The sequence below is a fragment of the Streptomyces sp. NPDC001407 genome (genome assembly GCF_042895325.1).
In the GTDB taxonomy this organism is placed as follows: Bacteria; Actinomycetota; Actinomycetes; order Streptomycetales; family Streptomycetaceae; genus Streptomyces.
Map to the genome: position 1 here is coordinate 114,484 of NZ_JBIAWF010000001.1, position 57,671 is coordinate 172,154.

Genomic DNA, 57,671 nt, shown 5'->3' on the forward strand with positions numbered 1-57,671 from the left:
AGGGGCAGTCCACCTCGACGACCTCGGCACCGAGCTCCTTGAGCAGCTCCACGGACTCGTCGAAGCGCTGGAGGACACCGGCCTGGTAGCCCTCGCCGCGGAACTGCTTGACGACGCCGATGCGCATGCCCTTGACGTCGCCGTTGCGGGCCGCCTCGACGACCGGCGGGACCGGGGCGTCGATGGAGGTGGAGTCCAGCGGGTCGTGCCCGGCGATGGCCTCGTGCAGCAGGGCCGCGTCCAGGACCGTACGGGCGCAGGGCCCGCCCTGGTCGAGGGAGCTGGAGAAGGCGACCATGCCGTAGCGGGAGACCGCGCCGTAGGTCGGCTTGACGCCGACGGTGCCGGTGACGGCGGCGGGCTGGCGGATGGAGCCGCCGGTGTCCGTGCCGATGGCGAGGGGTGCCTCGTACGCGGCGAGCGCGGCGCTGGAGCCGCCGCCCGAACCACCGGGGATCTTGGTCAGGTCCCAGGGGTTGCCGGTGGGGCCGTAGGCGCTGTTCTCCGTGGAGGACCCCATGGCGAACTCGTCCATGTTGGTCTTGCCGAGGATGACGACGTCGGCGGCCTTCAGACGCTGCGTGAGCGTCGCGTCGTACGGCGGGATCCAGCCTTCGAGGATCTTCGAACCGACGGTGGTCGGGATCCCCTTGGTGGTGAAGATGTCCTTCAGCGCGAGCGGCACGCCGGCCAGCGGGCCGAGCTTCTCGCCGCGGGCGCGCTTCTCGTCCACGGCGCGGGCCTGCGCGAGGGCGCCCTCGCGGTCCACGTGCAGGAAGGCGTTGACCTTCTCGTCGACGGCCTCGATGCGGGCCAGGTGCGCCTCGGTCACCTGGACGGCGGTGACCTCGCCCGAGGCGATCTTCGCGGCGATCTCCGCCGCGGTCAGCTTGATCAGTTCAGCAGTCATGGTCAGTCCTCCCCCAGGATCTGCGGCACCTTGAAACGCTGCTGCTCCTGGGCCGGGGCGCCGGACAGCGCCTCCTGCGGTGTCAGCGACGGACGGATCTCGTCCGGGCGCATGACGTTGGTCAGCGGCAGCGGGTGGGACGTCGGCGGTACGTCCTGGTCGGCGACCTCGGAGACGCGGGCGACCGCGCCGATGATGTCGTCGAGCTGTCCGGCGAAGTGGTCGAGCTCTTCGTCCTTGAGCTCCAGACGTGCCAGCCGGGCGAGGTGGGCGACCTCCTCGCGCGTGATGCCAGGCATGCGGCGATCCTCAGGGTTCGTGACGGTTTCTGGGCAGGTTGATGGCCCAATCCTATGGCTTCCGCCGGGACGGGACCGACGCATATTCCCGGGGGTGCCCGGAACCCCGTCTGCCCCACCGGTCAGGTGACCGGCTGGTCCGCCTCCTCCGGCGGTGCCACCGGCGCCACCCGCAGGCGGTCGACCTCGCGGTGCCAGCCGCTCTCGCTGCGCAGCCGCAGCCACGCCGTCGTCTCGTCCGGCGGCATCGCCGCGGCGACCAGCCACCCCTGCACCGCGTCGCAGCCCAGGTCGCGCAACCGCTCCCACGTCTCGTCGTCCTCGACGCCCTCGGCGACGACCAGCAGGCCCAGGGAGTGCGCGAGGTCGAGCGTGCAGCGCACGATCTCCGCGTCCTCGGTGTCGATGGCGAGCCGGGCCACGAAGGAGCGGTCGATCTTGAGCTCGCTCACCGGGAGCCGCCGCAGGTGGACCAGGGAGGAGTAGCCCGTGCCGAAGTCGTCGAGGGACATCTTCACGCCGTGGCCGGTGAGCCCGGCGAGGGTGTCGGCGGCACGCTGCGGGTCCTCCAGGAGGACGTGTTCCGTTATCTCCAGCTGCAGCGCGCCCGGCGGCACGCCGTGCCGGGCCAGCCGCGCCGCGACGGATCCGGCGAAGCCGGGCGTGTGGACGTCGCGGGGCGAGACGTTCACCGCGACGGGGACGTTCAGCCCCATCGCCCGCCACTTCGCGACCTGGCCGAGCGCCGTCTCCAGGACGTACTCCGTGAGCCGGGGCATCAGGCCCGAGGACTCGGCGATGGCGATGAACTCGTCCGGGGAGACTCTGCCGCGCTCGGGGTGGACCCAGCGGACGAGCGCCTCCAGCCCCTCGACGTGGCCGTCGAAGCCGACCTTCGGCTGGTAGTGCAGCTCCACCTCGCCGGCGTCCAGCGCCCGACGGAGGTCGCCCAACAGGCCGAGCCGGTCGAGGGTGTTGCCGTCGCGCCGGGCCTCGTAGAGCTCGACGCCGCTGCGGTCGCGCTTGGCCTGGTACATCGCCACGTCGGCCCGGCGCAGCAGGTCGCCGGCGTCGAGCGCGTGGTCGGGATAGACGGCCACGCCCGCGCTGGCCTCCAGGACGAGGGTGAGCCCCTCCAGGTCGAGCGGGGAGCCGAGGGCGGCGACCAGGGAACGGGCCACGCGCTGGGCGCTGGTGAGCGAGTCGGCGGTGGGGAGCAGGACCGCGAACTCGTCGCCCCCGAGCCGGGCCGCCTCCGCGTCGCGCGGCAGGGCCAGGCGCAGTCGTTCCGCTATCTGCAACAGCAGCCGGTCCCCGGCGAGGTGGCCGAGGGTGTCGTTGACGGAGCGGAAGCGGTCGAGGTCTATGAGGACGAGGGCGGCGCGGGTGCCCGCGCGCTCGGCCTCGTCGAGGGCGTTCCAGGTGCGCTCCAGCAGCCACTGGCGGTTGGGCAGCCCGGTGAGCGGGTCGCGGAGCTGCTCCTCGGCGCGGGCGCGGGCGATCCAGAGCGTGGAGTCCAGGGCGATGAGCGGCACGGCGAACAGCGGGAGCAGCATGGGCGCGTGGTCGGCGACGACGGCTATGAGCGGGGCGATGCCCAGCAGCGCGCCGCCGACGAGGGCCTGGCGGACGAGCGCGGTACGGGCGATGCTGTTCAGGCCGGTGCTGGGGGCCATCGAACACCACAGCAGGGCGCGGGTGACCACGAGGTAGAGGAACGCGGCCAGGGCGATCTTGGGCATCGCGGTGAGCGGCCAGGTGTCGGGCAGCCAGGGGTTCTCGACGCTGGAGACGATGTCGCACAGGGCCAGGGAGAGGCCCGCGGCCCCGATGCCGAGGATGTCCACCGCGCCGTGGAGTAACGCCTGGCGCCAGCGGTGGCGGCGGGCGGTGGCGACGAGCACCACGACGGAGATGCTGATCAGGACGGCGGGCAGCCAGCCGTAGAGCAGCAGGACGGCCAGGGTGAGGGCGGCCCCGGAGCCGGTGCCGCCCCACCAGCGGTCGCGGCCGAGGGCGACGAGGTGGGCGACGATCAGGGCGGTGAGGACGGCGAGGGCCACGCCCACCGTATGACCGGGGAACAGCGCGTGGCCCTCGCTGAGTACCCGACAGATCCCGGCGACCAGCGCGAGGCCGGCCAGAGTGACACAGACCGTCGGCAGCGCGGGCGGAGGGACCCGGCGCAGCCGAGATGCCGGTTCGGCGCTGTCGGTGGGTTTCATGCCCGTCCCTCTCACAGCCGGCGGTGCCCGCGCCACGGCAGGCGCACATCTCAACAGTAGGCCGCAGAAGGCTACGGCGGGCAGCGATCGGCAGCGGTTGCCCGATTGGGATCCGACCTCTTGTAGCCATCTGGTATGCGCTGTAGGGGTAATGCCCACTGCCTATGCGGGCATTACTCCGGTGGGGTGGCGACCTGGGTTTTGGTAGTGATCCGGGCCCCATGTGTGGCGGGGCGGACGCAGGTGCCGCAGGGGGCGGGACCCGGGGTGCTTCCCGGCGCTCCTCCGCAGGCGCGACGGGCTCGCATGTGCGGAGGACCGGCACCAGCGGCACCTCGGGTCCCGGTGCTCACTCCGGTGCCGGCACCGCCGCCTCGCGGGCGGCGTCCGGGCCCTGCTCCAGGAGGACGGCGAAACCGTCCTCCTCCAGCACCGGCACCTTCAGCTGCATGGCCTTGTCGAACTTCGACCCGGGGTTGTCCCCCACCACCACGAAGTCCGTCTTCTTGGACACCGACCCGGTCACCTTGGCGCCGCGGCTCTGGAGGGCTTCCTTCGCGGCATCCCTCGTATACGCGGAGAGGGTGCCGGTGACGACCACGGTGAGGCCCTCCAGCGGCCGGGGGCCCTCCTCCTCGCCGTGTCCCTCGTCCTCGAAGCGGACGCCGGCGGCGCGCCACTTCTCGACGATCTCGCGGTGCCAGTCCTCGGCGAACCACTGCTTCACGGAGGCCGCGGTGCCCGGGCCGACGCCCTCGACGGCCTTCAGCTCGTCCTCGCTCGCCTCGGCGATCCGGTCCAGGGAGCGGAACTCCCGGGCCAGCGCCTCGGCCGCGACCGGGCCCATGTGGCGGATGGAGAGCCCGGTGAGGAAGCGGGCCAGCGGGCGCTCCTTCGCGGCCTGGATATTCTCCAGCATCGCCAGGGCGTTCTTCTTCGGCTCACCCTTTTGATTCGCGAAGAAGGTGACGACCTTCTTCTCACCCGTCTCGGGGTCGACCTTGGGCAGGCCGGAATCCATGTCGAGGACGTAGGACTTGATGGGCAGCAGCTCCTCGATCGTGAGGTCGAAGAGGTCTCCCTCGTCCCGCAGCGGCGGGGTGGCCGGCTCCAGCGGCTGGGTGAGGGCGGTGGCCGCCACATAGCCGAAGTTCTCGATGTCGAGGCACTTGCGGCCGGCCAGGTAGTAGAGCCGCTCGCGGATCTGGGCGGGGCAGGCGCGGGCGTTGGGGCAGCGGAGGTCGATGTCGCCCTCCTTCATCGGCTGGAGGGCGCTGCCGCACTCCGGGCACTCGGCCGGCATCACGAACTCCCGCTCGCTGCCGTCCCGCAGATCGGCCACCGGGCCCAGGATCTCGGGGATCACGTCGCCGGCCTTGCGCAGCACCACGGTGTCGCCGATGAGGACGCCCTTGGACTTGACGACCTCCTGGTTGTGCAGGGTCGCGAACTCGACCTCGGAGCCGGCGACGGTGACGGGCTCCACCACCGCGTACGGCGTCACCCTGCCGGTGCGGCCGACACCCACCCGGATGTCCACCAGCTTGGTGTTGACCTCCTCGGGCGCGTACTTCCAGGCGATGGCCCAGCGCGGCGCGCGCGAGGTGGAGCCGAGCCGCCCCTGGAGGGGGATCTCGTCGAGCTTGACGACGACGCCGTCGATCTCGTGCTCCATCGAGTGCCGGACCTCGGGGTCGCCGTAGCGCGCGATGTACTTCCGCACCTCGGCGAGCGAGCCGACGACCTTGGCGTGCGCGGCGGTCGGCAGGCCCCACTCGCGCAGCAGCTCGTACGCCTGCGACTGGCGGTCGATGTCGAAGCCCTCGCGGGCGCCGACGCCGTGCACCACCATGTGCAGCGGGCGGGTGCGGGTGACCCTGGGGTCCTTCTGGCGCAGCGAACCGGCGGCCGCGTTGCGCGGGTTGGCGAAGGGCGGCTTGCCCGCCTCCACCAGGCGGGCGTTGAGCTCCTCGAACTTCTCCATCGGGAAGTAGACCTCGCCGCGGATCTCGACCAGCGCCGGGATCCGCTCGCCCTCGAGCCGGTCCGGGATCTCCTCGATCGTCCGGACGTTGGGCGTGATGTCCTCACCGGTGCGGCCGTCGCCGCGGGTGGCGGCGCGGGTGAGGCGGCCGTGCTCGTACGTCAGATTGACGGCGAGACCGTCGACCTTGAGCTCGCACAGGAAGTGATAGTCCGCGCCCTCGCCGACCTCCTTGGCCAGGCGGTCGGCCCAGGCGGCCAGTTCCTCGTCGTCGAAGGCGTTGTCGAGGGAGAGCATGCGCTCGCGGTGCTCGACGGCCGTGAACTCCGTCTCGTACGCCCCGGCGACCTTCTGGGTGGGCGAGTCGGGGGTGCGCAGCGCCGGATACCGCTCCTCCAGTGCCTCCAGGGAGCGCAGCAGCTGGTCGAACTCGGCGTCGCTGACGACCGGGGCGTCCTTCACGTAGTAACGGAAGCGATGCTCCTCGATCTGCTCGGCGAGCCGCGCGTGCTGCTCCCGTACCTCCGCGGGTGCCACGACAAGCGCAGCCTCCGCCGCGAGCTGTTCTTCGCCGTGCTGTCCGCCAGCCACCGTCTCGTCCTCCCGTTGATCCATGGGCGAGCCCATGAGCGCCGTCACTCAGGGTTGTCCGCGAGTGATCTCGCCGCCCGGACGCAGTGGGCGAGCGCCGTACGGGCATATGCGGGCGAAGCGCCCGCGAGTCCGCACGTCGGGGTGACCACCACGGACTCCGCGAGGGTCCCCGGCGACAGCCCCAGCCTGCGCCACAGCGTCCTGACACCCATGACGCTACCGGCAGGGTCTGACAATGGGCCGTCCACACCCGGCACCACGCCCACGAGCAGCTTGGTGCCCGCCTCGACGGCCTCACCGACCGCTTCCTCCTCACGCTCGGTGAACAGCGAGAAGTCGAACGAGACGCCGCCCACGCCGGCCCGGCGCAGCAGGGCGAACGGCACACCGGGAGAGCAGGAGTGCACGACGGGCGCCGTGCCGGTGGCTTCGCGGGCGACCGTCACCAGCTCGCGCAGCGCGCCCTCGACCACGGCCCGGTCCACCGCGCGGTAGGTGCGATAGCCGCTGGCGGTGCGGACGTGTCCGGTCAGCACCGGCGTCAGCGAGGGCTCGTCCAGCTGGAGCACGACTTGGGCGCCGGGCACCCGGCGGCGCACCTCGGCGAGGTGGGTCCGTACGCCCTCCGCGAGCGAGGCCGTCAGGTCTCGGCAGGCTCCGGGGTCCCCGAGGGCCGCCTCGCCGCCGCGCAGTTCCAGCGCGGCGGCGAGGGTCCACGGGCCGACGGCCGAGACCTTGAGCGCGCCCTCGTAGCCCTGGGTGAACTCCTCCAGGGCGTCGAGGTCCTCGCCCAGCCAGGACCGGGCGCGCTTGGTGTCGCGGCCGGGCCGGTCGCTCATCCGCCATCCGCTGGGCTCCACATGGGCGTAGAGCTCGACCAGCATTCCGGCGGTGCGCCCGATCATGTCCGCGCCGGGGCCGCGGTCGGGCAGCTCCGGGAGGTACGGCAGGGTCTCCAGCGACCCCGTGACGGTCTTGGCGGCCTCCCGGGCGTCGCCACCGGGCATCGATCCGACCCCGGTGGCGACGCCGGGGCCCCAGCTCAACTCGTTCTTCTCGCTCACGCAGGAAGACTACGAGACCCCCGTGGTGCCGCCGGCCTCGCGCGCCCGCCGTGGCGTCAGCGGCCGGGGCGGACCGTCAGGTCGTTGATCTCCGCGTCCCGCGGCAGGTCGACGGCCAGCAGGACGGTCTGCGCGACGGAGTCCGGGTCGATCCACTTCGCGGGGTCGTACTCCTTGCCCTCCTGCTGGTGCACCTTCGCCTGCATCGCGGTCGCCGTGCGGCCGGGGTAGACGCTGGTGACGCGTACGCCGTTGCCGTGCTCCTCGGCGCGCAGCGCGTCGGCGAGGGCCTTCAGGCCGTGCTTGCTGGCGGCGTAGACGCCCCACGTGGCATGGGCGTTGAGCCCGGCGCCGGAGTTGACGAAGACGACGCTCCCCTGGGCGACGCGCAGCTGCGGCAGGAAGAGGCGGGTGAGTTCGGCCGGGGAGATCAGGTTGGCCGCGAGCGTGCTGTTCCAGGTGCGGGTGGTCAGGTCGCCGATGGTGCCGAGGTCGCAGACGCCCGCGATGTGCAGCAGCGAGTCGACGCGGTCGGGCAGCGTCTGCTGGCTGAGCGCCCAGGAGATCCGGTCGGGGTTGGAGAGGTCGGCGACGAGCGTCTTCGCGCCGGGGAAGCGGGCGGCCAGCTCCTTGGCCCGCCCGGCGTCCCGCGCGAAGAGGTAGAGCTCGTCGCCCCGGGCGAGCAGCCGGTCCGCGACCGCAGCGCCGATGCCGGAACCGGAACCGGTGATCAGGTGTGTTGCCATACCCCCACCCTGCCCTATCGCGGGGCGGCGGTCTCGCCCAGGGCGAGCTTCCCCGTTCGGGTGATGCGCTGCCGAACCCATGGCCGACGGCCGGACGTCCGGGGCAGGGTGGGCGTCACGTCGCTACGCTGGCAGAGGCCAGGACCAGAAGGGGGTGGGCACAACATGACAGCACAGCTGGAGCGCCCGGTGACGATGTCTGAGGAAATGCGGCGGTTCGAGGAATTCGACAAGGCGAACCCGGACTACCACGCCGAGATGATCGACGGAGAGGTCTACTTCGAAACCGTGGTTACCGCCCCACACGGGAACATGGTCATGACCATCGGTTCCCAGCTCGTCTCCAAGTGGTTCATCATGACAGAGGTCGACACTGTCTATGACGGCTGGCACGGGAAGACACTCCTCCGCCCGGACTTCTCCGTCGCAGACCCCTCATATCGCGGCACGAGGCTCAAGAAGTTCCCCGCAGACGAGATCATCCTCGTCGGCGAGGTCGTCTCCGAGTCCAACCCGGAGAACGACACCCACCGCAAGGTCGGGAAGTACGCCCAGGCCGGTATCCCGTACTACCTCATCGTGAACCCCATCGAGGGCCAGTGCCTGCTCTACTCCCTGCCCGCTGAAGGCCGCTACCGGTCGCGGGTCGAGAGCAAGTTCGGCGACCCGGTCCCCGTCGGCGCCCCCCTCGACATCGAGATCGACACCACGGCGCTCTACACCTACTGACCCACCCGCGCCGCCGACCTCTCCGTCGAAGCGATCGTCGCCGAGCCCACCACGCGCGTCTCGTCGTAGAGCACGATCGCCTGGCCCGGGGCCACGCCGCGGACCGGCTCCTCGAAGGTGACGTGGAGCTCGTCGTCGATCAGTTCCGCCGTGACCGGGGTCTCGCCGCCGTGGGCGCGGAGCTGGGCCGTGTAGGTGCCGGGGCCCGTGGGGGCGGTGCCGCACCAGCGGGGCTTGATCGCGGTCAGCGCCGAGACGTCGAGGGCCTCCACCGGGCCGACCGTGACCGTGTTGTTCACCGGGGAGATGTCCAGGACGTAGCGCGGCTTGCCGTCCGGTGCCGGGTGGCCGATGCGCAGGCCCTTGCGCTGGCCGATGGTGTAGCCGAAGGCGCCCTCGTGGGTGCCCAGCTTCGTGCCCGACTCGTCGACGATGTCGCCGTCGGCCTTGCCCAGGCGGGCGGCCAGGAAGCCCTGGGTGTCGCCGTCCGCGATGAAGCAGATGTCGTGGCTGTCGGGCTTCTTCGCCACGGCCAGACCGCGCCGCTCCGCCTCCGCCCGGATCTCCTCCTTGGTCGTCAGGGTGTCGCCGAGCGGGAACATCGCGTGCGCCAGCTGCCGCTCGTCGAGCACGCCGAGCACATAGCTCTGGTCCTTGGCCATGTCGCTGGCCCGGTGCAGCTCGCGGGTGCCGTCGTCCTTCAGGACGACCGTGGCGTAGTGGCCGGTGCACACCGCGTCGAAGCCGAGCGCGAGGGCCTTGTCGAGCAGCGCCGCGAACTTGATCTTCTCGTTGCAGCGCAGGCAGGGGTTGGGCGTCCGGCCCGCCTGGTACTCCGCGATGAAGTCCTCGACCACGTCCTCACGGAAGCGCTCCGCGAGGTCCCACACGTAGAACGGGATGCCGATGACGTCGGCGGCGCGGCGGGCGTCGCGCGAGTCCTCGATGGTGCAGCAGCCGCGCGCGCCCGTACGGAACGACTGCGGGTTCGCGGACAGCGCGAGGTGCACGCCGGTCACCTCGTGGCCCGCTTCCGCGGCGCGGGCGGCGGCGACGGCGGAGTCGACACCGCCGGACATGGCGGCGAGTACGCGTAGCCCCTTGCGGGGGGCCTGGAGGTCGGGGGCGCCCGGGAAGTCAGTCATAACCCCTCCAGGGTACGGGGCGCTTGCCGCGGGGTTGGCGGTGATCTCGGTGACGCCGTCCTCCGGGCGCGGATCCCTTGCCGCCTGCGGCGGGCGATCCAGTGGTCCGTCCGTCGGTCCGGGTGCGCCCACCGGGGCGGGACATGAGCTTCACTCGCGTCCACGGGCCGTCCGTGGCCGGTCGCGCAGTTCCCGGCGCCCCTGTCGGGCGCACCGCGCCCCGACAGTCAGCTCAGGCCCGCCGTCCTGGCGCGCTCCACCACCGGGCCGATCGCCGCTGCCACCGCCGCGACGTCCGCCGCCGTCGACGTGTGGCCCAGCGAGAAGCGCAGCGTGCCCCGGGCCAGGGCCGTGTCCGTGCCCGTGGCGAGCACCACGTGGCTGGGCTGGGCCACGCCCGCCGTGCACGCGGAGCCCGTCGAGCACTCGATGCCCTGCGCGTCCAGGAGCAGCAGGAGGGAGTCGCCCTCGCAGCCGGGGAAGGAGAAGTGCGCGTTCGCGGGCAGCCGCCCGGCGGGGTCGGGGTCGCCGCCGAGCACCGCGTCCGGCACGGCGGCCCGTACCGCCGCGACCAGGTCGTCCCGCAGGGCCCCGACCTCACGCGCGAAGTCCGCGCGCCGCTCGGCGGCCAGCGAGCCGGCCACCGCGAAGGCGGCGACTGCGGGCACGTCGAGCGTCCCGGAGCGCACGTGCCGCTCCTGGCCGCCGCCGTGCAGCAGGGGTACGGGCGCGTACTGCCGCCCGAGCAGCAGGGCGCCGATGCCGTACGGTCCGCCGACCTTGTGGCCGCTGACCGTCATCGCGGCGAGCCCGGAGGCGGCGAAGTCCACGTCGAGCTGGCCGAACGCCTGCACCGCGTCGGCGTGCAGGGGTATGCCGAACTCGGCGGCCACGGCGGCCAGTTCGCGGACCGGCATGACCGTGCCGATCTCGTTGTTGGCCCACATCACGGTGGCGAGGGCCACGTCGTCGGGGTTGCGGGCGATCGCCTCGCGCAGCGCGTCCGCGTGCACCCGGCCGTGGGAGTCGACGGGGAGGTACTCCACGGTCGCGCCCTCGTGCTCGCCGAGCCAGTGGACGGCGTCGAGCACGGCGTGGTGCTCGACGGGGCTGGCGAGGACGCGCGTACGGGCCGGGTCGGCGGCACGGCGCGACCAGTAGAGCCCCTTGACGGCGAGGTTGTCCGCTTCGGTACCGCCCGCGGTGAACACCACTTCGCTGGGGCGCGCGCCGAGCGCCGCGGCGAGGGACTCGCGCGACTCCTCGACGGTACGGCGCGCCCGCCGCCCGGCGGCGTGCAGCGAGGAGGCGTTGCCGGTGCGGGCGAGCTGGGCGGTCATCGCCTGCACCGCCTCCGGGAGCATCGGGGTGGTGGCGGCGTGGTCGAGGTAGGCCATGGTGGGGACGATTCTACGAGGGCGCTGCGGTTGCGGTTCCCTGGGAGTGCGGATGCGTGGCGCCTGCGGCGGGCTTTGTTCCCCTACCCCGCCCCTTCCCGAAACTGGGGCTCGTGCCCCAGACCCCGGCTACCGGTCCGTTGCCGCCTGCGGCGGAGAGCGCCCTGCTGGGGGTCCCCCCGGACGAAGTCTGGGGGAGCGTCCTCAAACTCCCCCAGCTACCGCTGGGAGGTGCCCCCAACGGGCTGAAATTGCGCACCCACATCAGCCAAATCCAGCCCGTTGGGGGCACCTCTGGGGGCACCCCCGGACGGAGTCTGGGGGAGGTAGCTGGGGGAGTTTGAGGACACCGCGCGTCAGCGCGGTCCGGGGTCTGGGGCGGAGCCCCAGTTTCGGGAAGGGGCGGGGTAGGGGAAGAAAGCGCAGCCCGCCGCAGGCGGACAAACCGTCACTGCCCCCGCGGCACCAGCGCCAGTTGCCTCGACTGCGCCACCAAGCGGTCCTCGCTGTCCCAGACCTCCGCGTCCTCCTCCAGGAAGCCGCCCGCGAGGTTGCGCGTGGTGATGGAGACGCGGAGGGGGCCGAGGGCGGGGCGGCGGCGGATGTGGGCGGTGAGTTCGACCGTCGGGACCCAGCCGTTCAGGCCCATCTCGAAGGCGGTCGGCGGCAGCGCGTCCACCGCCAGCAGCAGCGAGAGCGCGTCCGCGGGCCGTCCGTCCTCCAGCCCGAACCAGGCCCGCATCTCGCCCCGTCCGCTCGGCGTGCCCGCCGCCCAGCCGGCCGTGGCGGGGTCGAGCCGGATGTCGAGGCGCCCGGAGATCTCCGGGGCCAGGCCGGCGACCGGGCCGTCCTCCTTGCCGAGGCAGTGCTCGTACGGCGGCATGGCGGGCGGCTTGGCCGTGGTGCGGATGTCGTCGGTGAGGGTGCCGAGGTCGCCGTAGGTGGCGAGGACGCGGATGCGCTCGACCTCGGTGCCGTCCCCGGCCTTCTGGACGAGGGACGCCTGCCCGGTGGAGAGCGTGCGGCCGGTGCGGATCAGCTCGGTCCGGACGACGGCGGGGCCGGGCCGGGAGGCGGAGAGGTAGTGCGCGGTGACGGAGAAGGGGTCCGGGTGCGGCAGCGCGGCACCGAGGGCGCGGCCGAGCAGGGCGAGGAGGTAGCCGCCGTTGACCGCGCCGAAGATGGTCCACCCGGCGGAGAGGTCCGTGTCGTAGTCGGCGCGCCGGCCGTCCCGCTCGCGCGGCGACAGGGCGGTGTCGCGGTCGAATTCGCTGTTGCCGATGGTTCCCAGAGCCATGGTCCGAAACTACACCGCGAAGTTACTGATGGGTAGGTCAGATCTCCTCGGCCGCCGCGCTCCTGCGGTGCCAGGCGCGCGGTGCCCGCCAGTGGAAGTGCATGGCCAGCAGCCGCAGCACGAAGGCCGTCAGCACGGGGGCGGCGCTGGTCGTGGCGTCGAGCGCGTCGAAGCGGATCAGCAGCGCGGCCATCGTCGCGCCGACCATCGCGGGCACGGCGTAGAGGTCGCGGTCCCAGCGGAGCAGCGAGGGCACCTCGTGCGCGAGTATGTCGCGCAGCACGCCGCCGCCGACCGCCGTGGCCAGGCCGAGGGTGGCGGAGGAGGTGAGGCCGAGCCCGTGCGCGTACGCCTTCATCGTGCCCGTCACGCAGAACAGCCCGAGCCCGGCGGCGTCGAAGACCCCGACGGCCTTGGTGATCCGCTCGACCTCCGGGTGCAGGAAGAAGACGATCAGCGTGGCGAACAGCGGGGTCAGGAAGTAGCCGAGGTCGGTGAAGGCCGCGGGCGGCACCGCCCCGATGATCAGGTCCCGGAACAGCCCGCCGCCCAGCGCGGTGACCTCGGCGAGCACGGCCATGCCGAAGACGTCGAAGTTCTTGCGCACGGCGAGGAGCGCGCCGGAGATCGCGAAGACGAATATCCCGGCGATGTCCAGCAGGTGCTGGACGGAGGGGCTGAACAGATCGGTGAGCACGCGACATTCTTACTCGAACGAACGCCCAACCCCCGCTCACGGCCCGCGAACCCCGGACAGGCCGGACGAACCGGCCCGTCCGGTCCCGTCCGGTCCCGTCCGGTCCGCTCAGGACGCCGCGGCCGGCTCCGGGGCGCTCTTCGGCGCGTTCTCCGGGTGGTGGCAGGCCACCCGGTGGCCGGTGGCCAGTTCGAGCAGCGGCGGCTCCTGGGTGGAGCACACCTCCGTCGCCTTCCAGCACCGTGTGTGGAAGCGGCACCCGGAGGGCGGCGAGATGGGCGACGGCACATCGCCCTTGAGCAGGATGCGCTCCCGCTTCGCGCGCCGTTTCGGGTCCGGCACCGGCACCGCGGAGAGCAGCGCCTTGGTGTACGGGTGCATCGGCTTCTCGTAGAGCGACTTGCGGTCGGTGAGCTCCACGAGCTTGCCGAGGTACATCACCGCGATCCGGTCGGAGACGTGCCGGATGACCGACAGGTCGTGGGCGATGATCACGTAGGTCAGGCCCAGTTCGTCCTGGAGGTCGTCCAGCAGGTTGACCACCTGCGCCTGGATGGACACGTCGAGGGCGGAGACGGGTTCGTCGGCGACCACGAGCTTGGGGTTGAGGGCGAGCGCGCGGGCGATGCCGATGCGCTGCCGCTGGCCGCCGGAGAACTCGTGCGGGTAGCGGTTGTAGTGCTCGGGGTTGAGGCCCACCAGCTCCAGCAGCCGCTGGACCTCCCGCTTCACCCCGCCCTCGGGCGTGACGTCCTGGAGCTTGAAGGGGGCGCCGACGATCGTGCCGACGGTGTGCCGGGGGTTCAGCGAGGAGTAGGGGTCCTGGAAGATCATCTGTATGTCGCGGCGCATCGGGCGCATCCCGGAGGCCCCGAGGTGGGTGATGTCCTTGCCCTGGAACTCGACCCTGCCGCCGGTGGGCTCCAGCAGCCGGGTGATCAGCCGGCCCATGGTCGACTTCCCGCAGCCGGACTCCCCGACCACGCCGAGGGTCTCCCCCGCGCGCACCTCGAAGCTGATCCCGTCGACCGCCTGCACCGCGCCGACCTGGCGGCGCAGCAGGCCCTTGGTGATGGGGAAGTGCTTGACCAGGCCCTCCACCTTCAGGAGGGTCTCGGCGCCCTCGGGTGCCGCCTGCTGCCCGGGGATGGTCACGTCTGGCTCCGGCACGGTGTCGTCCTTCACAGCTTGGGCGCAATCTCTTCGGTCCAGATGCGGGTCCGCTCCTCCTGGGTCATGTGGCAGGCGGAGAAGTGCCGCCCGTCGCCCTCGCCGGAGACCAGCCGCAGTTCGGGCCGTTCGGTACGGGTGATGCCGCCCTCGGGGACGTCGGCGTAGGGGCAGCGGGGGTTGAAGGCGCAGCCGGACGGCACGTTGATCAGGCTGGGCGGGGTGCCCTTGACGGGGATCAGCCGCTCGGTCTGGTCGCGGTCGATCCTCGGCATGGAGCCGAGCAGCCCCCAGGTGTAGGGGTGGCGGGGTTCGTAGAAGACCTTCTCGGCGGGGCCGCGTTCGACGCAGCGGCCGCCGTACATCACCAGGATGGTGTCGGCCAGCTCGGCGACGACCCCGAGGTCGTGGGTGATGATGATGACCGAGGAGCCGAACTCCTTCTGGAGGTCGCGGATCAGGTCGAGGATCTGGGCCTGGACGGTGACATCGAGGGCGGTCGTCGGCTCGTCGGCGATCAGCAGCTCGGGGTTGTTGACCAGCGACATCGCGATCATGGCGCGCTGGCGCATGCCGCCGGAGAACTGGTGCGGGTAGTCGTCGACGCGGCGGTGCGGTTCGGGGATGCCGACGCGGTCGAGCATCTCCACGGCGCGCTTGCGGGCGGTCTTGCGGTCGGACGTGTGGTGCACGCGGTGGGCCTCGGCGATCTGGGCGCCGACGGTGAAGTACGGGTGCATGGCCGAGAGCGGGTCCTGGAAGATCATGGCCATCTTCCGGCCGCGCAGGGTGCGCACGTGGTCGGGGTCGGCGGAGATCAGCTCCTCGCCGTCCAGCCACACCTCGCCGGAGATCCGGGCCCGCGCCGTGCGGTGCAGGCCCATGATGCCGAGCGAGGTGACGGACTTCCCGGAGCCCGATTCGCCGACGATGCCGAGCGTCTTCCCGGCCCGCACGTCGAAGCTCACGCCGTCGACGGACTTCACCAGGCCGTCGTCGGTGTCGAAGTGGATGCGCAGGTCGCGTACGGAGAGGAAGGCATCCGGGCGATCGGCCGGCGGGGTGGCGACGGGCTCGCCCACGGCCGCGTCCCCGGTCACGCGCTGTTCCTTGTCGAGCTCGCTCACGAGTACCTCACCCTGGGGTCGATGGCCGCGTAGACCAGGTCCACCAGCAGATTGCACAGGACGATGAAGAAGGCGGCGACCAGGGTCACGCCCATCACGATGGGCAGGTCGTTGTCCTGGATGCCCTTGACGGCGTATTCGCCGATGCCCTTGAACGAGAACACCGTCTCGGTGATGACCGCGCCGCCGAGCAGCAGGCCGAAGTCCATGCCGAAGATGGTGACGATCGGGGTGAGGGCGGAGCGCAGTCCGTGCTTGGCGACGACCTTGCTCTCCTTGAGGCCCTTGGCGCGGGCCGTGCGGATGTAGTCCTCGCTCATGGTCTCCAGCATCCCGGCGCGGGTGAGCCGGGCATAGAGCGCGGAGTAGAGGAAGGCGAGGCTGCACCAGGGGACCAGGAGGTTCCAGGCCCACTGCGCGGGATTGTCGGTGAAATTGGTGTAGTTGATGCCGTTGCCCCACACCGGCCACTGGACGGTGAGGACGCTCAGGGCCAGCATGCCGGTGAAGAAGATCGGCAGGGAGACGCCGGCCAGGGCCACGCCCATGAAGAAGCGGTCGAAGAAGGTGCCCCGCTTGAGCGCGGAGAGCACGCCCACGGCCACACCGGAGATCAGCCAGATCACGGCGGCGCCGATCGCCAGCGAGAGGGTGACGGGGATGCGCGAGGTCAGCTGCGGCCAGACCTCGATGTGGCTCTTGAAGGAGTAGCCGAAGCAGGGCGCGGCGCAGTGGGAGGCGTCCGGGCCGAACTTGTAGTCCGCCCCCACCACGATGGCCTTGACGAAATGCCAATATTGGGCGTAGATCGGCTGGTCGAAGCCGAGGTTCTTCTTGACCGCGGCGATCGAGTCGGGGTTGGCGTCCTTGCCGACGTACTGGGTGGCGAGTTGATCGACCGTCTGGCCCGCGATGCGGGGGACGAGGAAGAAGATCGCGAAGGTGACTGCGCTGACCACCAGCAGCAGTAGGACCGCGGCGAACAGGCGTCGGATGATGTACGCAGCCACAGCTGTGCGGCGCCGGCGGCCGCGGGCCGGAGGGTATCCGGCCCGGCGGGCGCCGGCACCTTCACCTGCCTTTCCCTGAATCTGAGGCGGGCTGGCCCGCTGCTACTTGGAGGAGCCCATCAGCAGGTAGTCGTACATGCCGAGGTAGGCCTGGGTGACCGTGACGTTGGTCGCGGACTCGGGCCGGAAGAGCAGGTTCTTGCGGTAGATGAGCGGCACCGCGGAGGCGTTGTCGACGATCATCTTGTCGATGTCGCCCCACGCCTTGGTGCGGGCGGCCGCGTCGGTGTTGCCGATGGCGTCGTTGAGCGCCTTGTTGATCTGCGGGTCGTCCAGCTCCTGGACGTTGTTGCCGCCGGAGGGCTTGATGGCCGAGCCGTTGGTGATCTGGTCGAGGAAGCCGAAGCCGGTCGGCCAGTCGGCACCCCAGGCGGTCATGATCATGCCCAGGTCATGGCTGTGGACGTAGTCCGGCACACCCACGAAGTTGGTGAAGTATTTGCCGGTCGGGAAGGTCTTGATGTTCGCCGTGATGCCGATCTTCTTCATCGACGCCTGGACCGCGGTGGCCATGGCCATCTCCGCCGGGCGGTCGGAGCGGGCCGTCAGGTTGGTCGTGAAGCCGTTCGGCTGACCGCACTGCTTGAGCTCGTCCTTGGCCTTGCTGATGTCACCGGCGCTGTTCGGCGTCTCGTAGAGGTTGAACTTCGAGTAGCCGTTGACGGTCGGCGGCAGCAGGGTCGAGGCGACGTCACCCTTGGGGTCGCCGCCCTGGGCCTGCTGGACCGACGCCTTGTCGATGCCCCACTGGACCGCCTTGCGGCAGTGGATGTTGTCGAACGGCTTCACGTGCACGTTCAGACCGATGTACGAGCTGGCTCCGGCGTACGAACTGTCCGTCTGCTTCTTGTACTTGCCGCTCAGGACCTTCGGCTGGGTCTGCGGGGCGACGCCGGTGCCGGCCGCGTCGGCCGTCAGGCTGTCGTTGAGCAGGCTGTTGTCGATGGTCGGCTGGAGGATCTTGAACTTGATCGAGATCTTGTCCGGGAGGGCCGGGCGGATCGAGTCCGTCTTCTTGTCCCACTGCGGGTTGCGCACCAGCGTCGCGCTCTTGCCCTCCTCGTACGAGGAGAACTTGTACGGCCCGGAGGAGACGATGTGCTTGACGTAATCGGCGCCCTTGTCCGCCTTCTGCGGCACGGGGGCGGTCTGCGAGAAGGTCGCGAGGTAGTCGAAGTCCGCGAAGGCGTCCTTGAGATGGAAGACGATCGTCTGGTCGTCCGGCGTCTCGATGGACTTCAGCCCGTCGGGTGAGGTGTCCTTGTACGGGCCCTCGTACTTGTCGCCGCCCTCCAGGTGCGCCTTGAAGTACGTCGGGCCGTTGGACAGCGCGGCCGGCGCGAAGTTGCTGCGCTCGATGGCGTATTTGACGTCCTTCGAGGTGACCGCCGTGCCGTCCTCGTACTTCACGCCCGCGCGCAGCTTGTACGTCCAGGTCTTGGCGTCCGGGCTCGGCTTGCCCAGGGACTCGGCGAGGTCGGGGACGACCTCCAGGCCCTCCTTGCCGGCGGCGGGCTTGAAGCTGGTGAGCGTGCGGCCGTAGAGGCGGGAGAAGTTCTGCACCCAGCCGTAGTAGGTGTTGCCCGGGTCGAGCGAGTCGGGCACGTCCGAGACCTCGTAGGTGGCCGTGCCGCCCTTCTTGTCGCTCTTGTTGACGATCGAGGAGAGGGCGGCGTCGGCGACCGCGTTCTTGTCCCCGCCACCCTTGCCGCCGCCATCGCTCTTCGAACTGCTGCACGCGGACGCCCCCAGCGTCAGCACCACGGCGGTCGCGAGCACCGCCGTCGCTTTTCTTGTCTTCACCTGAGGAAAACCCCCTCTGTCGATGGTTGTGGCGCGGTGGACGGAAGGTCGCCGCGGATCACTTGCTGCGCGGGTCGAGGGCGTCACGCAGCCCGTCGCCCAGCAGGTTGAATGCCAGCACCGTGATGAAGATGGCGAGGCCTGGCACGAACATGTACTGCGGATCGGCCTGGTAGAGGTCCGTCGCGCTGGTGAGCATGCCGCCCCAGGACGCCTGCGGCGGGGCGATACCGACGCCGAGGAAGCTGAGCGCGGCCTCGAAGAGGATGTTCGTCGGGATGAGCAGGGTCGAGTAGACGAGGATCGGCGCCACCAGGTTGGGCAGCAGCTCCCGGAAGAGGATGAAGGGGCCGCGTGCGCCGAGGCTGCGGGACGCCTCGACGAACTCCCGTTCCCGGAGGCTGAGCGTCTGGGCCCGCACGATGCGGCCCATGTAGGGCCAGTTGAAGAAGCCGATCACGAAGATCAGCACACAGATGCGCAGCGGGAGGCCCGAGAGGCCGAACGCCCCGTCCTGGAGGGCCGCCGAGATGGAGATCGCGAACAGCAGCAGCGGGAAGGCCAGGAAGGTGTCCATCATCCGGCTGATGACGCTGTCCACCCAGCCGCCGTAGAAGCCCGCGACGACCCCGAGCACGGTGCCGATCACCACGGAGAGCAGGGTGGCTCCGGTGGCGACGATCAGGGAGACCCAGGAGCCCTCGATGACGCGGGCCAGGATGTCGCGCCCGTACTGCGGGTCGACGCCCAGGGGATGCTCCCAGCTCATCCCGCCGAACCCGCCCTTGGGGGCGAGGAGTTCGGGGTCGATGAGGTCCTGGTGGAACTGATTGGGATCGAGCCCGAAGACCGACTCGATCGGCTTGGCCAGCACGGCGAGCAGGATCAGCAGCACCACCACGACGCCGCCGGCGACGGCGACCTTGTCGCGCTTGAAGCGGATCCAGGCGATCTGGGTGAGCGAACGCCCCTCGATCTGGCTCTTCTTGGCCCCGGCGAGGACGGCCTCCGGCTGCGCCCCGGCAGCCGCCCCGGTGGTCTCGATAGGTGCGGTCACAGTGCCTTTGACCCCTCTCGGCCGGGGGTGACCGGCCCACGCCCGCCGCTGAAGGCGGCTTGGATCTCACATGTACACGTGCAGACTGGTGCAATTGGTACCGGTGGAGCGGAAGGTCACAAAAGAGGGCTCGTACGCAGGAGCGACGTCCCTTGGAGCGGGAGTCTTCAACGCGGTTGCGATCACCCGCCAGCCCTGGCCGGGAATGGATGCGCAACCGTGATCTGACCAGTCGGCTTCCGTTATCCGAACGCCGGGGGTCAGTGAGCGGTCGACTGTCTGCCGGGCAGCAACTCGTGCCGCCTACAAGCATATTGGGGCGGGCGCGGAACGGACCCGCTCGGTACGCCCGCGGGTCAGTACGCCTGCGGGGCGGCGCCCTGCGCGTAACCGGCCGGAGGATAGCCGTATCCCCCGCCCGCGGGCGGCACCACGTCACGGTCGAAGAAGGGGCGGGTGTTGGCCCGCATCCACATCGCGACCGGGTCGTGCTCGTCCGACATCGCCACCGTGGACACCGGCAGCCCCTCGGGCACCGCGCCGACCGACTGACGCATCATCGACCGCACGGACTCCACGGCGGCCTGCGAGCTGTCGTACAGATCGAGGCCGATGGCGAGATAGGGGGTGCCCAGCGCGGGCTGCACCCAGGCGCGGCGCAGCGCCCGCACGGCGGGGGTGCGGTGGGCGTTCTGCCCGAGCAGGGCGTAGAACTGCGGGAGCTCCAGGGAGGGCTCACAGAGCCGCAGCGGTCCGGCGGGCAGCCGGTCCAGGCCCGTCGCGATGCGCCGCAGGTCCAGCCAGGGCACGCCGACGCCGCCGCCGGGGGCGTGCGGGTTGAGCCACAGGCCCCAGCGGTCGGGGTAGAGCGAGCCCGCGACGGCACGGCCCGGGACGACGGCGTGGGCGCGGTTCCAGCCGCTGGCGGCGAGCTCCTGGGCGGAGGTGACGCACGGGGCGTAGCCGAGGCCGTCGACCTCCATGTTGCCGTACTGCGCGTCGGGCGAGCCCGCCTGGCCGTGCCAGAGCAGCATCCAGACACTGCCCTCGGCCAGTGCCTGGAGCAGCGCCTCGTACGTGTCGTACCGACCGGGCGCCACTTGGCGCAGCATCTGCTCCACGCCGCTCTCCGCGCCCGCGCTCACCTGGGTCCGCCTCTTTCCTCGGCCGTCTCCCGGCCGCCCACTCCGTTGCCCCGGGGCGCGGCAGCGCCCCCGGTCCGGTCATCCAACCAGCTTACGAGCCCGCGGCGGCGGGCACGGGAGGAGTCACAGGTCACGGTCGTAGAACGGGCGCAACCGCGCCGACATCCAGTCACCGACCGGATCCCGCGCCACGTCGAGGAAGACGAGCTGCACGGGCCAGGCCACGGGCGCCGTGCCGAGCGCCCGGCCGAGGGCGTCCAGGACGGCGGTGCGGCTGCCGGGGTCGGGCAGGTCGAGCTCGACGCCGATGAACAGCGCCGGGTCGCCGCCCTCGACGCTGGCCAGCGTCCGGCGCGCGGTCCGCACGACCTTGGCGGCCGCGAACTCCAGCCCGGCGGCGGCCAGGAAGGCGGTGGGCTCCTCCTGCCAGTCCGGCTCGAAGAGCCGCACCCGGCCGCCGGTGGCGTCGCCGTCGAGGGCCGTGCGGCCGGCCCGGCACAGCTCGGCGACGGCGGGCGGCGGCAGCGGCGCGCCGATGGCGCCCTCGGGGTTGACCGCGATGCCGACCTGCGGGGGCAGGCCACGGGCGAACTCGACGGCGGGCGCCACGGTGAAGGACATCCGGTCGCCGACGACGCGCAGGAACTCCGCCTCGGAGCTGAACACCGGTACGTAGGCGGCGCCGTCCAGCTCCAGGGTGGGGATGTCGAGGCCGGGGCTGTCGGGCCCGCCGCCGCTGGGCAGCGGCACCCACAGGTGGCTGCGGCCGAGCACCTCGACGATGCGGGCACCGGCGCCGGGCACGCTCAGGGAGGCGGCGAGCACCGCTTCGAGTTCATTGGCGGGCCAGCCCTCGGGGAGGCCCCCAAGGGGGGCACCGGCCGGGGCCGCGGGCCGACCGTACTGCTCGGGGATGCTCATCTCGTCCAACTCGCCCAACGCCGTCCAACCACCGTATCGACAAAGCCGCAACCGAACCCTAACGGCTGCGCCCCCGTCCGCTCCCGTCGGCTGCCGGAATCGGCACCGATGTCCCAGGTCAGGATGGACCGGGGCGGAAGCAGGGGGCGCATCGGGGGATGACTGTTCCCCCATCGCTCCCCTACCGCTCCCCCACCGATCTCTCACCGGGAACGACGCTCGCGGCAGGCATCGGGTTGCACAGGAACACCGCCCGTCACACGGCGCCGTCACACGGCAGTGCCGGTCAGCCGAACGAGATCCGGTCGAGGCCGTCGGCGGTCCGCCGGGAGAGCAGCACCACCGATGCCACGCCGCGCGGCACCTCCCCGGCGGCCGCCCCGGCGAGCAGGCGGGCCATCGCCCGCCGGTGGCCGCGGAACGCGTGGGCCGAGACGCCCCGGCCCCGCGCCCGCTGGCCCGCCAGCGCCGTCCTCGCGCCCACGTCCAGCACCACCAGGTGCACCCCGGCCCCGCGCCGCCGCGCGGCGCGCACGGACCAGCGCCGCACCCAGCCCCGCTCCCCGCAGTCGTGCACGACGACGCTCGCCCCGGAGCGCAACGCCCGCCGCAGGGCGGCGTAGTGGAGGGCCCGCGCGACCGGGCGGTAGACGCCGTACGGCAGCCGGGGCGGCGTGCGCCGCTCCAGCCGCTCGCGGGAGTCCTGCGAATCGACGCACCAGACGACCTCGCCCGCGCCGTCCAGGGCGGGCACCACCCGCCGCATCAGGGTGGACTTGCCGCTGCCGGGCAGCCCGGAGACGATCACCAGATCCCCGGCCGAGCAGCGCAGCTCCGCGCACGCCGGGCCGCCGCGCAGGTCGACGACGCCCGACGGCGGCCCGAGCGCCTGCCGTTCGGGCGGCGCGGACCCCGCCCGCTCCGCCTCCGTACTTCGCGTCCGCACCCCGATCGCCCTCCCCCGTGCCGTGCCTGCCCCGTACCCGTGAAATGTAAAGAAAAGGTAATCCAATTGAGAGGCCGGTGGGCAGTCCCTCACGCGCCGGTCCGTGCAATGATGTGCGCGCCAACTGCGTACCCAACTGCATACCGGCCGCTCGAATCCACGCGGGAGAGTTCCAGCCACCGAGCTGGGCGCCGAAGGAGCAAGTTCCTCCCTTGAATCTCTCAGGCCCCGTACCGCGTGGGCGAGGCAGATCTGAAAAGCGGGCCGCCCGTGCGGTCCCACCCAAGGTGCAAGCCGAGGACGCGCTCGTCGCCGACCGCTCCCGGTGAACCTCTCAGGTTCCGATGACAGATGGGGAGGACGTCCTCACTGCCATGCCTGGGAGCCCACACCATGACCGTTGCCCCTCGCCGAACGGCCCTCGACGCGCTGCACCGCGCGCTGGGCGCCACGATGACCGATTTCGCCGGCTGGGACATGCCCCTGCGTTACGGCAGCGAGCGCGACGAGCACGTCGCCGTGCGCACGCGCGCCGGTCTCTTCGACCTCTCCCACATGGGCGAGATCACCCTCACCGGCCCCGGGGCGGGCCAGGCGCTCGACCACGCGCTGGTCGGCAACCTCTCCGCGCTGGCCGTCGGCCGCGCCCGCTACACCATGATCTGCGCCGCCGACGGCGGCATCCTGGACGACCTGATCGTCTACCGCCTCGCCGACGCGGAGTACATGGTCGTCGCCAACGCCTCCAACGCCCAGGTGGTGCTGGACGCGCTGACCGAGCGCGCCGCCGGTTTCGAGGCCGAGGTCCGCGACGACCGTGAGAACTACGCGCTGCTCGCCGTCCAGGGTCCTGAGTCTCCCGGCATCCTGAAGTCTTTGACGGACGCCGACCTCGACGGCCTCAAGTACTACGCGGGCCTGCCGGGCACCGTGGCGGGCGTGCCGGCGCTGATCGCCCGCACCGGCTACACCGGCGAGGACGGCTTCGAGCTCTTCGTCGCCCCGGCCGACGCCGAGAAGCTCTGGCAGGCGCTGACCGACGCGGGCGCCGGGGCGGGCCTCGTGCCGTGCGGCCTCTCCTGCCGCGACACGCTGCGTCTGGAGGCGGGCATGCCGCTCTACGGGCACGAGCTGACGACCGCCACCACGCCCTTCGACGCGGGCCTGGGCCGGGTCGTGAAGTTCGACAAGGAGGGCGACTTCGTGGGCCGGGAGGCGCTCGCGGCCGCCGCCGAGCGCGCGGAGAGCGCCCCGCCGCGCAAGCTGGTCGGCCTGATCGCGACGGGTCGCCGGGTGCCGCGCGCCGGATATCCGGTGGTCTCCGGCGGCGAGGTCATCGGCGAGGTCACCTCCGGTGCACCCTCGCCCACGCTCGGCAAGCCGATCGCCATCGCGTATGTCGACGCCGCGCACTCCACGCCCGGTACAAATGACGTATCTGTGGACATTCGCGGCAGCCACGAGCCCTACGAGGTCGTCGCCCTGCCCTTCTACAAGCGGCAGCGCTGACCCCTTCCGGTCCCGTTCCCGTCTCACCTGTCAATACCCGTTGCACAAGCACCCTCGCGCATCCAGGAGAATCAAGCCATGAGCAACCCCCAGCAGCTGCGCTTCAGCAAGGAGCACGAGTGGCTGTCGGCCGTCGACGAGAACGGCGTGGCGACGGTCGGCATCACCGAGTTCGCGGCCAACGCGCTCGGTGACGTGGTCTACGCCCAGCTCCCGGAGGTCGGCGACGCGGTCACCGCGGGCGAGACCTGTGGCGAGCTGGAGTCGACCAAGTCGGTCAGCGACCTGTTCTCCCCGGTGAGCGGCGAGGTCGTCGACGCGAACCAGGACGTCCAGGACGACCCCTCGCTGGTGAACTCCGCCCCCTTCACGGGCGGCTGGCTGTTCAAGGTGAAGATCACGGACGAGCCGGCGGACCTGATGTCCGCCGACGAGTACACCGCCTTCGCCGGCTGATCCCGCCCCACCCTCCTCCCGCCCAGGAAGTCCAGGAAGAACTCATGTCGCTTCTGAACAGCTCCCTCCATGAGCTCGACCCCGACGTCGCCGCCGCTGTCGACGCCGAACTCCACCGCCAGCAGTCCACCCTGGAGATGATCGCGTCGGAGAACTTCGCTCCGGTCGCCGTCATGGAGGCCCAGGGCTCCGTCCTCACCAACAAGTACGCCGAGGGCTACCCGGGCCGCCGCTACTACGGTGGCTGCGAGCACGTCGACGTCGTCGAGCAGATCGCCATCGACCGGATCAAGGCGCTCTTCGGCGCCGAGCACGCGAACGTCCAGCCGCACTCCGGTGCGCAGGCGAACGCGGCCGCGATGTTCGCGCTGCTCAACCCCGGCGACACCATCCTGGGCCTGAACCTCGCCCACGGCGGGCACCTGACCCACGGCATGAAGATCAACTTCTCCGGCAAGCTCTACAACGTGGTCGCGTACCACGTCGACGAGGCGACCAACCTGGTCGACATGGACGAGGTCGAGCGCCTCGCCAAGGAGCACCGCCCGAAGCTGATCGTCGCCGGCTGGTCGGCCTACCCGCGCCAGCTGGACTTCGCGGCCTTCCGCCGGATCGCGGACGAGGTCGGCGCCTACCTGATGGTCGACATGGCCCACTTCGCGGGTCTCGTCGCCGCCGGGCTGCACCCCTCCCCGGTGCCGCACGCGCACGTCGTCACCACGACCACGCACAAGACGCTGGGCGGCCCCCGCGGTGGTGTGATCCTCTCCACGGCCGAGCTGGCCAAGAAGATCAACTCCGCCGTCTTCCCCGGTCAGCAGGGTGGTCCGCTGGAGCACGTGATCGCCGCGAAGGCCGTCTCCTTCAAGGTCGCGGCGAGCGAGGAGTTCAAGGAGCGCCAGCAGCGTACGCTGGAAGGCGCGAAGATCCTGGCCGAGCGCCTGGTGCAGGCCGACGTCGCCGAGGTGGGCGTCTCCGTCCTCTCCGGCGGCACGGACGTGCACCTGGTGCTGGTGGACCTCCGCAACTCCCAGCTGGACGGCCAGCAGGCCGAGGACCGCCTCCACGAGGTCGGGATCACGGTCAACCGCAACGCCATCCCGAACGACCCGCGGCCCCCGATGGTCACCTCGGGTCTGCGGATCGGCACCCCGGCGCTGGCCACCCGCGGCTTCCAGGCGGAGGACTTCCGCGAGGTCGCGGACATCATCGCCGAGGCGCTGAAGCCGTCCTACGACGTGGAGTCGCTGCGCTCCCGCGTCACGGCCCTGGCGGACAAGCACCCGCTGTACGCCGGCCTGAAGTAACCGAGCAGTACCCGATTCACCCGCTGGTACGGGGCACTGGGCACACTGGAAGGTGAGCCCGGTGCCCCGCACCACGTGGCGGGAGACCGGATCACTCACGTGCACCCCGTGTGCACCGACCGTGGCCCGGCCGCCCGCGACATACCCGTACCACCGACCCGAGGGAGCGCCACCGTGGCCATCTCCGTTTTCGATCTCTTCTCGATCGGCATAGGCCCGTCCAGCTCCCACACGGTCGGCCCGATGCGGGCCGCGCTGATGTTCACGCGGCGGCTGAAGAACGAGGGCCTGCTGGCCCACACCACCTCCGTGCGCGCCGAGCTCTTCGGCTCGCTGGGCGCCACCGGCCACGGCCACGGCACCCCGAAGGCCGTGCTGCTGGGCCTGGAGGGCCACTCCCCCCGCACCGTCGACGTGGAGAGGGCGGACGACGAGGTCGAGCGCATCCGCTCCTCGAAGCGGCTGCGGCTGCTCGGCGCGGAGATCGGCTCGACCCACGAGATCGACTTCGACGAGTCGACCCAGCTGATCCTGCACCGCCGCCGCTCCCTGCCGTACCACGCCAACGGCATGACCCTCTTCGCCTACGACGAGGCCGGCGCGCCCCTGCTGGAGAAGACGTATTACTCGGTGGGCGGCGGCTTCGTCGTGGACGAGGACGCGGTCGGCGAGGACCGGATCGTCCTGGACGACACCGTGCTGAAGTACCCCTTCCGCACGGGCGACGAGCTGCTGCGGATGTCCCGCGAGACGGGCCTGTCGATCTCCGCCCTGATGCTGGAGAACGAGAAGGCCTGGCGCACGGAGAGCGAGATCCGCGAGGGCCTGCTGGAGATCTGGCGCGTCATGCAGGCGTGCGTCTCCCGCGGCATGTCCCGCGAGGGCATCCTCCCCGGCGGCCTCAAGGTGCGCCGCCGCGCGGCCAACTCGGCCCGCCAGCTGCGCGCCGAGGGCGACCCGCAGGCCCGCGCGATGGAGTGGATCACGATCTACGCCATGGCCGTCAACGAGGAGAACGCCGCGGGCGGCCGCGTCGTGACCGCCCCCACCAACGGCGCCGCGGGCATCATCCCGGCCGTGCTGCACTACTACATGAACTTCGTGCCCGGCGCGGACGAGGACGGCATCGTCCGCTTCCTGCTCGCCGCGGGCGCGATCGGCATGCTCTTCAAGGAGAACGCCTCGATCTCCGGCGCCGAGGTCGGCTGCCAGGGCGAGGTCGGCTCCGCCTGCTCGATGGCCTCCGGCGGCCTCGCCGAGGTCCTCGGCGGCTCGCCCGAGCAGGTCGAGAACGCGGCCGAGATCGGCATGGAGCACAACCTGGGCCTGACCTGCGACCCGGTCGGCGGCCTGGTGCAGATCCCCTGCATCGAGCGCAACGGCATGGCCGCCGCCAAGGCCGTCACCGCCGCCCGCATGGCCCTGCGCGGCGACGGCCGCCACCACGTCTCCCTCGACAAGGTCATCAAGACCATGAAGGAGACGGGCGCGGACATGAAGGTCAAGTACAAGGAGACGGCCCGCGGCGGCCTCGCGGTCAACGTCATCGAGTGCTGAACCGGCGCGCCCCACTGGGGGATCATGGCCGGAAACAGCGCGCCACTGTGTGACCTCCGTCAGTAAGGTCGGCTCCTCGTTCCGTTCCCCCGCGAGGAGCCCCAGCCATGCGCCACCACGCCCGCGCCACTGCCGCGATCCTCGGCGCCCTCACCGCCGCCTTCGGCCTCGCGGCGCCCTCCGCCGTCGCCGCGCCCGTGCCGGTTCCCTCGTCGGCCGTACTGCTGCACAACGGCGCGTACGGCGGCTGTCTGACGGCGGAGGGTTCCGGCTACCGCGATCCGCGGGGCGCGGCGCGGCCCAGGCTGGTGGCGCTTCAGGCGTGCGACGCGGCCGCGCCGGCCCGGCAGTCCTGGCTGTACAGCGCGACCACGCGGCAGTTCTCGTCGGTCGCCGAGCCGTACCACTGCATCGACCTGAAGGGCTCGCTGCTGGTCACCGCGCTGTGCGACGCGGGGGCGCCGGAGCAGCGGTTCCGCACCGCTCCGGCCGGGCGGGGCGGCCTGCGCAAGGTGGCGTCCGAGACCGACGGCCGGATCTGGGCGCAGGATTCGCGCCGTGCGGGCGGGGCCCGGACGGCGGCGGGCGAGGGGGTGCGGCCGGTGCGTGACGGGGCCGCGCTGCGGGCGGACCGGAGCTGGGCGCTGACGGCGGTCTGAGCCGCGTTGTCAGTGGTGGCGCGTACGCTTCCCAGCATGAGTTACGCAGACCTGCGCGAACTCCAGAGCGCGCTCAGCACCGCCTCGGACATCGCCTTCGCCCTCGACGCCGCCCCGGCCCCCCATGAGGCCGACCAGCTTCTCGACGCCCTGCGCCGGGCGTTGACCGCGGCCGGTGCCCTGGGGGCCGGGCTGGGCGCGACGGCGTGCGCGGAGCACCCCAAGGGGCCCGTGGACCCGCTGTACGGCGACAAGGACGACCCGCTGCCGCCGGGCTGGGGCCGGTGCCTGTTGTGCAACGACCGCAGGCGGCGGGCCAGTGCGCAGCGCAGGGGCTGGCGCTGACCCGCCGGGAGCCGTGCGCGGGCCGGGTCAGCCGTTGAGGGAGGCCCAGAACTCCTCGAAGGACAGCACGCCGTCGCCGTTGGCGTCCTTCTTGTTGATGATGGCCTGGGCCACGGTCTCGGTGACGTTGAAGTCGCCGAGCTGAGCCATCACGCTCTTGTACTCGGCGGCGGTGATCAGACCGTCCCCATTGGCGTCGAACCGGTCGAAAGTCTTGCGCGCCTCGGCCTTGCGCGCTTCGTTGTCGGCCATGTGGGCCTCCCCTTGTGTGCTGGTGTGACCGGCAAAGATTAGCCGCCGCTGATCACCAGGCCGATATAGCGGTCCCAGTCCCAGTGCGGCCCGGGGTCGGTGTGGGTGGAGCCGGGCACTTCGACGTGGCCGATGATGTGGTCGCGGGTCCGCGGAATGCCGTAGCGGGCGCAGACGGCGGCGGCGAGCCGGGCCGAGGAGCGGTACATCGCGTCGGTGAAGTATTCGGGGCGGTCGATCCAGCCCTCGTGCTCGATGCCGATGCTGCGGGTGTTGTAGTCCCAGTTGCCGGCGTGCCAGGCGATGTCCTTCTCGCGGACGAACTGGCCGATGTAGCCGTCCGCGGAGGCGACCATGTAGTGCGCCGAGACCCGGGCCGCGGGGTCCTGGAAGATCCTCATCGCGTCGCCGAAGGTCTCCTGGGTCACATGGATCACGAGGAAGTCGACGGGGTGGGCGGCGGGGCGGCTGGAGACGGTCCAGTTGGCGCTGTCGGCCGGTATCCAGTGGGTGGGGGGATAGGGAGTGGTCGCGGTCTCTTCGTCCATGGGGGGGGGCTCCCGGATAGCGGGCACACCGGTCGGCAGCCCGGCGGGGACATGACACTCCGAAACGGCCCGGTACGCAAGGACCGACATGGCACCGTCGAACCGACACGAACTGGCGCGCATAAAAATAGGAGTTACCGCTGGTTCATTCATGGAATTCAAGGCGGGTGTCACAACTCACCTTTGATTAACGAGAAGTCCATCCAGAATTGCCCGAATCTGCCCCGATAGCCGCTTTGGCCGACACGCGGCTGTCTGCCATAGTCGGTGGCACGACCCCCATTGACCCGGGCCAGGTCGTTCTTTCCGGCCGCGGAACACACCCCTTCCTCCGCGGCCGCACGCAGAGGCCCCCGGCCCGTCGCATACCGACGCACGGGGGCCTCCGCGTTTTCCTCACGCGTGCGAGACAGCGCCGTTCGGGACTGCACGTCCGGGGCCGCGCGTACGAGCCGTACGCCCAGCGGTCGCCGCACCCATGACGGCGCGCGCTCACCGGTCCGCGCTCAGCGGTCCGCGACCCTCATCTCGAACCAGGTCGTCTTGCCGCGCGCCAGCAGGTCCACGCCCCAGCGGTCCGAGAGCTTGTCGACCAGGAAGAGCCCGCGCCCGCTCGTGTCGAGCTCGTGCACCGGCATCAGACACGGCAGCCCGCGGGAGGGGTCGCGCACCTCGATCCGCAGCCAGCCGCGGCGGCGCAGCATCCGCAGCCCGAAGCAGCGCGCCCCGGTGTGCCGGACGGCGTTGCCCACGAGCTCGGAAACCAGCAGCACGGCGTGCTCGGCGAGCTGGGCGGAGAGGCCCCAGTGCCGCAGGACGACGCACTGGGTCAGCCGCCGGGCGGCGATCGCCGACTCCGGGCGGGAGGGCAGCTGGACTTCGCCGAGCGTGGGGTCGCCGAACAGATCGAGCGCCTTGAGCGCCAGTTCATCCTCTACGGACGGCATCCAGCGCACAGCGGCCGTGCCACTTCGCTGCCGCGGCTGATCCGTTCCTTCCAGGCCCGCCATGCACCCCATCATGGCCGCCGTAAAGACGCCGTGGGCTGGAACCAAGGGATTCGCCGGAGCGGAATCCGGTGCTCCAACGCCCCTCGGCGACATATGCCATGGGCAGCCAGTCACCCAGAAAATGCGGACTGACCTGCGGTGACCCCGGGTGCACAGATGATCGCTCAGCGCATGGAACAAGGTCATTTCGACGGGTTCGCACACCTCGCGGAATTCCCCCACAAGGGGCAACCACCCGCCATGCCGGCCGGGCGTGCCGGGACAACGGCGAAGGGGCCGCCGACCGTTCGGCAGCCCCCGCACCGCGCACGTCCAACGCGTCGCCTTTCAGACGAACTTGGCCTTACCGGGCCCGTCCTCGACGAAGCTGCGCATCCCGATCTCCCGGTCCTCGGTGGCGAACAGCCCCGCGAACCAGTTGCGTTCGATCGCGAGCCCGGTGTCGATGTCGGTCTCCAGGCCGGTGTCCACGGCCTCCTTCGCCGCGCGCAGCGCGAGCGCGGGACCGGCGGCCAGCTTCGCGGCCCACGCGTGCGCCTGCTCGTAGACCTCCCCGGCCGGCACGACCCGGTCGACGAGGCCGAGTTCCAGCGCCTCGGGGGCCTTCACCTGACGGCCGGTGAAGATGAGGTCCTTGGCCTTGGACGGGCCGACGAGCCGGGCCAGCCGCTGGGTGCCGCCCGCGCCGGGGATCAGGCCGAGCAGGATCTCCGGCTGGCCGAGCTTGGCGTTGTCGGCGGCGATGCGGAAGTCGGCGCAGAGCGCGAGCTCGCAGCCGCCGCCGAGCGCGTAGCCGGTGACGGCGGCGACGACGGGCTTGGGGATGCGGGCGACGGCGGTGAAGGCGTCCTGGAGGCCACGGGAGCGGGCCACCATGGCCGCGTGGTCCATCTTCTGCATCTCCTTGATGTCCGCGCCGGCCGCGAACACCTTCTCCCCGCCCCACAGCACGACGGCCCGGACGTCCGTGCGGTGGGTCGCCTCCTCCGCGAGCTCGCGGAGCCGGTCCTGGGTGGCGATGTCGAGCGCGTTCATGGGCGGACGGTCGAGCCGGATGGTCCCGACGCCCTCGGCGGCCTCAAGATGCACAGTCATGACAGCAGGTTAGCTTCAGGGCCTGGCGGGGTCTGCCCCGCGAAGTGGCCGGACAGCGAGCGGCCCGGTGCACTTGGTCACACAGTGCACCGGGCCGCCCGGCCGTCAGGGAGAGGGGGCGTCAGCTCCCGGCGGTCCACTCGGACCAGGGCATGTTCCAGCCGTTGAGCCCGTTGTCCGGCTGGATCGTCTTGTCGTTGGAGTTCTTGACCACGACGACGTCACCGATGAGCGAGTTGCTGTAGAACCACGCGGCCGGGGTGGACGGGTCGCCGCCACCGCGCTCGTCGAACAGGCCGACGCAGCCGTGGCTGGCGTTCTCCGAGCCGAAGGTGCCCTCGCCCGACCAGTAGTTGCCGTGGATGAAGGTGCCGGACGTCGACAGGCGCATGGCGTGCGGCACGTCCGCGATGTCGTACTCGCCGCCGAAGCCGACCGTGTTGCCGTCCATCCGCGTCACGTCGTACTTCTCGCTGATGACCATCTGGCCGTTGTACGTCGAGTGGCCCGGGGCGCCGGCGGAGATCGGGATGGTCTTGAGCGTCTTGCCGTCCCGCTCGACCGTCATCTGGTGGCTGGAGGCGTCCACGGTGCTCACCTGGCTGCGGCCGACGGTGAACTTCACGGTCTTGTTCTGCGTGCCGTAGACGCCGTCACGGCCCTCGACGCCGTCGAGGTTCATCTCCAGCGTCACCTTGGTGCCCGCGGCCCAGAACTTCTCGGGGCGGAAGTCGAGGCGGTCGTTGCCGAACCAGTGGCCCTTGACGGGCACGGAGGGCTCGGCGGTCACCTTCACGGCGCGCTCGACGGCCTTGGTGTCGGTGATGCCCCGGCTGAAAGTGAGCGATACGGGCATGCCGACGCCGACCGTGCTGCCGTCCTCCGGCGTGAAGTAGCCGACGAAGGTGTTCTGCGGGGTGAGGGTCGTGAACGTCGCGTGCTTGGCGGATGTCCGCCCCTTCTTGTCCTTGGCCAGCGCGTCCACCGTGTACTTCGTGGCGGCGGCGAGGTGCCCGGCCGGCTCCCAGGACGCGCCGTCGTCGGCGATCTTGCCGTCCACCGCGGTGCCCTTGGCGTCGGCGACCTTGACGGAGGTCAGCGTGCCCTGGTCGGCGGTGACCTTGAGCGCGCCGCTCGTCGCGACGTCCTTCGCGCCGTCCTTCGGCGCGATCGTCACCACGGCCTGCGAGGGCTTGCCGTCGTCCTTCTCGGCGCCGTCCTTCTTCGCATCCCCGTCACCACCACAGGCGGTGACCAGCAGCAACAGCGCCCCGAGCAGCAGCGCGAACAGGCCCCTGCGGCCGGCGCGCCCTCTCGATATCAGCTGCGTGTTCACAACGGTTGTCTCCCCTTCGCACGGCCCGCGGCCACGCGGCGCCCCCTGAGCGCGTCAGCACGCGCATGGCGATAGATAACCACATGCCACCGACAGTGCATGGCTCGGGAATGTCACCGTTCCGCAGCAAATGGGAACGGTGGTACGAGGCATACGCATGAGGAGTGAGCCGTGGCCGAATCGAGGCATCTTAAACCGGCCACAGACCCGTCGTTGACCACCCGGCGGGGGTCCTTCGCGCACAGGTCCCGCACAGGTGTCGGGTCCGATCACACGGGTGAGCGCATGCGTGGATCTGGGCAGAACTGGGGGAAGGACAGGACCGCCGACATCCGGCACGGGAAGCCGGGTGCCCGGCGCGCTGGTCGAGAGCCGCCGGAGGCGAAGACGTGTCGAGCGCACCCGAGCAACGGGCGGAACGGGACGGGCGGGACGGCCGGTTCGCACGCGCCCCCGAGCGGCCCCGTACGGACGGCGGCGCGGCACCGCCCGTCGTGTCCGCCGTCAACGGCCACCGGCGGCCGGAGGTCCCGGTCCGCCCGGCGGTGCGGCCGGGCAGCTCGGAGCCGCTGGGCGCGCGCTTCCGCGTGGGCGCGGACGGAGTGGCGGGCACCAATTTCGCCCTGTGGGCCGGCGGGGCGGAGGCCGTCGAGCTGTGCCTGTTCGACGACGAGCCGGGCACCGGCCCGGAGGGCACGCCGTGCGGGGAGCGCGAAACCCGCCTGTTCCTGGACGAGTTGACGCACGAGATATGGCACGGCTTCGTACCGGGCGTGCGCCCCGGCCGCCGCTACGGCTACCGCGTGCACGGCCGCTGGGACCCCTGGACCGGCGCCCGCTGGAACCCCGCCAAGCTCCTCCTCGACCCCTACGCCCGGGCCATAGACGGTGATTTCACCCTTCCTCCCGAGGTGTACGGACACGTCCGCGACTGGCCGCAGCAGTACGTCGCCGACACCGTGCGCGACGACCGCGACTCGGCCCCGTACGTCCCCAAGGGCGTCGTCGTCGCGGACGACGACGACTGGGCGGACGACCACAGGCCGAAGACGCCGTGGGCCGACTCGGTCATCTACGAACTGCACGTGCGCGGCTTCACCATGCGCCACCCCGGCATCCCGGAGCGGCTGCGCGGCACCTACGCCGGACTCGCGCACCCGGCGGCCGTCGACCACCTGGTGCGCCTCGGGGTGACCGCCGTCGAGCTGCTGCCCGTCCACCAGTTCGCGCACGAGGACCACCTGCTGCGGCGCGGGCTGCGCAACTACTGGGGCTACAACTCCATCGGCTACTTCGCACCGCACGCCGCCTACGCCGCGACCGGGACGCGCGGCCGGCAGGTCGGCGAGTTCAAGCGGATGGTACGGGCCCTGCACGCGGCGGGCATCGAGGTCATCCTCGACGTCGTCTACAACCACACCGCGGAGGGCGGCGAGCTCGGGCCGACGCTCTCCCTGCGCGGCGTCGACAACCGCCGCTACTACCGCCTCCAGGACGACGCCCGCCGCTACGCCGACTACACCGGCTGCGGCAACACCCTCCATGTCGTGCAGCCGAACGTCCTCCGCCTGATCACCGACTCGCTGCGCTACTGGGTGACGGAGATGGGCGTCGACGGCTTCCGCTTCGACCTGGCGGCGGCGCTGGCCCGGTCGATGCACGATGTCGACATGCTCTCGCCGTTCCTCGCGGTCATCGCCCAGGACCCGGTGCTGCGCCGCGTCAAGCTCATAGCCGAGCCCTGGGACGTGGGCTCGGGCGGCTATCAGGTGGGCGCCTTCCCCCCGCTGTGGACGGAGTGGAACGACCGCTACCGCGACGCCGTACGCGACTTCTGGCGGGGCGCGCTGCCGGACGTACGCGACCTCGGCTACCGCCTGTCCGGCTCCAGCGACCTCTACGCCTGGGGCGGCCGCAGGCCGTACGCCTCCGTCAACTTCGTCACCGCGCACGACGGCTTCACCCTGCGCGACCTCGTCAGCTACGAACAGAAGCACAACGAGGCCAACGGCGAGGGCAACCGCGACGGCACCGGCGACAACCGGTCCTGGAACTGCGGCGTCGAGGGCGAGACCGACGACGCGGCCGTCCTCGCGCTGCGCCGGCGCCAGGCACGGAACCTGCTGACCACCCTGCTGCTGTCCACCGGCGTGCCGATGCTGGTGGCCGGCGACGAGATGGGCCGCACGCAGGGCGGCAACAACAACGCGTACTGCCAGGACAACGCGACCAGCTGGGTCGACTGGTCCCTCCTGGAGGACCCCGGCTGGCGGGCGCTCGCCGAGCTGTCCGCCCGCCTCCTCGCCCTGCGCCGCGCCCACCCCGTGCTGCGCAGCCGCTCCTTCTTCTCCGGCCGGCCGCAGGCGGCGGACGGGCTGCGGGACCTCGCCTGGTTCACGGCGGACGGCACGGAGATGACGGAGGCCGACTGGTACGCCCCGGCGGCCACGCTCGGCATGTTCCTCTCCGGCCGGGACATCGCGCGGCGCGACGACTCGGGTGAACCGGTCACCGACGACAGCTTCCTGACGGTCCTGCACGCCGGCTCCGGGCCGGTGCGCTTCACGCTGCCCGGGGCGCCGTGGGCTTCGGCGTACGAGCTCCTCGTGAACACGGCGCGGGAGTCTCAGGCGACGGCACCGGGCACGCGGCGGGCCGGCGGCACGCCGGTGGCTGTGCGGCCACGCTCGATCCTCCTCCTGCGGGCCGTGCCGGCGTCTCCTTCCCCGCCTCGCCCGTGCCCGTAGCCGCCTGCGGCGCTTTGTTCCCCACCCCGCCCCTTCCCGAACTGGGGCGCTGCCCCAGACCCCGATGTGCGGGTCCGTTGCCGCCTGCGGCGGGAGCGCCCTGCTGGGGGTCCCCCCGGACGAAGTCTGGGGGAGCGTCCTCAATCGCCGGACGGGCTGAATGTGCTGGTTACGGTCCGCACCATTCCAGCCCGTCCGGCGTTTGAGGACACCGCGCGAAGCGCGGTCAGGGGGTCTGGGGCGCAGCCCCAGTTTCGGGAAGGGGCGGGGTAGGGGAAACAAAGCGCCGCAGGCGAAGCCCCCACGCGGCGGAGCCGCACATCAGACGCAGCCGGGAAGGGGCGGGGCTGGGGAACAAGCGCCGCAGGCGCCACCCACCCGCGCCCGAACCCGGAAAAACAAATGGGCACTGTCAGTGGTGAACCGTACCCTCACTCCTGATGACTGTCACCCGAGAAGCGCCCCACTCAACTGCCCGGTCGCTGCTGCGGCTTTGGCCCTACGTCCGCCCCGTCCGCATCAGGCTGCTGGCCGCCGCGGCCGTGGCGGTCGTCGCGTCCTGCATAGGGCTCGCCTTCCCCCTGGTGCTGAAGTGGATGGTGGACGGCCCGGTCGCGGACCGTGACCCCTCGGGCGTCTGGCTGGGCGGTGCGCTGCTGCTGGCACTCGGCGTCGTGGAGGCGGTGTTGTTCCTGACGCGCCGCCGGCTGATCGCCCGGCCGCTGGCCCGCGTCGAGGCGGACATGCGGGCGGACCTCTACGCCCGTCTCCAGCGGCTGCCGGTGGCCTTCCACGACCGCTGGCCCTCGGGGCAGTTGCTCTCGCGCGGCACGACGGACCTGATGCTGCTGCGGATCTTCCTGGCGTTCCCGCTGACCTTCCTGCTGGTCAACACGGTGACCATCGTGGTCGGCTTCGTCATCCTGCTGATGCAGCAGTGGCTGCTGGGCCTGGTGCTGCTCGCGCCGGTGGTGCCGCTGGTCGCGCTCTGCTGGAAGTTCGAGGACCGCTATTCCCGGGCCGCGCGGACCGCGCAGGACCAGGTGGGCGATCTGACGACGGCCGTCGAGGAGAGCGTCCTCGGCATCCGCATCATCAAGGGCTTCGGGCGGCACCACCGGCAGGAGCGCTCCTTCATGGCCCTCTCCGGCCGGCTGCGGTCGACCGAGCTGCGCAAGGCCGGCCTGCTGGGAACGCTGTGGGCACTGATCATGATCCTGCCGGAGCTGGCGATCGGGGCGGCGCTGCTGCTCGGTGTGGTGCAGGTCGCCGACGGCGAGCTGTCGGCGGGCACCCTGGTGGCGTTCCTGTCGACGGCGCTCGCGCTGCGCTGGCCGGTGGAGTCGATCGGCTTCCTGCTCGCCGTGACGAACGAGTCGGCGACGGCCGCGGACCGCTTCTTCGAGGTGCTCGACACCCAGCCGCCCGCCGACGCCCCCGAGGTGCCGGCGCCCGCCCGGCCGCGGGGCGACGGACTCCGCCTGGAGGGCGTGGAGTTCCGCTACCCCGACGCGCCCGCCGGTTCCCCGCCCGTGCTGCGCGGCATCGACCTGCACATCCGGCCCGGCGAGACCATGGCGCTCGTCGGCACCACCGGCAGCGGCAAGACCACCCTCACCGCGCTGATACCCCGCCTCCACGAGGCGACCGCCGGGCGGATCACCCTGGACGGCCAGGACATCGCGGAGCTCCCCCGCGAGCGGCTGCGCGAGCTCGTCTCCGTCGCCTTCGAGGACCCCACGCTCTTCTCGGCCACCGTCGCCGAGAACGTCATGATGGGCGCCGCCCACGCCGAGGAGGCCGATCTCGTACGGGCGTTGACGGTCGCCCAGGCCGGCTTCGTGCACGCCCTGCCCGACGGCCCCGGCACGCAGGTCGGCGAGCAGGGGCTGAGCCTGTCCGGCGGGCAGCGGCAGCGGCTCGCGCTGGCCCGCGCGGTCGTCGGCTCGCCCCGCTTCCTCATCCTCGACGACCCGCTCTCCGCGCTCGACGTCCACACCGAGGCCCTGGTCGAGGCGGCGCTGCGCGACGTGCTGGCCACGACCACGGCCCTGGTGGTCGCCCACCGCCCGTCCACCGTCCTGCTCGCCGACCGGGTCGCGCTGCTCTCCGGCGGGCGCGTCGCGGCGGTCGGCACCCACCACGAACTGCTGCACGGCAACGAGGAGTACGCGGCACTGATGTCCGGCCGGGACGACCACGCCTTTCAGGGAGGGCCGCGACGATGACCACCACCGTTCCCGAAGAGCAGGAGGGGCGGGAGGAGCGAGCGGCGGAGGCCGGCGACCCCGTCGCCCAGGACGTCCTGCCCGCGCCCAAGGGCGCCTCCCGCGCGCTGCTGCGCTCGCTCCTCGCCCCAGCCCGGGGCGCGGTCCGGCTCGCCGTCGTCGTCCTGCTGCTCCAGCAGGCCGCCGTCCAGGCCGGCCCGCTGCTGGTGGCGTACGCCATCGACCGCGGGGTGCCCGCCGTGCGCCACGGCGACCACGGCCCGCTCGTCGCCGTCGGCGTCGGCTACGCCCTGTGCGCGCTGGCCTCCGGCCTCCTCCAGCTGGCCTTCGTGCGGCTGTCGGCCCGGATCGGCCAGGACATGCTCCTGGACCTGCGCGGCCGGATTTTCCGCCACGCGCAGTCGCTCAGCGTCGACTTCCACGAGCGCTACACCTCCGGCCGGCTGATCTCCCGCGCCACCTCCGACGTCGAGTCGATCCGCGAGCTGCTCAACGACGGCCTCCAGGAGCTCATCGCCGTCGCCCTGTCGGTGGTGTACGTCTCGGCCACGCTCCTCTGGCTCGACTGGGGCATCGGTGGCGCGGCCCTGCTGTCCTTCGCCCCGCTGTATCTCTTCGTGCGCTCCTACCAGCGCCGCGCCCTGGTCGTCTACGGCGAGCGGTCCACGGCGATCGCGGCCGTCATCGTGAAGTTCACGGAGACGATGAACGGCATCCGGCCGGTGCAGGCGTTCCGCCGGGAACGCGCCAACGACGCGCACTTCGCCGAGCTCAACTCCCGCCACCGGGGCGCCAACACGGCCGCGATGCTGGAGATGGCCCGCTACATATTCTCGTCCCGGCTGGTGGCCAACACGGCGCTGGCGGTGATCGTCCTGTGGAGCGCCTACCGGGTGGCCTCCGGCGATCTGGCGCTCGGCGTGCTGGCCGCCTCCGTGCTCTATCTGCGGCGGCTGTACGACCCGATCGACCGGCTGGGGATGTTCCTCAACACCTATCAGTCGGCCGCCGCTTCCCTGGAGAAGATCGCCGGGCTGCTCGCCCAGCGCCCCTCCGTCCCCGAGCCCGCGCACCCCAGGACGCTGCCGGAGCGGCCCGCGGGCCGGCCGGGCCGCGAGGTCGTCTTCGACGGCGTGCGCTTCGCCTACCGCACGGGCGGCGAGGTGCTGCCCCGCTTCGATCTGACCCTGGCCGCCGGGCGGACGGTCGCCGTCGTCGGCTCCACCGGTGCCGGCAAGTCCACGCTGGCCAAGCTGCTCGCCCGCTTCTACGACCCGACCGAGGGCGAGGTGCGGCTCGACGGCGTCCCGCTGCGCGAGCTGGCCGTGGCGGAGCTGCGCCGCGGGGTCGTCATGGTCACCCAGGAGTCGTTCCTGTTCTCCGGCACGGTGGCGGAGAACATCGCCATCGGCCGCCCCGGCGCGACGCGCGAGGAGATGGAGCGGGCGGCGAAGGCCATCGGCGCGCACGACTTCATCACCGCGCTCCCGGACGGCTACGACACGGACGTGCGCAAGCGCGGCGGCCGCATCTCCGCGGGGCAGCGGCAGTTGATCGCCTTCGCCCGCGCGCTCCTCGCCGACCCCGCCGTGCTCATCCTCGACGAGGCGACGTCCTCGCTGGACATCCCGGGCGAGCAGGCGGTGCAGGCCGCGATGCGCACGGTGCTGCGCGGGCGCACGGCCGTGGTGATCGCGCACCGCCTGTCGACGGTCGAGATCGCGGACCGGGTGCTGGTCATGGCGGACGGCCGCGTGGTGGAGGACGGCACACCGGCCGAGCTCATCGCGGGCACGGGCCGCTTCGCGGACCTGCACCGGGCCTGGCGGGACAGCCTGGTCTGACGACGGCTCGCCCGGGATCCGCGCCGTGCGGGACCGATGGCGCGGGACCGACGGTGCGGCCGCCCGTCTCCGGGACGGCCTGTCGGGCCGTGGCGCGGCCGGCGCGGATCGCATGGCCGTGGAACGCGTCGGCATCGGCCGCGTGCTCGCCGAGGCAGCGGGTGAGAGCAGTTCCGGGCCGGCGAGGGACGCGCCGCGGCAACTCATGGGCGAGGCGGCGGAGCTGACCCGCCCCGACCGCCCCGTCATTGGACTGCACCATTTCCGGTCGGATGACGAAACGCTCGACCCCATCCCAACGGCTGTACAAGAGAGTTCAAAGGTCCCCCACCCCGCGTCCTTCCCGATCCGCTATGCGGACCCCGCTTGTTCGTCAACGGACGCTATCCGGCCAACTTGCCGCCGCACTCCTGACACGTACATGCCTGCGGTGGCACTCTTCCCTCCACCGACACACCGCTCCCCCCACAGCACCTCGGCAGGGCGTCGCGCACCCCCTTTTCCTCATCGGCTTCCCCCCCCTGAAGCATCGTGCTCTCCCTCGCTCTGTCCGAGCGGCCTCCCCGGCCGCCCGGCCTCCCTTCGGTCACCCACCGTGGCCATCGCAGAAGGAGTCAGTGTGAGACCCACCCCCCATAGGCGCGCAGTCGCCACCGGCGCCCTGGTCGCCGTCACCGCGGTTCTCGCCGTCGGCGCGCAGACCGGTGCCGCCACCGCCAAGGCCGACCACACCACCGCGGGCCGCAAGGTCGTCGCCAAGGCCGACCCCGGCGCGCAGCCCGCCAAGCTCACCCCCTCGCAGCGCGCCGAGCTGATGCGCGAGGCCAACGCGACCAAGGCGCGGACGGCCCGGACGCTGGGCCTCGGCGCCAAGGAGCAGCTGGTCGTGAAGGACGTCGTCAAGGACGTCAACGGCACCAGCCACACCCGCTACGAGCGCACCTACGACGGTCTGCCGGTCCTCGGCGGGGACCTCGTGGTCGACGCGACGAACAGCGGCACGGTCAAGGCCGTCGCCAAGGCCACCAAGTCCCGCCTGGCGGTGGCCACCACCACGCCGTCCCTCGCGGCCTCCGCCGCGGAGAAGGACGCCGTGAAGGCCGCGAACGCGCAGGGCTCGAAGGCCACCAAGGCCGACGTCGCGCCGCGCAAGGTGATCTGGGCGGCCGACGGGGCGCCCGTGCTCGCCTACGAGACGGTCGTCGGCGGCCTCCAGGACGACGGCACGCCGAACCAGCTGCACGTCATCACGGACGCGAAGACGGGCAAGAAGCTCTTCGCATTCCAAGGCATCAAGACCGGCACCGGCAACACGCAGTACAGCGGCCAGGTCACGCTCGGCACGACGCAGTCCGGTGGCTCGTACACCCTGAACGACGGCACGCGCGGCGGGCACAAGACGTACAACCTGAACCACGGCTCGTCCGGCACGGGCTCGCTGTACACCAACTCCACCGACGTGTGGGGGAACGGCAGCAACAGTGACCCCGCCACCGCCGGCGCCGACGCGCACTACGGCGCCCAGCTCACCTGGGACTACTACAAGAACGTGCACGGCCGCTCCGGCATCCGCGGTGACGGCCAGGGCGCGTACAGCCGGGTGCACTACGGCAACAGCTACGTCAACGCCTTCTGGGACGACGGCTGCTTCTGCATGACGTACGGCGACGGGTCCGGCAACGCCAAGCCGCTGACCGCGATCGACGTGGCCGCGCACGAGATGACGCACGGCGTCACGGCCGCGACCGCCAACCTCACCTACAGCGGGGAGTCCGGCGGGCTGAACGAGGCGACGTCCGACATCATGGCCACCGCCGTGGAGTTCTGGGCGAACAACCCGAGCGACCCGGGCGACTACCTCATCGGCGAGAAGATCGACATCAACGGCAACGGCACGCCGCTGCGCTACCAGGACAAGCCGAGCCGCGACGGCCGGTCCAAGGACGCGTGGTACTCCGGCCTCGGCGGACTCGACGTGCACTACTCGTCGGGCCCGGCCAATCACTGGTTCTACCTCGCCTCCGAGGGCAGCGGCCCGAAGGACATCAACGGCGTGCACTACGACAGCCCGACCGCCGACGGGCTGCCGGTCACCGGCATAGGCCGGGACAACGCCGCGAAGGTGTGGTTCAAGGCCCTGACCCAGCGCATGCAGTCCAACACCAACTACGCGGGCGCGCGGGACGCGACGCTGTGGGCCGCCGGTGAGCTCTTCGGCGTCGGCAGCGAGACGTACAACAACGTCGCCAACGCGTGGGCCGCCATCAGCGTCGGCAGCCGGGTCTCCTCAGGCGTGACCGTCACCGCGCCCGGCGACCAGACCAGCATCGTCAACACCGCCGTCCAGCTCCAGATCAAGGCGACGAGCTCCACGGCCGGTTCGCTGACCTACTCGGCCTCCGGGCTGCCCCCCGGGCTGTCGGTCAACGCCTCGACCGGACTGATATCCGGCACCCCGACCGCGACGGGCACCAGCACGGTGACCGTGACGGTGAAGGACTCGGCCGGCAAGACGGGCACCGCGACCTTCAAGTGGACCGTGAACACCACGGGTGGCGGCAGCGTCTTCGAGAACACCACCCCGGTGGCGATCCCCGACGCGGGAGCGGCCGTCACCTCGCCGATCGTCGTGACGCGCAGCGGCAACGGCTCGTCCGCGCTGAAGGTGGACGTGAACATCACGCACACCTACCGCGGTGACCTCCAGATCGACCTGGTGGCCCCCGACGGCAAGTCGTGGCGGCTGAAGGACTCCGACTCGTGGGACTCCGCGGCGGACGTGAAGGAGACGTACACCGTGGACGCCTCGGCCTCCTCGGCCAGTGGCACGTGGAAGCTCCAGGTCCAGGACGTGTACTCGGGTGACAGCGGCACCCTGAACAGCTGGAGGCTCAGCTTCTAGCGTTCACCGGACCAGGCGCCGCCCGGGGTGAGTTCGCCTCCCCCGGGCGGCGCCTCTCAATTTCTCGTTCGGCAGCGCCCCGAAGGGGCGCGGGGAACTGCGCGACCAGCCACGACCCACCCGCAGATGACGCACCGGACTTCCAGCGGAGCGCTACCGCAGCAGGACCCCCGCGCCCTCCCCCGTCGCCTCCGACGGCAGCGTCACCAGGCCCATCTCCGCCCCGCTGGCCAGCAGCCGGTGGGCCGGCAGGATGCGGACGGTGTAGCCGAAGGGGCCCGTGCGGTCGAGCGTCAGCGGGCCCTCGTAGAGGCGGCGCCCGTCGAGGCCCGGCGCCCCCGTCGGCTTCAGGGGGAACGTCGACGTGCGGCTGAGGCAGTCCGCGGGGTCGACCCGGCCGGCGACCGCCTGCACCTCGACGTCCGTCGGTTCGAGGCCGCCGAGGGTGACGCTCACCCGCAGGGAGACCGTCGAGCCCAGCTCCGCCGTGCCGTTGAGCGCGGTGTCCGCGACCGCCTCCACGTGGTCGACGGCGACGCCCGGCCACGCGTCGCGCACCCGCCGCTTCCAGTCGGCCAGTTCGCGGGCGGTGTCCGCGCCGAGCGCGCGCTGGGCCTCGGCGGCCGGCCCGTAGAGCCGCTCCACGTACTCCCTGACCATGCGCCCGGCCAGCACCTTCGGGCCGAGGGTGGTGAGCGTGCCGCGGACCATCTCGATCCAGCGGCCGGGCAGCCCGCCCGCGCCCCGGTCGTAGAAGCGCGGCGCGACCCGCTCCTCCAGCAGCCGGTAGAGGGCGGTGGCCTCCAGGTCGTCGCGGCGGTCCTCGTCGGTGGCGGCGCCGTCGGCGGTGGGGATGGCCCAGCCGAAGTCGGGTTCGTACCACTCGTCCCACCAGCCGTCCAGGACGGACAGGTTGAGACAGCCGTTGAGCGCGGCCTTCATGCCGGAGGTGCCGCACGCCTCCAGGGGGCGCAGCGGGTTGTTGAGCCAGACGTCGCAGCCGGGGTAGAGCTTCTGGGCCATCGCCATGCCGTAGTCGGGCAGGAAGACGATGCGGTGGCGCACGCGCGGGTCGTCGGCGAACCGCACCAGCTCCTGCACGAGGCGCTTGCCGCTGTCGTCGGCGGGGTGGGCCTTGCCCGCGACGACGATCTGGATCGGCCGCTCGGGGTGGAGCAGCAGCTCCATCAGCCGGTCGCGGTCGCGGAGCATCAGGGTGAGGCGCTTGTAGGAGGGGACGCGGCGGGCGAAGCCGATGGTGAGGACGTCGGGGTCGAGGACGGAGTCGATCCAGCCGAGTTCGGCGGTGCCGGCGCCGCGTTCGCGCCAGGAGGCGCGCAGCCGCCCGCGCACCTCTTCGACGAGCTGTTCGCGCAGGGTGCGGCGCAGTTCCCAGATGTCGGCGGCGGCGATGCCGTCGACGGCGTCCCAGCGCCGGGAGCCGCCGACGGTGAGGGCGTCCTCGGCGCGTCCGGCGCCGACCTGCCGGGCGCCGAGCCGCATGACCTCGGGGGCGACCCAGGTGGGCGCGTGGACGCCGTTGGTGACGGAGGTGATGGGCACCTCCTCGGCGTCGAACCCCGGCCACAGGCCCGCGAACATCTGGCGGCTGACCTGCCCGTGGAGGGTGGAGACGCCGTTGGCGCGCTGGGCCAGGCGCAGGCCCATGACCGCCATGTTGAAGAGGTTGGGCTCGCCGCCGGGGTAGCTCTCCAGGCCGAGTTCGAGGACGCGTTCGACGTCGATGCCGGGGAGCTCCCCGGCGGGGCCGAAGTGGCGGGCGACGAGCTCGCGGTCGAAGCGGTCGATGCCGGCGGGCACGGGCGTGTGGGTGGTGAAGACGGCTCCGGCGCGCACGCTCTCCAGGGCGGCGTCGAAGTCGGCGCCCTGCTCAGTGAGTTCGCGGATGCGCTCCAGGCCGAGGAATCCGGCGTGGCCCTCGTTGGTGTGGAAGACCTCGGGCTCGGCGTGGCCGGTGAGCCGGCAGTACGTACGGAGCGCGCGCACCCCGCCGATGCCCAGGAGCATCTCCTGGAGCAGCCGGTGCTCGCCCCCGCCGCCGTAGAGCCGGTCGGTGACGTCGCGCTCGCGGGGGCCGTTCTCCTCGACGTCGGAGTCGAGGAGGAGCAGGGGGACGCGGCCGACGTGGGCCTGCCAGATGTAGGCGAGCAGGGAGCGGCCGCCGGGGAGGGCGAGACAGACGCGGCTGGGGGTGCCGTCGGGTTCGCGGAGCATTCGCAGCGGGAGCTCGTTGGGGTCGAGCAGGGGGTAGTGCTCCTGCTGCCAGCCCTCGCGGGAGAGGGACTGGCGGAAGTACCCGTGGCGGTAGAGGAGTCCGACGCCGATGAGCGGGACGCCGAGGTCGCTGGCGGACTTGAGGTGGTCGCCCGCGAGGATGCCGAGCCCGCCGCTGTACTGCGGGAGGGCGGCGGTGATGCCGAACTCGGGGGAGAAATAGGCGACGGCGGCGGGCAGCCCCTCGGGCTGTTCCTGGTACCACCGCCGGCCGGTGAGGTAGTCGTGCAGATCGTCGGAGGCGGCGGCGAGGCGGCGGCGGAAGCGGCGGTCCTCGGCGAGGGCCGCCAGCCGGTCGGCGGAGACGGTCCCCAGCAGTCGCAGGGGGTCCCCGCCGGCGGCCCGCCAGCCCTCGGGGTCGACGGACTGGAAGAGCTCGCGCGTCTCGGGGTGCCAGGACCAGCGCAGGTTGCGCGCCAGCTCGCTGAGCGGTCGTAGGGGCTCCGGAAGGACGGGGCGCACACTGAATCGACGAATGGCCTTCACTGTCACGACGGTAGCGCCGTGGCGCTCCCGATTCGGGGTTGTCGGGGACAGTTCCCGCCCCCGCCGGGAGTGACCGGCGAATGCGCCCCGTGGTGCGGGCCGGGCGCGTGGATATACCTGTGGAGCGGGGGGAACGTCCCGTTGTCCCGGCGGGGTTCTCAGGCAAGCGGGCTGCGCCGTCTACAGCAGGTGCGTGAGTGCGGAATACGCCACGCGTACAGCGGGCGCTCCGGCGGCCGGGTGACTCTACGGCTTCCGCGGTGGCCGCGGGCACCGCGCTACCCCGTCCGGCCGCCGCCTATCCCCTTTCGGCACATTGCACACGATCGGCCCAACGGGGAGACTGCCTACGGGTGACGGGGTGCCGACCGTCCTCCCCACGCGGTGTCACGGGAACTACGCACCGGTAGGTCCCACGGGACGGGCATGCTCGCCAGGTGCCGATGGGAAAGCTCCAACGGTACGCAGTGAAGTCACCGCCCCCGCCCCGTCGTCCACGGCTTTGCCTCTGCCGCATTTCCTCCGCATCCACCCGGGTGAACGCGGGCAGAAGCAGTCATGCCCGCGCCCGGCCGACGACCGGCGGAGCCGATAGAAAGAACAGAACCGCCAGACCTCCCGATTCCGTCGAACCTCCAGGTGATCTCATGATCGGTCGCATCCCCGTCCTGGACCTCGGCCCGCTCGTGGACTGCGGCCGCAGACCGGTCAAGGCCGTGGCGGGCGAGTCCTTCCAGGTGACCGCCACCGTCTTCCGCGAGGGCCATGACGCGGTGGGCGCCAATGTGGTGCTGCGGGGGCCCGCGGGCCGGTCCGGTCCGTGGACGCCGATGCGGGAGCTCGCGCCGGGCACCGACCGCTGGGGCGCCGAGGTCACCCCGGACGCGGAGGGCCGCTGGACGTACGCGGTGGAGGCGTGGAGCGATCCGGTGGAGACCTGGCGGCACCAGGCCCGGATCAAGATCCCGGCCGGGATCGACTCCGAACTGGTCCTGGAGGAGGGGGCGCTGCTGTTCGAGCGGGCCGCCGCCGGGGTGCCGAAGAACGACGGCCGCGAGGCCGTGCTCGCCGCCGTCGACGGCCTGCGCGACACCGGCCGCGCACCCGCCGGGCGGCTCGCCGCCGCGCTGGCCCCCGACGTCACCGCCGCCCTGGCCGCGTACCCCCTGCGCGAGCTGGTCAGCAGCAGCCGGCCGGTGCCCGTCCTCGTCGAGCGCGAACGGGCGCTGTCCGGCTCGTGGTACGAGCTGTTCCCCCGCTCCGAGGGCGCGCGGCTGCCCCAGGACGGGCCACCGGTCAGCGGCACCTTCCGGACGGCGGCCGAGCGGCTCCCGGCGGTCGCGGCCATGGGCTTCGACGTGGTCTACCTCCCGCCGGTGCACCCCATCGGCACCGCCTTCCGCAAGGGCCCCAACAACGGCCTCACCGCGGGCCCGTACGACGTGGGCAGCCCCTGGGCGATCGGCTCCGCGGACGGCGGGCACGACGCCCTCCACCCGGACCTCGGCACCTTCGAGGACTTCGACCACTTCGTGGCGCGGGCGCGCGAGCTGCGCATGGAGGTGGCGCTCGACTTCGCGCTCCAGTGCTCCCCGGACCACCCCTGGGTGGACAAGCACCCCGAGTGGTTCCACCATCGCGCGGACGGCTCCATCGCGTACGCCGAGAACCCGCCGAAGAAGTACCAGGACATCTATCCGCTGGCCTTCGACGCGGACTTCGACGGGCTCGTCCGGGAGACGCTGCGGGTGCTGCGCTTCTGGATGGCGCGCGGGATCCGGATCTTCCGGGTCGACAATCCGCACACCAAGCCGGTGTCGTTCTGGGAGAAGGTCATCGGCGAGGTGGGCCGCACGGATCCCGATGTGGTGTTCCTGGCCGAGGCGTTCACCCGGCCCGCCATGATGCGCACGCTCGGGGCGATCGGCTTCCAGCAGTCGTACACCTACTTCACCTGGCGCAACTCCAAGCAGGAGCTCACCGACTACGTCACCGAGCTCGCGGGGGACGCGAGCGCGGCGTGCATGCGGCCGAACTTCTTCGTCAACACCCCCGACATCCTGCACGCCTATCTCCAGGACGGCGGCCGCGCGGCGTTCGAGATCCGGGCCGTGCTCGCCGCGACGCTCTCCCCCTCCTGGGGTGTCTACGCCGGTTACGAGCTGTGCGAGAACACCCCCGTGCGGGCGGGCAGCGAGGAGTATCTGGACTCCGAGAAGTATCAGCTGCGGCCACGGGACTGGGCCGCGGCGGAGCGCGAGGGGCGCAGCCTCGCGCCGTTGCTCACCGCGCTCAACCGGCTGCGGCGGCGTCAGCCCGCCCTGCGCCGGCTGCGCAACGTGCGTTTCCATGACGCCGACAACGACGCCGTCATCGCCTATTCCAAGCGGGTCGGCGGCCCTGGCGGCTCCTGTGTGCTGACGGTCGTCAACCTCGACCCCCACCACACCCAGGAGGCCACGGTCTCGTTGAACATGCCGGAACTCGGCCTCGAATGGCACGAGTCCGTCCCGGTGCGCGACGAGCTCACCGGAGAGACCTATCACTGGGGCAGGGACAACTATGTGCGCCTGGAGCCGGGCCGTTCCATCGCGCCCGCGCACGTGTTCTCGCTGCGACCGTCCTCACCGATCGGAGGGTCACCCACACCATGATCGTCAACGAGCCCGTCCCCGACACATTCGAGGACACACCCGCGAAGGATCTGGATCCGGACTGGTTCAAGCGCGCCGTCTTCTACGAGGTGCTCGTCCGGTCGTTCCAGGACAGCGACGGCGACGGCATCGGCGACCTCAAGGGTCTGACGGCCAAGCTGGACTATCTGCAGTGGCTGGGCGTCGACTGCCTGTGGCTGCCGCCGTTCTTCCAGTCCCCGCTGCGCGACGGCGGCTACGACGTCTCGGACTACACCTCGGTGCTGCCCGAGTTCGGTGACCTCGCCGACTTCGTGGAGTTCGTGGACGCGGCGCACCAGCGCGGCATGCGCGTCATCATCGATTTTGTCATGAACCATACGAGCGATCAGCACGAGTGGTTCCAGCAGTCCCGCGCGGATCCCGACGGCCCCTACGGCGACTACTACGTCTGGGCCGACGACGACAAGCAGTACCAGGGCGCGCGGATCATCTTCGTGGACACCGAGTCCTCGAACTGGACCTTCGACCCGGTCCGCAAGCAGTATTACTGGCACCGCTTCTTCTCCCACCAGCCGGACCTCAACTACGAGAACCCGGCCGTGCAGGAGGAGATCCTGGCCGCGCTGCGGTTCTGGCTGGACCTCGGCATCGACGGCTTCCGGCTCGACGCCGTGCCCTATCTCTTCGCCGAGGAGGGCACCAACTGCGAGAACCTGCCGCGCAGCCACGAGTTCCTCAAGCGCGTGCGGGCCGAGATCGACGCGCACTACCCCGACACCGTGCTGCTGGCCGAGGCCAATCAGTGGCCCGAGGACGTCGTCGACTACTTCGGCGACTACAGCACCGGCGGCGACGAGTGCCACATGGCCTTCCACTTCCCCGTGATGCCGCGCATCTTCATGGCCGTACGGCGGGAATCCCGCTACCCGGTCTCGGAAATCCTGGCCAAGACCCCGGCCATTCCCTCGCGCTGCCAGTGGGGCATCTTCCTCCGCAACCACGACGAGCTCACGCTCGAGATGGTCACGGACGAGGAACGCGACTACATGTACGCGGAGTACGCCAAGGACCCGCGGATGCGCGCCAACATCGGCATCCGGCGCCGGCTGGCCCCGCTGCTCGACAACGACCGCAATCAGATCGAGCTGTTCACCGCGCTCCTGCTGTCGCTGCCCGGTTCGCCGATCCTCTACTACGGCGACGAGATCGGCATGGGCGACAACATCTGGCTCGGCGACCGCGACGGCGTGCGCACGCCGATGCAGTGGACGCCGGACCGCAACGCGGGCTTCTCCTCCTGCGATCCGGGGCGGCTGTACCTGCCGACCATCATGGACCCGGTCTACGGCTATCAGGTCACCAACGTCGAGGCGGCGATGAGCAGCCCGTCCTCGCTGCTGCACTGGACGCGGCGGATGATCGAGATCCGCAAGCAGAACCCGGCCTTCGGACTCGGCTCGTACACCGAGCTGTCCTCCAGCAATCCGGCGGTGCTGGCCTTCCTGCGCGAGGTGCGGGTGCCGGGGCAGCGGGACGACGACCTGGTCCTGTGCGTGAACAATTTCTCGCGCTTCGCACAGCCGACCGAGCTCGATCTGCGGGCCTTCAACGGCAGGCATCCGGTCGAGCTCATCGGCGGGGTGCGCTTCCCGGCCATCGGGGAGCTGCCCTACCTGCTGACCCTCGCGGGTCACGGCTTCTACTGGTTCCGGCTGCGGCAGAGCGCGCCTCCGCCGCCGGGGCACTGAGCCGTGCCCGTGCGCGCCCGGGCCCGATCGGGCGCGCACGGGCGGTTTTCCCCCGCGAAGCCTGGGAACCCTCACTACTACGCACGGGCCGGACCGAACTGATCGACACCGATCGATATTGATCGACAACTGATCGGTAGCCCATCGATTCCGCCGCCGAGGCCCCCGGGGCCGACCGCACGCACCGCACCGATCGCACGCACCGAACGCAGGGGGCCACCCGTGGCCGCCGGGGCTGACCGTACGGACGATCCTCGCCCGACACGTCCCGCACCGCACACCGGTCAAAGCCGCAATCCGGGACACTTTGCGCAATCTGTCGTGTGCCCGGGGAAAGGACGCGACGCCATGTCGGACGCTGCACCGTCCCACCGCGGGACCACCCGCCGGGGGACGACCCCCGGACCCCTGTTGTCCTCGGTCCGTGCCGCCTCGGCGAACGCCGCGCAGCCGACGGACGCCGAGGCGGGACTGCTGAGTTCCCTGGTGCCGCTGCTCGCCGAGTGGCTGCCCCGGCAGCGGTGGTTCGCGGGCAAGGGCCGTCCGATCACCGGTTTCACCCTCGTCACGGCGACCGAGCTGCTCCCGCACGTCCCCGGCACCACGGCACCCGGCCTGCTGCACCTGCTCGTCCGGGCCCACCAGACCGGCTCCCCCACGGCCCGGCCCGGCCCCCTCGACGCCCCGGCCCCGGCCGTGCACACGGGCACCGACGACTGCTATCAACTCCTGCTCGGCGTCCAGGACGTGCTGCCGCCCCACCTGGCCGGCACGCTCATCGGCCGCCCCTCCGGCGGCCCCCTGCACGGTCGCACCGTCTACGAGGGCCTCGCCGACCCCCGGCTCGCCGCCCTCCTCCTGGAGCGGATGCGGACGCCCGGCCGGCTCGGGCCGCTGCGCTTCACGCGCGAGGAGGGCGCCGTCATCCCCGCCGGACTGACCCCCAGGCTGCTCACCGCCGAACAGTCCAACTCCTCGGTCATCTACGGCGAAACGTATATCCTCAAGCTCTTCCGTCGCGTCTGCCCCGGCACCAACCCCGACCTCGAGCTGCCCCGCGCGCTCGCCGCCCGCGGCTGCAACCGGGTCCCGCCGCCCGCCGCGTGGTTCGAGGCCGAGCCGCCCGGCCCGGACACCGACGCCATGACGCTCGGCGTCCTCCAGCCCTATCTCCCCGGTTCCGCCGACGGCTGGCAGCTCGCGCTGAGCGCCCTCGCCGTACGGGCCGACTTCACCGCCTCCGCGCGCGCACTCGGGCACGCCACGGCCGAGGTGCACGGCGCGCTCGCCGAAGCGCTGCCCACCGTCGTCCTGCGCCGCCCCCAGCTGGAACACCTCGCCGCCGCGATGACCCGCCGCCTGGACGCCGCCGCCGACGCCGTGCCCGCCCTGCGCCCCTACCGGGCCGCGCTGCGTGCCGCGTACGACGAACTCGCCGCGCTCGGCCGGGCCGGGCGCACCTGGCACGCCCAGCGCATCCACGGCGACCTGCACCTGGGCCAGGCGCTGCGCACCGCCGAGGACGGCCGCTGGGCGCTCATCGACTTCGAGGGCGAGCCCGCCCGCCCGCTGGCCGAGCGCTGCCGGCCGCAGCCCGCGGCCCGGGACGTCGCGGGCATGCTGCGCTCCTTCGACTACGCGGCCGCGGTCGGGCGCGCGAGCGGCGGCACCTGGGCCGCGCGGGCCCGCGCGGCCTTCTGCGAGGGCTACGCCACCGTGCGCGGCGACCCCCGCGAGGACCCCGAACTGCTGCGCGCCCACGAGACGGACAAGGCCGTCTACGAAGTCCTCTACGAGGCCCGCCACCGCCCGGACTGGCTGCCGGTGCCGATGGCGGCGATCCGCCGACTGGCGGATTCCCCGGCCGCGGGCGAGGCTGTCCCGAGAGCGGCCGTGGCGGACGAAGGCGTCACCGGACCCGTGCCGGGGAACGGGGCGCCCGCATGACGAACCGGAGCCCGGCACCACCGATCCGCCCTCCGGCCGCCGCCGGGGGAAGCCCGAGGAGGACCGCCCCGTGACCGCTCGTCCGCCGTCCAGCAGCCCCTCGCCCGAGCCGGGAGCGGGCCGCCCCGCCCGCCCGGCCGGGATCCCGGCCACGTTCCTCCCGGGCCGGTCCCGCCCGGGAGCCGTACCGGACGGGGCCACCCGAGCGGCTTCCGGTGGCGGTCCCGACAGGTCCGGTACGGGCGAAGGCCCGGCCCCGAGCGCGGCCCCGGGCCGCGAAACCGGCACGACTCGCACGGGCGACGACCCGGCGGCGAACGCCGGCGGCCGGGCGACCTCGGGCGACGAGCCTGGCAACGCTCGCACGGGCAGCAGCCCGGCCCTGGGCACGAGCGGCAGCCCCGGCGTGAGCGCGGCCTCAGGCCGCGGGCGCGGCAAGGCCCGTAGGGGCAGCCGTGCGGCCACGGGCGCGAGCCGTCAGGCGACCTCGGGCGACGCCCCCGGTAGCAGCCGTACAGCCGGCGGCCCGGTCTCGGGCGGCAGCCCCGCCGCAGCGGTGGGCGTGCGGCCCGCCGAGCCGCTCGGGGACGAGGACCGCGGGCGGCTGCTGCACGGCGCCCACCACGACCCGCACGCGCTGCTGGGCGCGCACACCGCGCCGGGCGGCGTCGCGTTCCGGGCGCTGCGCCCGTTCGCCCGTTCGGTGGAAGTCGTCGCCGAAGGTCTGCGGGCCGCGCTCTACGACGAAGGCGACGGCCTCTTCGCGGGGGTCGTGCCCCTCCGGGAGATCCCCGCCTACCGCCTGCTGGTGACGTACGAGGACGCGGAGGTGGAGGTCCACGACCCGTACCGCTTCCTGCCGGCGCTCGGCGAGCTGGATCTGCACCTGATCCGCGAGGGGCGGCACGAGGAGCTGTGGCGGGCGCTGGGCGCGGAGCCCATGACCCACGAGGGCGTCCCCGGCACCCGCTTCAGCGTGTGGGCACCCAACGCGCAGGGCGTGCAGGTGGTCGGGGACTTCAACTACTGGGACGGCACGGGCCATCCGATGCGCTCGCTGGGCGGTGCGGGGGTGTGGGAGCTCTTCGTGCCGGACCTCGGCGAGGGCGCGCTCTACAAGTTCCTGATCACCCGGCCCGACGGCTCGCACACGATGCGCGCGGACCCCATGGCCCGGCGCACCGAGGCGCCCCCGGCCAACGCCTCGATCGTGCATGCCTCGCACCACGTCTGGACGGACGGCCCGTGGATGGAGCGGCGCGGCGAGCGGCCGGTGCACGAGGCCCCGTTCTCCGTCTACGAGCTGCACCTGGCCTCCTGGCGGCCGGGGCTGAACTACCGGCAGCTCGCCGAGCAACTGCCCGCGTACGTCAAGGACCTCGGCTTCACGCACGTCGAGCTGATGCCGGTGGCGGAGCACCCCTTCGGCGGCTCGTGGGGCTATCAGGTCACGGGGTTCTACGCGCCGACGGCCCGGCTGGGCACGCCGGACGACTTCAAGTTCCTGATCGACGCGCTGCACCGGGCGGGCATCGGGGTGCTGATGGACTGGGTGCCCGCGCACTTCCCGCGCGACGACTGGGCGCTGGCGGAGTTCGACGGGCGTCCGCTGTACGAGCACGGGGACCCGGCGCGGGCCGCGCACCCGGACTGGGGCACGCTGGAGTTCGACTACGGCCGCACGGAGGTCCGCAACTTCCTGGTGGCGAACGCCGTCTACTGGTGCCAGGAGTTCCACATCGACGGGCTGCGCGTGGACGCCGTGGCCTCGATGCTCTACCTCGACTACTCCCGCGAGGAGGGCCAGTGGACGCCCAACGTCCACGGCGGGCGGGAGAACCTCGACGCGGTGGCCTTCCTCCAGGAGATGAACGCGACCGTCTACCGCCGCTGCCCCGGGGTCGTCACCATCGCCGAGGAGTCCACCGCCTGGGACGGCGTCACCCGCGCGACCCACCACGTGGGCCCGGGCGGCTTCGGCGGCCTGGGATTCGGCCTGAAGTGGAACATGGGCTGGATGCACGACTCCCTGGTCTACGTCTCCAAGGAGCCGGTCCACCGGAAGTACCACCACGGTGAGATGACCTTCTCCATGATCTACGCCTACAGCGAGAACTACGTGCTGCCCATCTCGCACGACGAGGTGGTGCACGGCAAGCGCTCACTGGTCTCGAAGATGCCGGGCGACTGGTGGCAGCAGCGCGCCAACCACCGCGCCTACCTCGGCTTCATGTGGGCCCACCCCGGCAAGCAACTCCTCTTCATGGGCCAGGAGTTCGCCCAGGGCGCGGAGTGGTCCGAGGGGCACGGCCCGGACTGGTGGCTGCTCGACCCCTCGTACTCCGCGGAGGCCGACCACCGGGGCGTACGCGACCTGGTGCGCGACCTCAACCGCGTCTACCTCGACACGCCCGCGCTGTGGCAGCGCGACACCGCGCCCGAGGGCTTCGAGTGGGTGGTCGGCGACGCGAGCGAGGACAACGTCTTCGCCTTCCTCCGCTACGACGCGTCCGGCTCGCCCCTGCTCGCCGTCTCCAACTTCTCCCCCGTGGTGCGGCACCACTATCCCCTGGGCGTACCGGCCCGGCCTGCGGCCTGGGTGGAGGTGCTCAACACGGATGCGGAGCGGTACGGGGGCGGCGGGGTGGTCTCCCCGGACCCCGTCAAGACGGAGGTTACGCGGCATCATGGGCGGCCGGCGAGCGTGACGGTGACACTGCCGCCGCTGGCGACGGTGTGGTGGCGGGGGGTGTAGGGGGGCGCCCCCCTACACCCCCGGCTGCGGGTGGGTCAGCGCCTGCGGCGGGCTTTGTTCCCCTACCCCGCCCCTTCCCGAAACTGGGGGCAAGCCCCCAGACCCCCTGACCGCGCTTCGCGCGGTGTCCTCAAACTCCCCCAGCTACCTCCCCCAGACTCCGTCCGGGGGTGCCCCCAGAGGTGCCCCCAACGGGCTGGATGTGCTGGCTAGGGTCCGCACCATCCAGCCCGTCCGGCGTTTGAGGACGCTCCCCCAGACTTCGTCCGGGGGGACCCCCAGCAGGGCGCTCCCGCCGCAGGCGGCGAACCGGCCCGCAGCTCGGGGTCTGGGGCAGCGCCCCAGTTTCGGGAAGGGGCGGGGTAGGGGAACAAAGCGCCGCAGGCGCACAGAAACGGCGGTGCCCCGCACCCCCGGCAAGAGATACGAGGCACCGCAAAAACCTCAAACCCTCTCGTCCACCTTCGCCTCAGCCGGCGCCTCGGCCGCAGCCGAAGAGCCCCGCCGCGGCAGCAGCACCGCCACCACAACCGTCCCGACCCCAAGGATCACCGCACCCACCACACTCGTATGGGCGACAGAATCCGCGAAAGCCTTGTGCACGGCCTCGACCACCGACTGAGCCTGCTGCGCGCCGAGCGCGGCCGCCTTCTCCGCACCGACCTTCGGGGCCGCACCGGCCGCGACCTGCTTGCCGGCCTCCTTGGCGACGGCCAGGCCCGCGCCGACCGAGTCCTGCGCGGCGGAGAGCGCCTTTTCCGGGAGCTTGGGGCCGCCCGCGGCGGCCGTCTTCGCGGCGGCGTCGGCGAGGTTGGAGGAGTAGGTCTTGGCCAGCACCGTGCCGAGGATGGCGATGCCGAGGGAGCCGCCCAGCTCGATGGAGGTGCTGTTGACCGCGCCGCCGACTCCCAGCTTGTCCTCGGGGAAGGAGCCCATGATGGCGTTGGTGCAGGGCGACAGGGACAGGCCGATGGCCAGGCCCAGGATGATCAGCGGCAGGACGAAGTCGTCGTACGTCGAGTTCGCGTCGATGCGGGTGAGCAGCGCGATCGCGACCGTACCGACCGTCATGCCCAGCGCCACGGTGGCCTTCATGCCCGCCTTGGGGGTCAGCAGGGCGGTCAGCGCGCCGCCGACGAAGACGGCACCGGCCAGCGGCAGCATCCGGATGCCCGTGTCGAGCGCGGAGTAGCCGAGGACGAACTGCAGGTGCTGGGTCAGGTAGTAGAACGTGCCGAAGACCGCGAGGAAGAACAGGGCCACGGCCAGCGTGGAGCCCGCGAACGCGCGCTCGGCGAAGCGGCGGACGTCGAGGACCGGGCGCGGGTGGCGCAGTTCCCAGCCGATGAAGGCGAGCAGGCCGAGTCCGGCGACGACGGCCGCGACGATCGCGCTGGTGCCCCAGCCGAAGTGCGGACCCTCGATGATCATGTAGATGAGGGAGCCGACCCAGATGACGGACAGCAGGCCGCCGATGTAGTCGATCCTGTCGACGCCCGACGCCTTGGACGGCGGCACGAGCAGCAGCGCGCCGATGATGCCGATGGCGGCGATCGGCACGTTGATGAGGAACGTCGACGCCCAGCCGTGGTCCTCCAGCAGCGCGCCCGCGACCAGCGGGCCGATGGCGATGGCGAGTCCGGCGGTGGCCGTCCAGATGGTGATGGCCTTCGCGCGCTCCTCGCGCGGGAAGGTCGCGGCGAGCAGCGACAGGGTGGCCGGCATGATCATGGCCGCGCCGACGCCCATGACGGCGCGGGCGGCGATGACGCCGGTGGAGCTGTCGACCAGCGACCCGGCGACGGAGGCCGCGCCGAAGACGAGGAGACCGAGGACGAGCGCCCCGCGGCGGCTGTACTTGTCGCCCACGGCGCCGAGGATCAGCATCAGCGCGGCGTACGGCACGGTGTAGCCGTCGATGACCCACTGCAGGTCCGAGCTGCCCAGGCCGAGGTCCTGGACCATGTCCGGGGCCGCGACCGTCAGGGACGTGTTGGCCATGACGATGATCAGCAGGCTGAGACAGAGGACGCCGAGAGCGGCCCAGCGCCTCTTGTAAGGACCGTTCATCTTGTCGACCGGTGTCGACATCGCGAGGCCCATCGGATCCCCTTTCGTCATCTGCACACCCATGTGCAATTACACACCACTGTGCAATTTACGCCCGTGGACGGCGGTGTGCAAAATGAGGGCCGGGGCCGTGCCGTACGCCCCTCGACCCGAGAAGAGACCCAATGGCCGGGAGAGCGGACGCCAACAGACGCCGCATCATGGACGTCGCCCTCACCGAGCTGTTGCGCGACCCGGACGCGAGCATGGACCAGATCGCCCGCGCGGCCGGGGTCGTCCGGCGCACGGTCTACGGCCACTTCCCCAGCCGCGAGGCGCTGGTGGCGGCCCTCGTCGACGACGCGGCCGAGGCCGTGGGGGCGGCGCACGCCGCGGCCGTGCGCGGCGTCACCGACCCGGCGGAGGCGCTCGCCCGCTCGATCCTCGGCGTCTGGGAGATCGCCGACCGCTATCGCCTGCTGATCTCCCTCGCCCAGCGCAGCGTCACGATGGAGGGCATCCTCAAGCGCCTGGCGCCGGTGCGGCGCGCGGGCGCGGCGCAGCTGCGCCGTGGGCTGAAGGAGGGCCGCTTCGTCTCCCCGCTGCCGCCGGACGCGCTCATGTACGTACGCGAGCAGGTGATCTTCGGCCTGATGCAGGCCGTCAACGACGGCATCCTGCCCCCGGAGGAGGCGGGCCGCTCGGCGGCGGTCACGGCACTGACGGCTTCGGGCCTGCCCGCGGCCGAGGCGGCCGAGCTGGTGGCCCGCCTGCCGTGACCCCTCTCTTTGCCTTTACCTTTCCTTTGCGATTTGATGGCCTCTGCTTTCCCTGACGTCGAAGGAACCTCCGTGCAGCGCACCCGCAAGACCCTGTCCGCCCTGGCCGTCGCCGGCTCCGCACTGGCCCTCGCCGCGTGCGGCGCCGCCGAGGAGAAGGTGACCGAGAGCGTCGACAAGGCGGTCAAGGAGACCTACGAGGTGACGTACGAGATCGCCGGGTCCGGCACCGCCTCCGTCGACTTCAACGCGGGCAAGGGCACGGCGAGGGAGCCGCAGCTGGAGACCGTCGCGGACGCCGGGCTGCCCTGGAAGAAGACGGTCACCCTCAAGGGCATCGCCGCCCCCACGGTCCAGGCCACCGGCACGGCGGACGGCGCGGAGGTGACCTGCCGGATCACCCACAAGGGCAAGGTCCTCAAGTCCGCGACATCGAAGGACGCCTCGACGCCGGCGTCCTGCGTGGCGGTCTCCCCGATCGCCTGAGGACGGGCGAGCGGCCCGGTCAGCCGGTGGCGGCCGGCGTCGGGCCCGCCATCCGTTCGCTGATCCACTGGATCGGGCCGCGGCCCAGGTTGGGGGCGTACGACGCGCCGTCGTGCTTGCCGCCCTCTATGACGTGCAGATAGGTGTGGACGGGCCCTTTCCCGTAAGTGGCGATGAAATCGCGGACGTTGGGCAGCGTCTTCCTGTTGCTCTCCCGGGTGCCGACCTGGAAGGCGAGATAGACGTCCGGCCCCTTGGCGGCGATCAGCCGCTTCGCGAGCACTTCGGGGTCGTTCTCCCGCATCTCCTTCTCATGGCCGCGCCACAGGGGGGAGTCGGGCACGATGTCCGGGCCGTTGGCTATGACGG

The 57,671-nt window shown here is 71.7% G+C and carries 43 protein-coding genes and 1 riboswitch (2 of these 44 only partly in view); of the genes, 17 read left to right on the plus strand and 26 right to left on the minus strand.

The window, feature by feature from the left end:
- The 6 genes from gatA to ACFY1P_RS00560 all read right to left on the minus strand — a co-directional run.
- Nucleotides 1-910, minus strand: partial view of an Asp-tRNA(Asn)/Glu-tRNA(Gln) amidotransferase subunit GatA gene (gatA, locus tag ACFY1P_RS00535; RefSeq protein WP_361528156.1) — the 5' portion only. The gene continues 593 nt to the left of window position 1, outside the view; the window shows 910 of its 1,503 coding nt (coding positions 1-910); it begins with the start codon at nt 908-910; the stop codon falls past the left edge of the window.
- Nucleotides 911-912: 2 nt separating this feature from the next.
- Nucleotides 913-1,209, minus strand: coding sequence for an Asp-tRNA(Asn)/Glu-tRNA(Gln) amidotransferase subunit GatC (gene gatC / locus ACFY1P_RS00540; protein ID WP_087926138.1), 297 nt, complete (start codon nt 1,207-1,209; stop codon nt 913-915).
- Between the two features lie 122 nt (nt 1,210-1,331).
- A complete protein-coding gene (locus tag ACFY1P_RS00545) occupies nt 1,332-3,434 on the minus strand; it encodes a putative bifunctional diguanylate cyclase/phosphodiesterase (protein ID WP_390749249.1) in 2,103 nt (700 codons plus the stop codon).
- Between the two features lie 349 nt (nt 3,435-3,783).
- Nucleotides 3,784-6,033, minus strand: a complete 2,250-nt coding sequence (gene ligA / locus ACFY1P_RS00550) for an NAD-dependent DNA ligase LigA (RefSeq protein ID WP_390749250.1) — start codon at nt 6,031-6,033, stop codon at nt 3,784-3,786.
- Between the two features lie 20 nt (nt 6,034-6,053).
- Nucleotides 6,054-7,076, minus strand: a complete 1,023-nt coding sequence (locus ACFY1P_RS00555) for a methionine synthase (RefSeq protein ID WP_390749251.1) — start codon at nt 7,074-7,076, stop codon at nt 6,054-6,056.
- 56 nt (nt 7,077-7,132) lie between these two features.
- Complete coding sequence (locus ACFY1P_RS00560) at nt 7,133-7,822, minus strand: SDR family oxidoreductase (protein ID WP_390749252.1); 690 nt, start codon at nt 7,820-7,822, stop codon at nt 7,133-7,135.
- Nucleotides 7,823-7,987: 165 nt separating this feature from the next.
- On the opposite strand from ACFY1P_RS00560, the gene ACFY1P_RS00565 reads away from it, so the two are divergent.
- The gene (locus tag ACFY1P_RS00565) at nt 7,988-8,551 is read left to right on the plus strand and encodes a Uma2 family endonuclease (protein WP_361531236.1); all 564 of its coding nucleotides are present in this window, start codon (nt 7,988-7,990) and stop codon (nt 8,549-8,551) included.
- On the opposite strand, the gene mnmA is transcribed toward ACFY1P_RS00565, so the two are convergent.
- The 12 genes from mnmA to ACFY1P_RS00625 form a co-directional block, all read right to left on the minus strand.
- Nucleotides 8,545-9,696: a tRNA 2-thiouridine(34) synthase MnmA gene (mnmA, locus tag ACFY1P_RS00570; RefSeq protein WP_361531233.1), complete on the minus strand. Its 1,152-nt coding sequence runs from the start codon at nt 9,694-9,696 to the stop codon at nt 8,545-8,547. The genes ACFY1P_RS00565 and mnmA overlap by 7 nt on opposite strands.
- Before the next feature lie 227 nt (nt 9,697-9,923).
- Nucleotides 9,924-11,093: a cysteine desulfurase family protein gene (locus ACFY1P_RS00575; protein ID WP_361531230.1), complete on the minus strand. Its 1,170-nt coding sequence runs from the start codon at nt 11,091-11,093 to the stop codon at nt 9,924-9,926.
- A gap of 448 nt (nt 11,094-11,541) precedes the next feature.
- On the minus strand, nt 11,542-12,390 hold the full coding sequence (locus ACFY1P_RS00580; RefSeq protein ID WP_390749253.1) for a thioesterase family protein: 849 nt from the start codon (nt 12,388-12,390) through the stop codon (nt 11,542-11,544).
- A 37-nt stretch (nt 12,391-12,427) separates the two neighbouring features.
- Nucleotides 12,428-13,087 (minus strand): trimeric intracellular cation channel family protein, encoded by a 660-nt coding sequence (locus ACFY1P_RS00585; RefSeq protein WP_361531224.1) that lies wholly within the window; start codon nt 13,085-13,087, stop codon nt 12,428-12,430.
- A gap of 108 nt (nt 13,088-13,195) precedes the next feature.
- Entirely contained in the window at nt 13,196-14,257 is a 1,062-nt protein-coding gene (locus ACFY1P_RS00590; RefSeq protein ID WP_390749254.1) for an ABC transporter ATP-binding protein, read from the minus strand.
- Between the two features lie 11 nt (nt 14,258-14,268).
- A complete protein-coding gene (locus ACFY1P_RS00595) occupies nt 14,269-15,384 on the minus strand; it encodes an ABC transporter ATP-binding protein (protein ID WP_390749255.1) in 1,116 nt (371 codons plus the stop codon).
- The gene (locus ACFY1P_RS00600; protein WP_361531218.1) at nt 15,381-16,394 is read right to left on the minus strand and encodes an ABC transporter permease; all 1,014 of its coding nucleotides are present in this window, start codon (nt 16,392-16,394) and stop codon (nt 15,381-15,383) included. Before ACFY1P_RS00600 ends, ACFY1P_RS00595 begins: the two co-directional genes overlap by 4 nt.
- Nucleotides 16,395-16,496: 102 nt before the next feature.
- Nucleotides 16,497-18,257: an ABC transporter substrate-binding protein gene (locus ACFY1P_RS00605; RefSeq protein ID WP_390749256.1), complete on the minus strand. Its 1,761-nt coding sequence runs from the start codon at nt 18,255-18,257 to the stop codon at nt 16,497-16,499.
- Between the two features lie 58 nt (nt 18,258-18,315).
- Nucleotides 18,316-19,314 carry an ABC transporter permease gene (locus tag ACFY1P_RS00610; RefSeq protein ID WP_361531212.1) on the minus strand — a complete coding sequence of 333 codons (999 nt, stop codon included), beginning with the start codon at nt 19,312-19,314 and terminating at the stop codon, nt 18,316-18,318.
- 356 nt (nt 19,315-19,670) lie between these two features.
- Entirely contained in the window at nt 19,671-20,426 is a 756-nt protein-coding gene (locus ACFY1P_RS00615) for an enhanced serine sensitivity protein SseB C-terminal domain-containing protein (protein WP_361531242.1), read from the minus strand.
- A 156-nt stretch (nt 20,427-20,582) separates the two neighbouring features.
- Nucleotides 20,583-21,380: an enhanced serine sensitivity protein SseB gene (locus ACFY1P_RS00620; protein WP_390749538.1), complete on the minus strand. Its 798-nt coding sequence runs from the start codon at nt 21,378-21,380 to the stop codon at nt 20,583-20,585.
- A 286-nt stretch (nt 21,381-21,666) separates the two neighbouring features.
- On the minus strand, nt 21,667-22,326 hold the full coding sequence (locus tag ACFY1P_RS00625; RefSeq protein WP_390749257.1) for an AAA family ATPase: 660 nt from the start codon (nt 22,324-22,326) through the stop codon (nt 21,667-21,669).
- Between the two features lie 152 nt (nt 22,327-22,478).
- Nucleotides 22,479-22,572, plus strand: a riboswitch (glycine riboswitch).
- A 147-nt stretch (nt 22,573-22,719) separates the two neighbouring features.
- Between ACFY1P_RS00625 and gcvT the strand changes: the two genes are divergently transcribed.
- From gcvT to ACFY1P_RS00655, 6 genes are all read left to right on the plus strand, one after another.
- Nucleotides 22,720-23,835, plus strand: a complete 1,116-nt coding sequence (gene gcvT / locus ACFY1P_RS00630) for a glycine cleavage system aminomethyltransferase GcvT (protein ID WP_361531855.1) — start codon at nt 22,720-22,722, stop codon at nt 23,833-23,835.
- Between the two features lie 78 nt (nt 23,836-23,913).
- Complete coding sequence (gene gcvH / locus ACFY1P_RS00635) at nt 23,914-24,291, plus strand: glycine cleavage system protein GcvH (protein WP_361531858.1); 378 nt, start codon at nt 23,914-23,916, stop codon at nt 24,289-24,291.
- Between the two features lie 44 nt (nt 24,292-24,335).
- Nucleotides 24,336-25,598, plus strand: coding sequence for a serine hydroxymethyltransferase (gene glyA, locus ACFY1P_RS00640; RefSeq protein ID WP_361531860.1), 1,263 nt, complete (start codon nt 24,336-24,338; stop codon nt 25,596-25,598).
- Nucleotides 25,599-25,772: 174 nt separating this feature from the next.
- Nucleotides 25,773-27,155, plus strand: a complete 1,383-nt coding sequence (locus ACFY1P_RS00645; RefSeq protein WP_361531862.1) for an L-serine ammonia-lyase — start codon at nt 25,773-25,775, stop codon at nt 27,153-27,155.
- Nucleotides 27,156-27,262: 107 nt separating this feature from the next.
- Nucleotides 27,263-27,814, plus strand: a complete 552-nt coding sequence (locus ACFY1P_RS00650) for a hypothetical protein (RefSeq protein WP_390749258.1) — start codon at nt 27,263-27,265, stop codon at nt 27,812-27,814.
- A 36-nt stretch (nt 27,815-27,850) separates the two neighbouring features.
- Nucleotides 27,851-28,159 (plus strand): hypothetical protein, encoded by a 309-nt coding sequence (locus ACFY1P_RS00655; protein WP_361531868.1) that lies wholly within the window; start codon nt 27,851-27,853, stop codon nt 28,157-28,159.
- A 27-nt stretch (nt 28,160-28,186) separates the two neighbouring features.
- On the opposite strand, the gene ACFY1P_RS00660 is transcribed toward ACFY1P_RS00655, so the two are convergent.
- The 5 genes from ACFY1P_RS00660 to ACFY1P_RS00680 all read right to left on the minus strand — a co-directional run bounded on the left by ACFY1P_RS00660 (nt 28,187) and on the right by ACFY1P_RS00680 (nt 32,400).
- A complete protein-coding gene (locus tag ACFY1P_RS00660) occupies nt 28,187-28,411 on the minus strand; it encodes an EF-hand domain-containing protein (protein ID WP_361531871.1) in 225 nt (74 codons plus the stop codon).
- Between the two features lie 38 nt (nt 28,412-28,449).
- On the minus strand, nt 28,450-28,959 hold the full coding sequence (locus ACFY1P_RS00665) for a peptidoglycan recognition family protein (protein ID WP_361531874.1): 510 nt from the start codon (nt 28,957-28,959) through the stop codon (nt 28,450-28,452).
- Nucleotides 28,960-29,465: 506 nt separating this feature from the next.
- Entirely contained in the window at nt 29,466-29,969 is a 504-nt protein-coding gene (locus ACFY1P_RS00670; RefSeq protein ID WP_361531877.1) for an ATP-binding protein, read from the minus strand.
- 327 nt (nt 29,970-30,296) lie between these two features.
- On the minus strand, nt 30,297-31,064 hold the full coding sequence (locus ACFY1P_RS00675; protein WP_361531880.1) for an enoyl-CoA hydratase-related protein: 768 nt from the start codon (nt 31,062-31,064) through the stop codon (nt 30,297-30,299).
- A 121-nt stretch (nt 31,065-31,185) separates the two neighbouring features.
- Nucleotides 31,186-32,400 (minus strand): Ig-like domain-containing protein, encoded by a 1,215-nt coding sequence (locus tag ACFY1P_RS00680; RefSeq protein ID WP_361531883.1) that lies wholly within the window; start codon nt 32,398-32,400, stop codon nt 31,186-31,188.
- A 389-nt stretch (nt 32,401-32,789) separates the two neighbouring features.
- On the opposite strand from ACFY1P_RS00680, the gene glgX reads away from it, so the two are divergent.
- The 4 genes from glgX (at nt 32,790) to ACFY1P_RS00700 (ending at nt 42,121) form a co-directional block, all read left to right on the plus strand.
- Nucleotides 32,790-35,147, plus strand: coding sequence for a glycogen debranching protein GlgX (glgX, locus tag ACFY1P_RS00685; protein ID WP_390749259.1), 2,358 nt, complete (start codon nt 32,790-32,792; stop codon nt 35,145-35,147).
- 440 nt (nt 35,148-35,587) lie between these two features.
- Nucleotides 35,588-37,375, plus strand: a complete 1,788-nt coding sequence (locus ACFY1P_RS00690) for an ABC transporter ATP-binding protein (protein ID WP_390749260.1) — start codon at nt 35,588-35,590, stop codon at nt 37,373-37,375.
- Nucleotides 37,372-39,219 carry an ABC transporter ATP-binding protein gene (locus ACFY1P_RS00695; RefSeq protein WP_361530784.1) on the plus strand — a complete coding sequence of 616 codons (1,848 nt, stop codon included), beginning with the start codon at nt 37,372-37,374 and terminating at the stop codon, nt 39,217-39,219. Before ACFY1P_RS00690 ends, ACFY1P_RS00695 begins: the two co-directional genes overlap by 4 nt.
- 619 nt (nt 39,220-39,838) lie before the next feature.
- Nucleotides 39,839-42,121 (plus strand): M4 family metallopeptidase, encoded by a 2,283-nt coding sequence (locus ACFY1P_RS00700; RefSeq protein ID WP_390749261.1) that lies wholly within the window; start codon nt 39,839-39,841, stop codon nt 42,119-42,121.
- A 153-nt stretch (nt 42,122-42,274) separates the two neighbouring features.
- Here ACFY1P_RS00700 and glgP read toward each other — a convergent pair whose 3' ends face one another.
- Nucleotides 42,275-44,902: an alpha-glucan family phosphorylase gene (glgP, locus tag ACFY1P_RS00705; protein WP_361530778.1), complete on the minus strand. Its 2,628-nt coding sequence runs from the start codon at nt 44,900-44,902 to the stop codon at nt 42,275-42,277.
- 647 nt (nt 44,903-45,549) lie between these two features.
- Between glgP and ACFY1P_RS00710 the strand changes: the two genes are divergently transcribed.
- From ACFY1P_RS00710 to glgB, 4 genes are all read left to right on the plus strand, one after another.
- Nucleotides 45,550-47,556, plus strand: coding sequence for an alpha-1,4-glucan--maltose-1-phosphate maltosyltransferase (locus ACFY1P_RS00710; protein WP_361530775.1), 2,007 nt, complete (start codon nt 45,550-45,552; stop codon nt 47,554-47,556).
- Nucleotides 47,553-49,286 carry a maltose alpha-D-glucosyltransferase gene (gene treS / locus ACFY1P_RS00715; RefSeq protein ID WP_361530772.1) on the plus strand — a complete coding sequence of 578 codons (1,734 nt, stop codon included), beginning with the start codon at nt 47,553-47,555 and terminating at the stop codon, nt 49,284-49,286. The genes ACFY1P_RS00710 and treS overlap by 4 nt, the downstream gene beginning before the upstream one ends.
- 348 nt (nt 49,287-49,634) lie before the next feature.
- The gene (locus tag ACFY1P_RS00720; protein ID WP_390749262.1) at nt 49,635-51,233 is read left to right on the plus strand and encodes a maltokinase; all 1,599 of its coding nucleotides are present in this window, start codon (nt 49,635-49,637) and stop codon (nt 51,231-51,233) included.
- A 556-nt stretch (nt 51,234-51,789) separates the two neighbouring features.
- Nucleotides 51,790-53,988: a 1,4-alpha-glucan branching enzyme gene (glgB, locus tag ACFY1P_RS00725; RefSeq protein WP_390749539.1), complete on the plus strand. Its 2,199-nt coding sequence runs from the start codon at nt 51,790-51,792 to the stop codon at nt 53,986-53,988.
- Nucleotides 53,989-54,432: 444 nt separating this feature from the next.
- On the opposite strand, the gene ACFY1P_RS00730 is transcribed toward glgB, so the two are convergent.
- Nucleotides 54,433-56,091 carry an MFS transporter gene (locus ACFY1P_RS00730; RefSeq protein WP_390749540.1) on the minus strand — a complete coding sequence of 553 codons (1,659 nt, stop codon included), beginning with the start codon at nt 56,089-56,091 and terminating at the stop codon, nt 54,433-54,435.
- Nucleotides 56,092-56,222: 131 nt separating this feature from the next.
- On the opposite strand from ACFY1P_RS00730, the gene ACFY1P_RS00735 reads away from it, so the two are divergent.
- Both ACFY1P_RS00735 and ACFY1P_RS00740 read left to right on the plus strand, forming a co-directional pair.
- Complete coding sequence (locus ACFY1P_RS00735) at nt 56,223-56,816, plus strand: TetR/AcrR family transcriptional regulator (protein WP_390749263.1); 594 nt, start codon at nt 56,223-56,225, stop codon at nt 56,814-56,816.
- A gap of 72 nt (nt 56,817-56,888) precedes the next feature.
- Nucleotides 56,889-57,302, plus strand: coding sequence for an MmpS family transport accessory protein (locus ACFY1P_RS00740; RefSeq protein WP_361531030.1), 414 nt, complete (start codon nt 56,889-56,891; stop codon nt 57,300-57,302).
- 19 nt (nt 57,303-57,321) lie between these two features.
- On the opposite strand, the gene ACFY1P_RS00745 is transcribed toward ACFY1P_RS00740, so the two are convergent.
- Nucleotides 57,322-57,671, minus strand: the 3' end of a protein-coding gene (locus ACFY1P_RS00745; RefSeq protein WP_390749264.1) for an alpha/beta hydrolase. It continues 724 nt past the right edge of the window; the window shows 350 of its 1,074 coding nt (coding positions 725-1,074); its start codon lies beyond the right edge, outside the window; the stop codon is at nt 57,322-57,324.

Coding starts and splice junctions, on each gene's coding strand:
- ligA (WP_390749250.1), bottom strand. CDS start 6,033: ATGGATCAACGGGAGGACGAGACGGTGGCTGGCGGACAGCACGGCGAA.
- treS (WP_361530772.1), top strand. CDS start 47,553: ATGATCGTCAACGAGCCCGTCCCCGACACATTCGAGGACACACCCGCG.
- ACFY1P_RS00670 (WP_361531877.1), bottom strand. CDS start 29,969: ATGGCGGGCCTGGAAGGAACGGATCAGCCGCGGCAGCGAAGTGGCACG.
- glyA (WP_361531860.1), top strand. CDS start 24,336: ATGTCGCTTCTGAACAGCTCCCTCCATGAGCTCGACCCCGACGTCGCC.
- ACFY1P_RS00560 (WP_390749252.1), bottom strand. CDS start 7,822: ATGGCAACACACCTGATCACCGGTTCCGGTTCCGGCATCGGCGCTGCG.
- ACFY1P_RS00675 (WP_361531880.1), bottom strand. CDS start 31,064: ATGACTGTGCATCTTGAGGCCGCCGAGGGCGTCGGGACCATCCGGCTC.
- ACFY1P_RS00735 (WP_390749263.1), top strand. CDS start 56,223: ATGGCCGGGAGAGCGGACGCCAACAGACGCCGCATCATGGACGTCGCC.
- ACFY1P_RS00575 (WP_361531230.1), bottom strand. CDS start 11,093: ATGGCCTACCTCGACCACGCCGCCACCACCCCGATGCTCCCGGAGGCG.
- ACFY1P_RS00695 (WP_361530784.1), top strand. CDS start 37,372: ATGACCACCACCGTTCCCGAAGAGCAGGAGGGGCGGGAGGAGCGAGCG.
- mnmA (WP_361531233.1), bottom strand. CDS start 9,696: ATGACTGACTTCCCGGGCGCCCCCGACCTCCAGGCCCCCCGCAAGGGG.
- ACFY1P_RS00720 (WP_390749262.1), top strand. CDS start 49,635: ATGTCGGACGCTGCACCGTCCCACCGCGGGACCACCCGCCGGGGGACG.
- ACFY1P_RS00690 (WP_390749260.1), top strand. CDS start 35,588: ATGACTGTCACCCGAGAAGCGCCCCACTCAACTGCCCGGTCGCTGCTG.
- ACFY1P_RS00580 (WP_390749253.1), bottom strand. CDS start 12,390: ATGGCTCTGGGAACCATCGGCAACAGCGAATTCGACCGCGACACCGCC.
- ACFY1P_RS00545 (WP_390749249.1), bottom strand. CDS start 3,434: ATGAAACCCACCGACAGCGCCGAACCGGCATCTCGGCTGCGCCGGGTC.
- ACFY1P_RS00650 (WP_390749258.1), top strand. CDS start 27,263: ATGCGCCACCACGCCCGCGCCACTGCCGCGATCCTCGGCGCCCTCACC.
- ACFY1P_RS00615 (WP_361531242.1), bottom strand. CDS start 20,426: ATGCTGCGCCAAGTGGCGCCCGGTCGGTACGACACGTACGAGGCGCTG.
- ACFY1P_RS00730 (WP_390749540.1), bottom strand. CDS start 56,091: ATGGGCCTCGCGATGTCGACACCGGTCGACAAGATGAACGGTCCTTAC.
- gcvH (WP_361531858.1), top strand. CDS start 23,914: ATGAGCAACCCCCAGCAGCTGCGCTTCAGCAAGGAGCACGAGTGGCTG.
- ACFY1P_RS00710 (WP_361530775.1), top strand. CDS start 45,550: ATGATCGGTCGCATCCCCGTCCTGGACCTCGGCCCGCTCGTGGACTGC.
- gatC (WP_087926138.1), bottom strand. CDS start 1,209: ATGCCTGGCATCACGCGCGAGGAGGTCGCCCACCTCGCCCGGCTGGCA.
- ACFY1P_RS00565 (WP_361531236.1), top strand. CDS start 7,988: ATGACAGCACAGCTGGAGCGCCCGGTGACGATGTCTGAGGAAATGCGG.
- ACFY1P_RS00665 (WP_361531874.1), bottom strand. CDS start 28,959: ATGGACGAAGAGACCGCGACCACTCCCTATCCCCCCACCCACTGGATA.
- ACFY1P_RS00660 (WP_361531871.1), bottom strand. CDS start 28,411: ATGGCCGACAACGAAGCGCGCAAGGCCGAGGCGCGCAAGACTTTCGAC.
- gcvT (WP_361531855.1), top strand. CDS start 22,720: ATGACCGTTGCCCCTCGCCGAACGGCCCTCGACGCGCTGCACCGCGCG.
- ACFY1P_RS00655 (WP_361531868.1), top strand. CDS start 27,851: ATGAGTTACGCAGACCTGCGCGAACTCCAGAGCGCGCTCAGCACCGCC.
- ACFY1P_RS00620 (WP_390749538.1), bottom strand. CDS start 21,380: ATGAGCATCCCCGAGCAGTACGGTCGGCCCGCGGCCCCGGCCGGTGCC.